The organism is Streptomyces sp. NPDC047085 (genome assembly GCF_040643735.1).
Lineage (GTDB): Bacteria > Actinomycetota > Actinomycetes > Streptomycetales > Streptomycetaceae > Streptomyces.
In genome coordinates this window covers 1-55,017 of sequence record NZ_JBEYUW010000013.1, presented here as the reverse complement: position 1 = coordinate 55,017, position 55,017 = coordinate 1, and the positions used below count along the sequence as shown (strand labels likewise).

The 55,017-nt window shown below is 69.6% G+C and carries 56 protein-coding genes and 6 pseudogenes (1 of these 62 only partly in view); 39 read left to right on the top strand and 23 right to left on the bottom strand.

Translation table 11 applies throughout. From position 1 onward, the window contains the following. A protein-coding gene (locus ABZ865_RS33675) for a 5'-nucleotidase (protein ID WP_361238988.1) crosses the window boundary here: on the top strand, positions 1–644 show its 3' portion. Its footprint begins 307 nt before the window's first position; 644 of the gene's 951 nt are visible here — the last part of the coding sequence; its start codon lies beyond the left edge, outside the window; the stop codon is at positions 642–644. An 83-nt stretch (positions 645–727) separates the two neighbouring features. Beyond that, positions 728–2,291: pseudogene (locus ABZ865_RS33670) on the top strand (oxidoreductase). A gap of 262 nt (positions 2,292–2,553) precedes the next feature. Here the strand turns inward: ABZ865_RS33670 and ABZ865_RS33665 are convergent. Further along, the gene (locus ABZ865_RS33665) at positions 2,554–3,192 is read right to left on the bottom strand and encodes a BlaI/MecI/CopY family transcriptional regulator (RefSeq protein WP_361238986.1); all 639 of its coding nucleotides are present in this window, start codon (positions 3,190–3,192) and stop codon (positions 2,554–2,556) included. Between the two features lie 246 nt (positions 3,193–3,438). On the opposite strand from ABZ865_RS33665, the pseudogene ABZ865_RS33660 reads away from it, so the two are divergent. The 3 genes and pseudogenes from ABZ865_RS33660 to ABZ865_RS33650 form a co-directional block, all read left to right on the top strand. After that, positions 3,439–3,564, top strand: a pseudogene (locus ABZ865_RS33660) (site-specific integrase); the annotation flags it as partial. Positions 3,565–3,568: 4 nt separating this feature from the next. Next, positions 3,569–4,141 (top strand): maleylpyruvate isomerase family mycothiol-dependent enzyme, encoded by a 573-nt coding sequence (locus ABZ865_RS33655; protein ID WP_361239331.1) that lies wholly within the window; start codon positions 3,569–3,571, stop codon positions 4,139–4,141. Positions 4,142–4,196: 55 nt separating this feature from the next. After that, a complete protein-coding gene (locus ABZ865_RS33650) occupies positions 4,197–4,550 on the top strand; it encodes a hypothetical protein (RefSeq protein ID WP_361238984.1) in 354 nt (117 codons plus the stop codon). 240 nt (positions 4,551–4,790) lie between these two features. Here the strand turns inward: ABZ865_RS33650 and ABZ865_RS33645 are convergent, their stop codons facing one another. Next, entirely contained in the window at positions 4,791–5,474 is a 684-nt protein-coding gene (locus tag ABZ865_RS33645; RefSeq protein ID WP_361238982.1) for a DUF6766 family protein, read from the bottom strand. Between the two features lie 86 nt (positions 5,475–5,560). After that, positions 5,561–5,941, bottom strand: a complete 381-nt coding sequence (locus tag ABZ865_RS33640; RefSeq protein ID WP_361238980.1) for a hypothetical protein — start codon at positions 5,939–5,941, stop codon at positions 5,561–5,563. A 751-nt stretch (positions 5,942–6,692) separates the two neighbouring features. On the opposite strand from ABZ865_RS33640, the gene ABZ865_RS33635 reads away from it, so the two are divergent. From ABZ865_RS33635 to ABZ865_RS33610, 6 genes and pseudogenes are all read left to right on the top strand, one after another. Next, entirely contained in the window at positions 6,693–7,019 is a 327-nt protein-coding gene (locus ABZ865_RS33635; protein ID WP_361238978.1) for a plasmid stabilization protein, read from the top strand. 186 nt (positions 7,020–7,205) lie between these two features. After that, a complete protein-coding gene (locus ABZ865_RS33630) occupies positions 7,206–7,766 on the top strand; it encodes a hemerythrin domain-containing protein (RefSeq protein ID WP_361238976.1) in 561 nt (186 codons plus the stop codon). Between the two features lie 308 nt (positions 7,767–8,074). Continuing rightward, the gene (locus ABZ865_RS33625) at positions 8,075–8,230 is read left to right on the top strand and encodes a DUF6131 family protein (protein WP_361238974.1); all 156 of its coding nucleotides are present in this window, start codon (positions 8,075–8,077) and stop codon (positions 8,228–8,230) included. Between the two features lie 430 nt (positions 8,231–8,660). Beyond that, positions 8,661–8,852 carry a DUF6381 family protein gene (locus ABZ865_RS33620; RefSeq protein WP_361238972.1) on the top strand — a complete coding sequence of 64 codons (192 nt, stop codon included), beginning with the start codon at positions 8,661–8,663 and terminating at the stop codon, positions 8,850–8,852. Positions 8,853–8,894: 42 nt separating this feature from the next. Further along, positions 8,895–9,117: pseudogene (locus ABZ865_RS33615) on the top strand (hypothetical protein). A gap of 365 nt (positions 9,118–9,482) precedes the next feature. Beyond that, positions 9,483–9,851, top strand: a complete 369-nt coding sequence (locus ABZ865_RS33610; protein ID WP_361238970.1) for a low affinity iron permease family protein — start codon at positions 9,483–9,485, stop codon at positions 9,849–9,851. Between the two features lie 22 nt (positions 9,852–9,873). Here the strand turns inward: ABZ865_RS33610 and ABZ865_RS33605 are convergent, their stop codons facing one another. Together ABZ865_RS33605 and ABZ865_RS33600 are read right to left on the bottom strand one after the other, a co-directional pair. Beyond that, positions 9,874–10,842: an LLM class F420-dependent oxidoreductase gene (locus ABZ865_RS33605; RefSeq protein WP_361238968.1), complete on the bottom strand. Its 969-nt coding sequence runs from the start codon at positions 10,840–10,842 to the stop codon at positions 9,874–9,876. A gap of 284 nt (positions 10,843–11,126) precedes the next feature. Continuing rightward, positions 11,127–11,663: an isochorismatase family cysteine hydrolase gene (locus ABZ865_RS33600; RefSeq protein ID WP_361238966.1), complete on the bottom strand. Its 537-nt coding sequence runs from the start codon at positions 11,661–11,663 to the stop codon at positions 11,127–11,129. A 249-nt stretch (positions 11,664–11,912) separates the two neighbouring features. Between ABZ865_RS33600 and ABZ865_RS33595 the strand changes: the two genes are divergently transcribed. The 3 genes from ABZ865_RS33595 (at position 11,913) to ABZ865_RS33585 (ending at position 14,709) form a co-directional block, all read left to right on the top strand. Then, positions 11,913–12,944, top strand: a complete 1,032-nt coding sequence (locus ABZ865_RS33595; protein WP_361238964.1) for an NAD-dependent epimerase/dehydratase family protein — start codon at positions 11,913–11,915, stop codon at positions 12,942–12,944. 132 nt (positions 12,945–13,076) lie between these two features. After that, positions 13,077–13,580, top strand: a complete 504-nt coding sequence (locus ABZ865_RS33590) for an ANTAR domain-containing protein (protein WP_361239329.1) — start codon at positions 13,077–13,079, stop codon at positions 13,578–13,580. A 37-nt stretch (positions 13,581–13,617) separates the two neighbouring features. After that, complete coding sequence (locus ABZ865_RS33585; protein WP_361238962.1) at positions 13,618–14,709, top strand: glutamate--cysteine ligase; 1,092 nt, start codon at positions 13,618–13,620, stop codon at positions 14,707–14,709. 75 nt (positions 14,710–14,784) lie between these two features. Here ABZ865_RS33585 and ABZ865_RS33580 read toward each other — a convergent pair whose 3' ends face one another. The 5 genes and pseudogenes from ABZ865_RS33580 to ABZ865_RS33560 all read right to left on the bottom strand — a co-directional run bounded on the left by ABZ865_RS33580 (position 14,785) and on the right by ABZ865_RS33560 (position 19,112). Beyond that, a complete protein-coding gene (locus ABZ865_RS33580; protein WP_361239327.1) occupies positions 14,785–15,792 on the bottom strand; it encodes an iron-containing redox enzyme family protein in 1,008 nt (335 codons plus the stop codon). A gap of 108 nt (positions 15,793–15,900) precedes the next feature. Further along, positions 15,901–16,071, bottom strand: a pseudogene (locus ABZ865_RS33575) (CDGSH iron-sulfur domain-containing protein); the annotation flags it as partial. Beyond that, a complete protein-coding gene (locus ABZ865_RS33570; RefSeq protein WP_361238960.1) occupies positions 16,055–16,732 on the bottom strand; it encodes a HemK2/MTQ2 family protein methyltransferase in 678 nt (225 codons plus the stop codon). The pseudogene ABZ865_RS33575 and the gene ABZ865_RS33570, both read right to left, overlap by 17 nt. 73 nt (positions 16,733–16,805) lie before the next feature. Beyond that, on the bottom strand, positions 16,806–17,501 hold the full coding sequence (locus ABZ865_RS33565; protein ID WP_361238957.1) for an HAD family hydrolase: 696 nt from the start codon (positions 17,499–17,501) through the stop codon (positions 16,806–16,808). Positions 17,502–17,588: 87 nt separating this feature from the next. Beyond that, complete coding sequence (locus ABZ865_RS33560; protein ID WP_361238954.1) at positions 17,589–19,112, bottom strand: FAD-dependent oxidoreductase; 1,524 nt, start codon at positions 19,110–19,112, stop codon at positions 17,589–17,591. Positions 19,113–19,301: 189 nt separating this feature from the next. Here ABZ865_RS33560 and ABZ865_RS33555 point away from each other — a divergent pair, with 189 nt between their 5' ends. From ABZ865_RS33555 to ABZ865_RS33540, 4 genes are all read left to right on the top strand, one after another. Next, a complete protein-coding gene (locus tag ABZ865_RS33555) occupies positions 19,302–19,778 on the top strand; it encodes an SRPBCC family protein (protein ID WP_361238951.1) in 477 nt (158 codons plus the stop codon). A 198-nt stretch (positions 19,779–19,976) separates the two neighbouring features. Further along, the gene (locus ABZ865_RS33550) at positions 19,977–20,165 is read left to right on the top strand and encodes a hypothetical protein (protein WP_361238948.1); all 189 of its coding nucleotides are present in this window, start codon (positions 19,977–19,979) and stop codon (positions 20,163–20,165) included. A gap of 56 nt (positions 20,166–20,221) precedes the next feature. Further along, positions 20,222–22,696 (top strand): nitrate reductase, encoded by a 2,475-nt coding sequence (locus tag ABZ865_RS33545; RefSeq protein WP_361238946.1) that lies wholly within the window; start codon positions 20,222–20,224, stop codon positions 22,694–22,696. Next, entirely contained in the window at positions 22,693–23,190 is a 498-nt protein-coding gene (locus ABZ865_RS33540) for a hypothetical protein (RefSeq protein WP_361238943.1), read from the top strand. Before ABZ865_RS33545 ends, ABZ865_RS33540 begins: the two co-directional genes overlap by 4 nt. Here ABZ865_RS33540 and ABZ865_RS33535 read toward each other — a convergent pair. Continuing rightward, positions 23,179–24,651 carry an ornithine decarboxylase gene (locus tag ABZ865_RS33535; protein WP_361238940.1) on the bottom strand — a complete coding sequence of 491 codons (1,473 nt, stop codon included), beginning with the start codon at positions 24,649–24,651 and terminating at the stop codon, positions 23,179–23,181. The genes ABZ865_RS33540 and ABZ865_RS33535 overlap by 12 nt on opposite strands. 341 nt (positions 24,652–24,992) lie before the next feature. After that, entirely contained in the window at positions 24,993–25,709 is a 717-nt protein-coding gene (locus tag ABZ865_RS33530; protein WP_361238937.1) for an ANTAR domain-containing protein, read from the bottom strand. 132 nt (positions 25,710–25,841) lie between these two features. Here ABZ865_RS33530 and ABZ865_RS33525 point away from each other — a divergent pair, with 132 nt between their 5' ends. Together ABZ865_RS33525 and ABZ865_RS33520 are read left to right on the top strand one after the other, a co-directional pair. After that, positions 25,842–26,192, top strand: a complete 351-nt coding sequence (locus tag ABZ865_RS33525; RefSeq protein ID WP_361238934.1) for a helix-turn-helix domain-containing protein — start codon at positions 25,842–25,844, stop codon at positions 26,190–26,192. Positions 26,193–26,368: 176 nt separating this feature from the next. Then, positions 26,369–27,559 (top strand): zinc-dependent alcohol dehydrogenase, encoded by a 1,191-nt coding sequence (locus ABZ865_RS33520; protein ID WP_361238931.1) that lies wholly within the window; start codon positions 26,369–26,371, stop codon positions 27,557–27,559. A gap of 238 nt (positions 27,560–27,797) precedes the next feature. On the opposite strand, the gene ABZ865_RS33515 is transcribed toward ABZ865_RS33520, so the two are convergent. Further along, positions 27,798–29,012, bottom strand: a complete 1,215-nt coding sequence (locus tag ABZ865_RS33515; RefSeq protein ID WP_361238928.1) for a PP2C family protein-serine/threonine phosphatase — start codon at positions 29,010–29,012, stop codon at positions 27,798–27,800. Positions 29,013–29,322: 310 nt separating this feature from the next. Here ABZ865_RS33515 and ABZ865_RS33510 point away from each other — a divergent pair, with 310 nt between their 5' ends. Continuing rightward, on the top strand, positions 29,323–29,964 hold the full coding sequence (locus tag ABZ865_RS33510; RefSeq protein ID WP_361238925.1) for a carbonic anhydrase: 642 nt from the start codon (positions 29,323–29,325) through the stop codon (positions 29,962–29,964). A 69-nt stretch (positions 29,965–30,033) separates the two neighbouring features. On the opposite strand, the gene ABZ865_RS33505 is transcribed toward ABZ865_RS33510, so the two are convergent. Next, the gene (locus ABZ865_RS33505; RefSeq protein ID WP_361238922.1) at positions 30,034–31,011 is read right to left on the bottom strand and encodes an L-threonylcarbamoyladenylate synthase; all 978 of its coding nucleotides are present in this window, start codon (positions 31,009–31,011) and stop codon (positions 30,034–30,036) included. 308 nt (positions 31,012–31,319) lie between these two features. Here ABZ865_RS33505 and ctaD point away from each other — a divergent pair, with 308 nt between their 5' ends. Together ctaD and ABZ865_RS33495 are read left to right on the top strand one after the other, a co-directional pair. After that, positions 31,320–32,987: a cytochrome c oxidase subunit I gene (ctaD, locus tag ABZ865_RS33500; protein WP_361238919.1), complete on the top strand. Its 1,668-nt coding sequence runs from the start codon at positions 31,320–31,322 to the stop codon at positions 32,985–32,987. Further along, positions 32,984–33,388 (top strand): cytochrome c oxidase subunit 4, encoded by a 405-nt coding sequence (locus ABZ865_RS33495; protein WP_361238916.1) that lies wholly within the window; start codon positions 32,984–32,986, stop codon positions 33,386–33,388. Before ctaD ends, ABZ865_RS33495 begins: the two co-directional genes overlap by 4 nt. Here the strand turns inward: ABZ865_RS33495 and ABZ865_RS33490 are convergent. Further along, entirely contained in the window at positions 33,306–34,760 is a 1,455-nt protein-coding gene (locus ABZ865_RS33490) for a ubiquinol-cytochrome c reductase cytochrome b subunit (RefSeq protein WP_361239325.1), read from the bottom strand. The two genes, ABZ865_RS33495 and ABZ865_RS33490, sit on opposite strands and share 83 nt — an antisense overlap. A gap of 415 nt (positions 34,761–35,175) precedes the next feature. Between ABZ865_RS33490 and ABZ865_RS33485 the strand changes: the two genes are divergently transcribed. Beyond that, entirely contained in the window at positions 35,176–37,641 is a 2,466-nt protein-coding gene (locus ABZ865_RS33485) for a SpoIIE family protein phosphatase (RefSeq protein WP_361238913.1), read from the top strand. Positions 37,642–37,748: 107 nt separating this feature from the next. Here ABZ865_RS33485 and ABZ865_RS33480 read toward each other — a convergent pair whose 3' ends face one another. Further along, positions 37,749–38,030, bottom strand: a complete 282-nt coding sequence (locus ABZ865_RS33480; RefSeq protein ID WP_361238910.1) for a CsbD family protein — start codon at positions 38,028–38,030, stop codon at positions 37,749–37,751. A 256-nt stretch (positions 38,031–38,286) separates the two neighbouring features. Here ABZ865_RS33480 and ABZ865_RS33475 point away from each other — a divergent pair, with 256 nt between their 5' ends. The 11 genes from ABZ865_RS33475 to ABZ865_RS33425 all read left to right on the top strand — a co-directional run bounded on the left by ABZ865_RS33475 (position 38,287) and on the right by ABZ865_RS33425 (position 44,468). Next, positions 38,287–38,619 (top strand): gas vesicle protein, encoded by a 333-nt coding sequence (locus ABZ865_RS33475; RefSeq protein ID WP_361239323.1) that lies wholly within the window; start codon positions 38,287–38,289, stop codon positions 38,617–38,619. 41 nt (positions 38,620–38,660) lie between these two features. Beyond that, positions 38,661–39,107 (top strand): gas vesicle structural protein GvpA, encoded by a 447-nt coding sequence (locus ABZ865_RS33470; RefSeq protein WP_361239321.1) that lies wholly within the window; start codon positions 38,661–38,663, stop codon positions 39,105–39,107. Positions 39,108–39,115: 8 nt separating this feature from the next. Next, positions 39,116–39,829: a GvpL/GvpF family gas vesicle protein gene (locus ABZ865_RS33465; RefSeq protein ID WP_361238907.1), complete on the top strand. Its 714-nt coding sequence runs from the start codon at positions 39,116–39,118 to the stop codon at positions 39,827–39,829. Positions 39,830–39,880: 51 nt separating this feature from the next. Further along, complete coding sequence (locus ABZ865_RS33460) at positions 39,881–40,147, top strand: gas vesicle protein GvpG (RefSeq protein WP_361238904.1); 267 nt, start codon at positions 39,881–39,883, stop codon at positions 40,145–40,147. Positions 40,148–40,174: 27 nt separating this feature from the next. Further along, positions 40,175–40,705 (top strand): ABC transporter substrate-binding protein, encoded by a 531-nt coding sequence (locus ABZ865_RS33455; RefSeq protein WP_361238901.1) that lies wholly within the window; start codon positions 40,175–40,177, stop codon positions 40,703–40,705. Positions 40,706–40,718: 13 nt separating this feature from the next. Then, positions 40,719–41,846: an SRPBCC family protein gene (locus ABZ865_RS33450; RefSeq protein ID WP_361238898.1), complete on the top strand. Its 1,128-nt coding sequence runs from the start codon at positions 40,719–40,721 to the stop codon at positions 41,844–41,846. A gap of 68 nt (positions 41,847–41,914) precedes the next feature. Further along, positions 41,915–42,373 (top strand): gas vesicle protein, encoded by a 459-nt coding sequence (locus tag ABZ865_RS33445; RefSeq protein ID WP_361239319.1) that lies wholly within the window; start codon positions 41,915–41,917, stop codon positions 42,371–42,373. A gap of 5 nt (positions 42,374–42,378) precedes the next feature. Beyond that, complete coding sequence (locus ABZ865_RS33440) at positions 42,379–43,200, top strand: GvpL/GvpF family gas vesicle protein (protein WP_361238895.1); 822 nt, start codon at positions 42,379–42,381, stop codon at positions 43,198–43,200. Beyond that, a complete protein-coding gene (locus tag ABZ865_RS33435; RefSeq protein WP_361238893.1) occupies positions 43,197–43,445 on the top strand; it encodes a gas vesicle protein in 249 nt (82 codons plus the stop codon). Before ABZ865_RS33440 ends, ABZ865_RS33435 begins: the two co-directional genes overlap by 4 nt. Next, positions 43,432–43,836 (top strand): gas vesicle protein K, encoded by a 405-nt coding sequence (locus ABZ865_RS33430; protein WP_361238890.1) that lies wholly within the window; start codon positions 43,432–43,434, stop codon positions 43,834–43,836. Before ABZ865_RS33435 ends, ABZ865_RS33430 begins: the two co-directional genes overlap by 14 nt. 281 nt (positions 43,837–44,117) lie before the next feature. Continuing rightward, a complete protein-coding gene (locus ABZ865_RS33425; protein ID WP_361239317.1) occupies positions 44,118–44,468 on the top strand; it encodes a hypothetical protein in 351 nt (116 codons plus the stop codon). A gap of 454 nt (positions 44,469–44,922) precedes the next feature. On the opposite strand, the gene ABZ865_RS33420 is transcribed toward ABZ865_RS33425, so the two are convergent. The 5 genes and pseudogenes from ABZ865_RS33420 to ABZ865_RS33400 form a co-directional block, all read right to left on the bottom strand. Further along, on the bottom strand, positions 44,923–46,218 hold the full coding sequence (locus ABZ865_RS33420) for a GAF domain-containing SpoIIE family protein phosphatase (RefSeq protein ID WP_361238887.1): 1,296 nt from the start codon (positions 46,216–46,218) through the stop codon (positions 44,923–44,925). Positions 46,219–46,855: 637 nt separating this feature from the next. Next, positions 46,856–46,933, bottom strand: a pseudogene (locus ABZ865_RS33415) (IS5/IS1182 family transposase); the annotation flags it as partial. Between the two features lie 399 nt (positions 46,934–47,332). Beyond that, complete coding sequence (locus tag ABZ865_RS33410; protein WP_361238884.1) at positions 47,333–47,851, bottom strand: GNAT family N-acetyltransferase; 519 nt, start codon at positions 47,849–47,851, stop codon at positions 47,333–47,335. Further along, complete coding sequence (locus ABZ865_RS33405; protein ID WP_361238881.1) at positions 47,848–49,104, bottom strand: IS256 family transposase; 1,257 nt, start codon at positions 49,102–49,104, stop codon at positions 47,848–47,850. Before ABZ865_RS33405 ends, ABZ865_RS33410 begins: the two co-directional genes overlap by 4 nt. A 408-nt stretch (positions 49,105–49,512) precedes the next feature. After that, the gene (locus tag ABZ865_RS33400; RefSeq protein ID WP_361238878.1) at positions 49,513–50,400 is read right to left on the bottom strand and encodes a helix-turn-helix domain-containing protein; all 888 of its coding nucleotides are present in this window, start codon (positions 50,398–50,400) and stop codon (positions 49,513–49,515) included. A 76-nt stretch (positions 50,401–50,476) separates the two neighbouring features. Between ABZ865_RS33400 and ABZ865_RS33395 the strand changes: the two genes are divergently transcribed. The 3 genes and pseudogenes from ABZ865_RS33395 to ABZ865_RS33385 all read left to right on the top strand — a co-directional run. Beyond that, positions 50,477–51,334 carry an alpha/beta hydrolase gene (locus ABZ865_RS33395; RefSeq protein ID WP_361238875.1) on the top strand — a complete coding sequence of 286 codons (858 nt, stop codon included), beginning with the start codon at positions 50,477–50,479 and terminating at the stop codon, positions 51,332–51,334. Between the two features lie 18 nt (positions 51,335–51,352). Continuing rightward, on the top strand, positions 51,353–52,618 hold the full coding sequence (locus ABZ865_RS33390) for an FAD-dependent monooxygenase (RefSeq protein ID WP_361238872.1): 1,266 nt from the start codon (positions 51,353–51,355) through the stop codon (positions 52,616–52,618). A gap of 258 nt (positions 52,619–52,876) precedes the next feature. After that, positions 52,877–53,294: pseudogene (locus ABZ865_RS33385) on the top strand (transposase); the annotation flags it as partial. On the opposite strand, the gene ABZ865_RS33380 reads toward ABZ865_RS33385, so the two are convergent. Together ABZ865_RS33380 and ABZ865_RS33375 are read right to left on the bottom strand one after the other, a co-directional pair. Then, positions 53,263–53,835, bottom strand: coding sequence for a transposase (locus tag ABZ865_RS33380; RefSeq protein ID WP_361239315.1), 573 nt, complete (start codon positions 53,833–53,835; stop codon positions 53,263–53,265). The pseudogene ABZ865_RS33385 and the gene ABZ865_RS33380 sit on opposite strands and share 32 nt — an antisense overlap. Next, positions 53,832–54,374: a winged helix-turn-helix domain-containing protein gene (locus tag ABZ865_RS33375; RefSeq protein ID WP_361238869.1), complete on the bottom strand. Its 543-nt coding sequence runs from the start codon at positions 54,372–54,374 to the stop codon at positions 53,832–53,834. Before ABZ865_RS33375 ends, ABZ865_RS33380 begins: the two co-directional genes overlap by 4 nt. 92 nt (positions 54,375–54,466) lie before the next feature. On the opposite strand from ABZ865_RS33375, the gene ABZ865_RS33370 reads away from it, so the two are divergent. Next, the gene (locus ABZ865_RS33370) at positions 54,467–54,853 is read left to right on the top strand and encodes a hypothetical protein (RefSeq protein ID WP_361238867.1); all 387 of its coding nucleotides are present in this window, start codon (positions 54,467–54,469) and stop codon (positions 54,851–54,853) included. Positions 54,854–55,017: the final 164 nt, after the last annotated feature.

The following is a 55,017-nucleotide window of genomic DNA, read 5'->3' as shown; positions in this document are numbered from 1 at the left end:
GGGCCATCTTCATGCAGGGCCGCTCGCCCTACCGCTTCATGCCCGCCCTGAACATGTCCCTGTTCCTGTCCGCGAACGAGACCGACGTCCGTGAGGCCGTCACGCTTGGGCTGCCCGCCGGCCGCGTCCTCGTCGGCCCTGCCACGGCCGACGAGGACGATGACCAGGACCTCCGGATCGCCTTCGATTTCGACGGAGTCCTCGCCAACGACGCCTCGGAACAGATCTACCAGGCCGACGGCATCAAGGGCTTCCACTCCCACGAGACGACGAACGCTGCCACCCCGCACGACCCGGGACCACTACGGGACTTCCTCGCCGCCATCAACCGGCTCCAGCAGCGCGAAGAAGAACAGCGGGCACAAGACGCCGACTACAAGACCCGCGTCCACGTCTCCCTCGTCACCGCCCGTAACGCACCCGCTCACGAACGCCCGGTACGCAGCCTGAAGGACTGGGGCGTGACCGTCAACGACGCCTTCTTCCTCGGTGGCATAGACAAGAGCACGATCATGGAGGTCCTCAAGCCCCACATCTTCTTCGACGACCAGGTCAGCCACCTCACCGGTACCGCCCGCAGCACTCCGAGCGTGCACGTTCCCTTCGGGAAGATAAACGAGCGGGGCCGCCCGGCACCTGAGTAAGAACTCCTGGCAGAAAGGGACTTCGTCCGATCCGGGTGCGATGGGGGCAGGCGAGCACGAAGGAAGATCACTACTCTGCATGAGTGCTTTCCTACGACGAGTTGACTTCACCTGAGCGTGAGCTGTGGGACGCGTTCCCCGAGGGGCGGCGGGTGGATCTGCGTACGGGTATTGCGGAGGAGGACAGGGTCGCCGACGGCGGGCGGTGGGGGCCCGAGCGGACGGTGCGGGCGGCGGTGGTCGCCGCGTTGTTGCTGGGCGCGAACACCGGGCAGCCGGGTGCGGTGGCGCGTCTGAGGCTCACTGGGGCACGGATCTCCGGATGCCTGGACCTGGCCGGCGCGCAGATCGCCCATGCCCTCTGGCTGGAGGCATGCTGGTTCGAGGAGGCGGTGAATCTCCTCGGCGCGTCGACGCAGACCCTCGTGTTCACGGACAGCCGGATACCCGGCATCGAGGCCGATTCGGCCCGCATCGAGGGCAACTTCTCCCTGCGGCACTCCGTGGTGGAAGGCGGTGCCCCCACACCCTTCAACCGCTTGAGCACCGCCCTGTCACTCACCGACGCCCGGGTGAACGGCGGACTGCTCCTCAACGGGGCCAAGTTGATCGCACCGGCCGGGTGGGCCCTGTCGGCCGGTGGCCTGGCCATGGAAGGGGGCGTCTTCTGCCGAAACGGGTTCGTCGCATACGGAGAAGTTCGGCTGATGGGGGCAAAGTTGCCGGGCACCCTGGCCATGCAGGGCGCCCGACTGGAAGGACCCGGCCCACGCGGCGTGGCCCTCAACCTCGACAACGCCGTAGCCTCGTCGCTCAAGTTCTCCGAGGGATTCACCGCGAACGGCACCGTACGGCTGCGCGGCACCCAGGTCACGGACAACGTGACCTTCGACGGAGCCGTCCTGAACCCGCCCACCGACGACGGAGACGCCCCGGCCCTGATCGCCATGCACCTGCAAGCCGTCGACCTCGATCTCACCCTTGCCCGACCCCCGTCCGGCACCCTCGACCTGCGGGGCGCTCAGGTGTCGTACCTCCACGAGAACGAGCACAGCTGGCCGGAGAGGGTCGAGTTGGACGGGCTTCGTCTATGGCTCCATCAAGACGGCGGACGCGAACGACGAGCGCCACGAGGCCGTGGGAGACCGGGAGTCCGTGGCCCGACGCGTGGCATGGATACGCAGCAGTCCGGGCTACAACCCACAACCGTACGAGCAGTTGGCCGCCTGGTACCGCAAGGCCGGGCACGACGACGACGCCCGCCGCGTCCTCCTCGCCAAGCAACGCCACCGGCGCCGCGCACTGTCCCCGGCAGCCCGCGCGTGGGGCCATCTCCTCGACGTGACCGTCGGCTACGGCTACCGGCCCTGGCTGGCCGGCGTCTGGCTCCTCGCACTGATCCTGCTGGGCACGCTGTCCTTCTATACGGACTCCCCCAAGCCGGTCAAACAAGGCGAAGGTGCCCCGTTCCAGCCCCTCGTCTACACACTCGACCTCTTGATCCCCATCGGGGGTCTGGGTCAGCGCACGACCTGGTACTGGTCGAACGACAGCCTCCAGTGGCTGGCCTACCTGCTGATCGCCCTCGGCTGGGTGCTGACAACCGCCGTCATCGCGGGTGTCACTCGCACCCTGCAGAAGAACTAGCGGCAGGCCGGAGCCGTGCTCGGTGCCCGGCGAGCGATCACCGCCTCCCGGGCGGCCGTCGACGGCTCCCACATCCGGGCGTCAAAGGGGGAGCCAAGACCGGACGAAGCCCCGTCGACCGGGTCAGGCGGTGTGCCTGGCCAAGGAACAGCAGGCCCGCCGCACGGCCGCCGCCCGCCTCAAGCCCTCCGACGCAAGGGGGCATTCCGCTGCCGAGGATGGCAGGCGGGCCCGCTTGTGCGAGCCTCCACAGGCCCGCGGCCTATCCGGCGGTTTCAGGCTGGGCTTCGCCCGTGGGTGCCGTCGGCTTCGGCGCATCGGCAGCGGTGTAGTAGACAGAGCTGCCTTGCTTGGTCCGCTGGGCCAGGCTTTTGGCCACGAGGTTTTCGAGGGTGGTGCGCACGACAGTGGTCGCGATGTTGCGGTCGGGGTGCGCGTGGCCGAGTGCCTCGGCGACCTCCGCCGCGGAGCGGGGTTCGCTCTGCTCGGTGAGATGGCGGTGGACGAGGTTGACCAGGGTGGGGCGAGTGGCTTTCGCTGCCGCCTTCCTGGCAGCGGGCTTCGAGCCGGGCTGCTTCTTGGTCCTGGGCTGTTGGGCAGTGCCTGTCTTCGCCGGCCGGCGAGTGCCAGGCGCTTTCGTGGTCCTCTTCCTGGGGGAGGGCACGGAGGCGCTGTCGGGGCTGGCAGAGTCAGGGACTGTTGCCGGGACACCGAGGGCCTGTTGGATGCTGACCAGCACGGTGTGGTCCTGCTGCAGTGTGGTCAACTGCTGCTGCAGTTCGGTCAGTTCCGCTGTGATCCGTTCCTGCTCTTTGATGTTGCGTTCGAGGTCGCTGGCCACCTGGCTGATGTATTGCGAAGTCAATTCGGTGGTCGTAGTCGTAGCCGTGCCTTCGGACATCTTGCTCTCCTCGGTTCGTGGCCGGGCTGAAGCCCCTCACGGGCCGTACCGGCGGACCAGGAACGATGTTCCGGCCGCCGCATGCCCGGGTGCAGCGATAATACGGGCCAGAAGCCCTGTTTTCGCTGTGCGGGCAACGCCTTCCGGTTTCAGGGCTCTGGAATGGGGTCTGCGGCGAGTGGCGCTACCGGATGGTCAGCCGGTGGATGGCGCACGGCAGATCGCAACCTGGTGTGCTACCTGCCCGTGTTCTGGGACGCCGGCACCGCCCGGCTGTTGCCCCGGCTGATCAAGGGCCGTACGCGCGGGCCGGTGTTCGTCACTCACCGCAGGCCGGGACTCGGACTCTTACTGGTCCGCTGTCCGCGCGACCCGTCTGCGGATCGCCGACCTGCTGGAAGAACTCACCCCGGCCGAATGGGACCAGGAGTCGCTGTGCCGGGGCCGGCGTGTGCGGGACGTCGCGGGACACCTCGCCCCGGTCCCCACCATCACCACCTGGGACATGGTCGCGGTCGCGCCGCGTGCGCGGTTCAGCCCCGACCGGATCAATACCGTGCTGGCCCGACGGCACGGCTCCCGCGATCCCGCAGACCTGGTCGCCGCGATCCGCAGCCACGCCGGCACCCGGCGGACGGCGAAGGTGTTGGACACCCGTAACGCGCTGTTCGACGTGATCGTCCACGGTCAGGACATCGCCCTCCCGCTCGCTCGAGAGTTTCCCGTCCCAGCCGAACACAGCCGCGAAGCACCGCGCACGGTCTGGGCGATGGGCTGGCCGTTCCACGCCGAGCGCCGCCTGGCCCGGCTTCACTCTCCGGGCGACCGACACCGACTGGGCGACGGGAGAAGGGCCGGAGATCGCCGGGCCGGCCCTGGCCCTGTTGCTGCTCTCGACCGGACGCACCGCCTGTCTGGACATCCTGCGGCGACGGCGTCGACCGGCTGAAGTCCTCGCACGCCAACCGCTGAGACATCCGCTCGCACGAGAAACGGAGCATCTGATGCGTCGCATCATCGGCATGGCCCTCTGCGCAGTTCTCGCCGTAGTCGACCTGGTCGGCATCGTCGGCCTGTGGCAGCACCCTGGGCCACCACCCGGCGTTGTCATCACCGGCACGGTGCTGGGCGCCATCACCCTGGCCGCCTTCCGGCCCGCCAGCAGGGGCAACATCCGCGCCCTGCGCCTCGTCGTCGGCTCGCGAGTGATCTCGGCTCTGCTCGGCCTCCCGGTGTTCTTCACCGCGGACGCGCCCGACTGGGCCCGGATCGTCGTGGCGGTCCTGATCGCCGGCACCGCCGTCGCCGTCGCGATGCTGGCGCCCGCCGCCCGTCCGGCTGCGGCCGAGCGTGCGTGACGCCACCACCACGCGGCGTGCTGATCGACATCGCCCGGGTCGCCGGCGTCCTGGTGCCCGAGCAGACGTAGTTTTCTTGATCGTCGACACCCAGGAGTAGCACGGACCTGCGCGATTCGAGAGTCGAAAACCCGAGTCGATCAGGTCCTGCCTGCATGCGCGCACCCGCCCGGGTCACCCAATCGTGCCGCCTCAATCGAACCGACGCTCGCCATGGACACCCTGCCAGAGACCTGTAGCTCAGCCCTCGGCTCCGGTGGAGGTGTGGGCGGCGCCAACAGGCTTGGATTCCGGGGATCCCCGTTGGCGCAGGTAGACCGAGAGGATGGCCATCGAGGCGACGGCCAGAAGCTCGGATTGCCAGTTCTGCAGAGTGCGATTCCAGAAGTCGGCGGAGCCCAGGTATTGCGCCCAGGAGATGGGCGCCTGGAGTTGACGCAGGTGTTCCTCGTTGTAGGCGGCTGCGCCGGTGATGGACTGGGCCAGCCACGACCACAGGAAGATGGTGCCCATGACGATGCCCAGGGAGCGCGAGTACAGCTTCTGCCGCCATCCCTTGTCGGCGGCCCAGCGGGGTGAGGAGGGGCCGGCGTGGTCGCCGACCCGCTGTTCCCGGTCACTTTCCACACCGGCCTTGTGCAGCTTCTTGGACTCGGGCGAGCCGCGTTGGAGCAGCCAGACGGTGCCGAAGATGTAGAGGAAGAACTGCAGGTATTCCGATTGCCAGTTCTCGGTGACGTCCACGGCGAAGTCGGAGGTCGTGAGGTACTGGAGGAATCCGATGGGTTGCAGGCCGTCGGTGACGAGCTGGTTGTTGAAGTCGGCGTGGCCGGAGACGGCCTGGCCGGCGAGGGTGAGCAGGAAGCCGGTGCCGAAGGCCAGGGTCAGGCTGTTGTGCTTCAGGAACCGCGTCAGGCGGTTCATCGGTGCATCAGCCCAATGGCGGTGAAGTAGCCGAGACCGGCGCCGACGGTGAGCAGGAGCAGCGTGAACAGGGTGCGCATCCTCGGTCATCCCCCTTTGATCTGGCACTGGTACGGCTGTTGGGGGCGCGGCACACAGTCCGCCGCGGTGATCTTCCAGCCGGCCGGGAAGAATGACAGGAACAGGGTGTCGGCAGCGAGAACCACCCGTGCCTGTCGGCCATAGACCTGGACCCCACGCACCGCTCCCGCGCGGGGCAGCCGCTCGTCGAGCAGGGCCTTGACGCAGGCCGTCTTGGCGGACTCCTCGAGCTCCCGTCGGGTCTCGGGAGCGAGCGCCGCACAGGCGCGTGCCCCCTCACCCTGCCGGACGCTCTCCTCGAAGCGCAGGGCAGCACCCGACGCGGCCGCTTCGCGTTCGCCGAGTGTGCTGCAGCCGACGAGGAAGACAGCACAGACGATCGTCATCAGGCCTGTGCTCACAGCGCGACAACCGACAGCATCCATTCGTACCATCAGGCCAACCATGCTGATGCGGTGGCAATGTCACAGACGGACGCGCCGTGTGTCGGGCGAACGTCGAGCGTTCGGACTATGCCGTCGCGTGCCGGCGACGACGGCCGGATCGCGGGCAGGTCCCGCGAGGCCACTTGCTCGGCTACGTTGCCCCGGCCTTCACGCTCTGCGCGTCCACCAGGCTGCAATCGGGTCCGCTGTCGTGGGGCTCTGCGGCCGGGCTGCGGAGCCCGGCTCGGTCCGTCCGGCCCGTCAGGTGGCGAAGACCCGGCCGGCGCGTCGAGGAAGGGCACCGCATGGTGGTTCGGACCCATGGGTGAGCGGTTGCCGAAACTGTCGCAGACATACCAAACGGGCGTGAAGAAGAGCGTGTCCCCGCCGAGTGCGTCAGCCGGCTTTCCCGGGGAACTCGGTGCTCCGAAGAGACACCGAGGAGGAGCGGGGTGCCTCTCGGATGTCCAACTCACGGCACCCCGAACAGCGACGCAGCCACAAGGGCGGCGCCACATTCAGGACAGCGCCGAGTCCAAGGCGCGGCAGGCCCAGGCCAAGGGCGGGCCCGCCGGCACCGACAAGGGCAACAAGGGCGGCGGAGAAAGCGGCGGCACACCGCCGCACGAGCAGGACAAATATCGGTGAGGCCGGGCTGAGTGCCTTCGCTGGGCCGAGACGTGGGACCTGCTCAGGTGAGGAGAGACACGCCATGCCTGCGGGATCGAGCTCCAAGCGGGAGCGGCAGTACGAACACGTCAAGAAGAGCGCCGAGGAGCGTGGCGAGTCGCCCAAGCGGGCCAAGGAGATCGCGGCACGGACGGTCAACAAGGAACGGGCCAGGTCGGGCGAGTCGAAGACCGCCGGCAAGGCATCCACCCGTGACCCGAAGTCGGCGTCCCAGCGCGGCGGACAGCGCTCGCACAGCGGCTCGGAAGGGCCCACCAAGGACCAGCTGTACGAAGAGGCCAAGAAGCGCAACATCCACGGCCGCTCTTCGATGACCAAGCGGCAGCTGGAGAACGCACTTGGTCGCTGAGAGGACGGCGCCCCTGGGTGCCGGCGAAGTCCGACTCCGCCGTGGACGCCACTGACGTTCAGGCAGGCGTGCGTCCTACAACGTGGACCCCGCGCAGAGCTGCACGGCCCCGCGCGGCAAGGGAATATCCGGCTGCCGGGCGGGACCGGCCTGGCGCCGAGACGACTGGCGAGAGGTGGACAACTGATGGGACATGGCGGAAATGTGCTCGAGGAATTGATGACCGACCACCGGGAGGTGGAGGAGATCTTCGGCCGGATCGAAGCACTGGCCGGTGGAGGGCGGGAACTGCGTGATCTCGTGGACGAGGTCACCATCGAGCTGGTGCGCCACTCGGTCGCGGAGGAGGAGTATCTGTATCCGGCGGTGCGCGAGCACGTCGAGGGCGGTGACCGGCTCGCGGACAAGGAGATCGCGGATCATGGCAGGGTCGAGCAGCTCCTCAAGCAGCTGGAGAGCACGGATGCCGACGACCCGGAGACGAGCCCGCTGCTGCGGCAGCTCATGGACGAGGTGACCGCCCACATCCAGGACGAGGAGAACAACCTCTTCCCGATGTTGGACCGGGCCTGCTCCTCCGAGACGCTCGACGGGCTCGGGGACAAGGTGCGCCGGGCCAAGGCCATGGCCCCCACCCGCCCGCACCCTTCTGCCCCCGACACCCCGCCCGCGAACAAGCTCCTCGCCCCGGGCATCGGCCTGGTCGACCGGGCCCGCGACTTCGTCACCGGCCGCGGCAAATCCTGACCCCCGCAGTTCAGACGCGTGCGAAACCTCGGCTGCCTACCCCGGTCATCCCGTAAATGATCTAGGAGTGGGTCTGGGTGGGCGTTGTCCCTGAGGACGGCTGCCCTGTCCGGCGAGGGTGAGGTTGTGCAGTCGTGCAATGCCGAGCATGGCGTGGTGGACACCATCGCCACCGAGCAGCACCACCAACCACAGCTCCCTGAGTGCGGGGCCCGGACATGGGGTGCCACGCGACACGCGACCCCGGCCGCTGTGTCACGGCCGGGCCGCAGGGTACTCGACAGGAGTTCATCACACAGGAGGTCACCATGATCATCCTTGGAGTCATTCTGCTCGTCGTCGGATTCCTCACCGGGATCGGCTTCCTCTGGACGATCGGCATCGTCCTGCTGGTTATCGGCCTCATCCTGTGGGTGCTCGGTCTGCTCGGTCACGCGGTGGGCGGCCGTCCGCACTACTGGTAGACCGTCGGCGCGCACCGGTCAGTCAGGCTCGGGCGGTAGGAGTGAACCCGGATGGGGCGGGCGCCATGTGGGTACGGTGCTTGCCGAGCCCGTCCCACCGACCGCACCGGGACCGACCGGTGGCGTCGTAGGCGCCCCGGCCGGTGTGCGGCGTGGATGCGGCGCCGGTGTCGGCACGTGGATGTTGGACAGCGTCCTCACCTCCGTCCGCGACGCCGGCCGTGCCCGAGTATCCGAAGGGGGTGTCCGTTGCGCCCAGTCCGCGTACTCCAGGCACGGCGTTCGGCGGCGCGGCCGTAGTGGTGGGGACGCACCTCGCACGACGAGGTGGTTCATGACGTGCCGCCGGGAATCGGCTCCGAGATGCAGGAGGTGATGCTCCCTGATTCGCTGGAACTGCCGGCTCCACCCGATCGCGCAAGGAGTGATCATGACCGTCGCAGGCGAACCCCAGCGTCCTTCCCAGAATCTGAGGGAGAAGGCGCAACAGATCTCCGAGAAAGCTGATCGCACGACCGACCCCGACGAACGCCGCAAGCTCCGGCAGCAGGCCCAGCGGCTCCAGGAGCAGGTCGAGCAGCAGAGCGGTACGACCAGCGAGGGCGTGCAGCCCCCGGAGTGACACCCGTACGACGTCGACGTCGACGACGGCGGAGCCACGAAGATGCACCGCCGTGAGACGCACGGCGAGCCCGTGCCGAGCGATCCGCCGGACCAGCAGGCGTCCGACGGCTGATGAGGATCGATGGGATCCCCGGTCGGACGATCGCGCATGCCGCCGTGGCGACGTGCCCGACGTGGACGAAGCCGGTGCGGGGCCGCGCGGTGCGCCCCGTTCGGCCGGTGTGCAGCCGGATCAGCCCGTGCCGGACGAGCTTTCCGGGTGACGGTGACAGGCCGGGGCAGGACTCGGAGCAGGCCTGGACGAGTACTCGTCACGGCCGCGCAGCCCACGATTGGCTATGGCGGTGCTGTCGGTCGACGCCTCGACGCCGCGCACAACCGGGCTCCGCGACGATGCCGGCATCCTGATGGTCGAATGGCGGCCACCTCACCAATGAGCGGGGGCGCCATCGCGATCGGCGCCTCAGCTGAGCAGATTTCCCACGTCGGCCTCCACCGCCGGGTTCCTGGGGCCAGTCCATGGCCACCACCCCGGCCGCCACAGGTTTCACGGGACGCGCGAAGGGCACTCACAGCCTGTGTCCTCTTCCTGGCGGAGGAGAATCCACAGCTCAGGTGGTATCCGCACATGACCATCCAGCACCCCGCCGATCGGGGCGGTGACGAACGGGGCCGGTTCGAGCGGTTGGCGGAGGCCGCCTCCAAGTTCACCAGCTCGCCCGTCTTCTTCGGCTTCTGCATCGCCCTCGTCGCGTTCGCCGCGACCGCGCATGCGGCACGCCTGTCGGCTGAGTGGCTACTGCTCGCGAGCGAAGCCATGACGGCAGTGACGTTGCTGCTTCTGGCACTGCTCAAGAACGCGGAGATGAGGGCGGAGCGTGCGATCCAACGCAAGCTGGATGCCATCGCCGCGGCCCTGATCGAAGCCGAGGAAGGTGAGCGGGGCAAGGCCCAGGAAGATCTCAAGGCCGCCATCCGCATGGAGGACGAGATCTGAGTCCCGGCCTCGCATCGGACGCTCAGAGGCCGTTGCGCAGGGCCGGCAGGAGGGTCTTCTGCGACCAGTCGAGGTAAGCGTGCTGTGTGTCCCCGCCTATCTGGACCAGTGCCACCTCGGTGAACCCGGCCTCGGCGAACGAGCGTACTGCGGCCACGAATCGGTCGGGGTCGTCGCCGCACGGGATGGAGTCGGAGACGTCCTCCGGACGCACGAACCGGGTCGCGGATTCGAAGGAGTCGGGATGTGCGAGCTCCGCGTTGACCTTCCAGCCACAGCCGAACCAACGGAACTGCTCGTGCGCGCGCCGCACTGCCGCGTCCCGGTCCGTGTCGTAGCAGACGGGCACCTGGCCGATGCGGGGCTTGCCCTCGCCGCCGTTCTGGTCGAACGCGGCGACGAGGTCCGCCCGGGGCTCGGTCGCGATGAGAAAGTCGGCCAGGCGCCCGGCGATCGCGCAGGACTGCGCGCCCGACACGGCGATCCCGAGCGGCACACGTTCGTCCGGCAGGTCCCACAGGCGTGCGGAGTCCACGTCGAAGTGTGTGCCGTGATGGGTGACGTGACCGCCGTCGAAGAGTGCGCGGATGATGCACACCGCCTCTTCGAACACTTCGTGCCGCACATCGATCGGGGGCCAGCTCCCGGCCGCCACATGTTCGTTGAGGTTCTCCCCGGAGCCGAGTCCCAGTCGGAACCTGCCCTCCGAGAGCAGTTGCAGCGTGGCCGCCTTCTGGGCCACCACGGCGGGGTGATATCGGAAGGACGGGCAGGTCACGTAGGTCATCAGGGGGATGCGCGACGTCGCCTGGGCAGCTGCGCCGAGCACGCTCCACGCGTACGGGGAGTGTCCCTGCGAGCGCAGCCAGGGGAAGTAGTGGTCGGAGGTCACCGAGAAGTCGAATCCCACGTCCTCCGCCCTGACCACGTGCTCGACCAGATCACGCGGCCCCGCCTGCTCGGTCATCATCGTGTAGCCGATCCGCACCATGTTCACCGCCTTCGCGGGACGAGATATGGCATCAAGGTGCGAGTGGCCCGAAATGGTCTGCCGAAACTGAGCTTCAGGCACTCAAAAGGTGGTCGAAGAACGAGCGGTACGAGCGGCATTGATGAGTGTCGGTCCGGTCTGGGGCTCGGGCCGCATCTCCACGACAAGTCGATCCGCTCGGGATGTGTCGATCGGGGCTTGATTCGTCGCCCGCATTTCTTCGTCCACCAGAACGCACGCCTCCTCTCCGTACCCGAGAAAGGGCGCGATCTGTGCCGGTTGCCTCAGGTCTGCGAGAAGTCGACCTGGTCCGCCGTGACGATCCGGGCACCCATGTTTCGCTCCATCATTTCCAGCGCGGCGCTTGCCAGATGGGGGTGGATGGAGGCGACGGCGTCCTTCGGCACCGTGACGTCGAAGTGCCGGATGTGCGCGTCGAGGGCCGAGTAGAGGATGCACTGTTCGGTGACCTGGCCGCACAGCACCATGTTCCGGGTGTCCAGTTGCCACAGCAGGTAGGACATGGGGGTGTCGTAGAAGATGGAATGGCGTGCCTTCACGACGAAGAGCGCGTCGGAGTCGGGCTTGATCGGCTCGACCAAGTCGGCGTGGGGCCCGGCCAGCGCGGACTCGACGAGTTCACCGTGGTGGGAGCGCCACAGTCCGAGGTTGTCGTTCGCGTAGATCACCGGCGCCTCCGCGTCGCGGGCGCGCCGGATGAGGTCCGCGATGACGGGCACGACAGGACTGGCGGAGACGACGAGCGACTCGGCGTCCTCGTGGTCGTACGTGTTGATCATGTCGATCACGATGAGTGCCATGGCCCTCTCCCGTCCGGGGCCGTGCACCGTGTCGCTCACCATGCGCTCCTCCCGGTCGGATGCGTGTCCGCCAGGGATTGCCGAGTACCCGGCGGGGCCTGGGTGTGCGCGTGCGGTGAGGCGCGCGGTGCGGGGTACCCGGCATGCGATCGCGTGCCCAGTGCCGTACCCGAGCCCCCCGGTCGGGGCTGGGGGTACCCGCGGTGCTGGGAGGGGCCTTCCAGGGAAGGGCGGGCTGCCATGAATGGCATGGCGCGGCATGAGTCAGAGGGCACAGACGGGCTCCGGGTCGTGGTCGTGGGGGCGACCGGCAACGTCGGGACGAGTGTGGTGGAGGCCCTGCGCCGCCATCCCGCCGTGGCGTCGGTCCTCGGGCTGGCCCGCAGGGTTCCGCACTGGAAACCCGAAGGGACGCGCTGGGCGGCGGCGGACATCGACCCGGGCGGCAGCGAGCTCGTCCACCATTTCACCGGTGCGGACGCGGTCGTCCACCTGGCCTGGAAGTTCCAGCCCACCCATGACCCCGTGACCACGTGGCGGACCAACGTGCTCGGCAGCATCAGGGTGTGCGAGGCGGTCGCGGAGGCCGGGGTCCCCGCACTCGTGCACGCGTCGTCCGTCGGCACGTACTCGCCTGGCCCCAAGGACAGCCCGGTCGACGAGTCCTGGCCGACCCATGGCTGGCCCCAGGCGGCGTACTGCCGGGAGAAGGCCTACATGGAGCGGTATCTGGACGCGTACGAGCTCGACCATGGCACCATGCGGGTCGTCCGCATGCGCCCGGGCTTCCTTTTCAAGCGGGAGTCCGCCTCGCAGCAGCGGCGGATCTTCGCGGGGTCGCTGATCCCCGCCCAGCTGATGCGGCCGCCGTTCGTGCCCGCGGTCCCGGATCTGCCGGGGCTGGTGTTCCAGGCCCTGCACACCGACGACGCCGCAGCCGCCTACGTGGAGGCTGTCGTACGCCAGGTTCGCGGGGCCTTCAACCTCGCCGCCGATCCGCCGCTGGATGCGGCCGAGCTCGCCCGGGTGCTCGCGGCGAGGCCTCTGCGCGTCCCGCTGCCGCCCCTGCGTGCCGCCCTCTCGGCGGCCTGGCGGCTGCGCCTGGTGCCCGCCTCCCCGGACCTGTTCGACGCCGTCCTGCGGCTGCCGCTGATGGACTGCTCGCGCGCGCGGGCGGAACTGGGCTGGCGGCCGCGGTACTCGGCCGCCGAAGCGGTCGAGGAGTTCCTCCGCGGGCTGCGGGAACACGCGGGCATGGAGACCGCTCCGCTCGCGGCATGACCCGGCCGCGCGGACGGCCCGCTGGACGCCCATGACCGGGGCGTCCGGGGGTACTCGTGGTGCTGCACTCCTGGTGGCCGGCGCCGGGCCGGCGGTGGCAGCCAGGAGCAGGGAGCCAGGTTCTTGGACGTGATGATGATGGGTTACTCGAACGACTGCCCGACGGGCCGCACGGAACCGGGCGCGCTGTCAGGCCGCGAAGACCTCCGGAGCGGGATCAGCGACCTACGGTCGGAGATCCGTCATCTGCAAGAGGCCGTCATCTCACACGCCGTGATCGATCAGGCGATCGGTGTGGTCCTCGCGATGGGCGGGCTCCGTCCCGACCAGGGCATCCAAGTCCTGACGGCGGTCTCCCGGCGCACCGGTATGCCGCTGCCCGAGATCGCCGGGTACATCGTCGACTGGATGGCCACCGAGCGACTGCCCGGTGGCCTCCGTCAGGCCCTGGACACCGCGCTCGCCGCCGTGGTCCCCGCCTGCGCCGCCGCCACCGCGCGGGGGACCACGTTCCGGGCACGACCGAGGTTGGCGGTGGTCCGCGGCCTCCGCATACGACGCCAAGCAGCACTACGTGGCGACGACGCGGATACGGTCGGTCTCTTCGTCACGTCGCGCCGGCCGGGCCGAGTGTGACCCCCTCCGGGCGGCACGGGCAGAAGGGCGGCATCCGGTGCGCACCGTAGGCGTGGAGGAGGAACTGCTTCTGGTCGACCGCGACAGCGGGGAGCCGAAGGCGCTGTCGGCTGCCGTCCTCGCCCATGCGGCCCAGGACGATCCCGGACAGGACGTCTTCGAGAAGGAACTGTTCGGGCAGATGCTGGAGTTCGCCACACACCCGCAGTCGGACATGGCTGCCCTCGGCGCCGAGATCGTGCGTTGCCGCAAGGAGGCCGCGTGGCACGCCGGCGAGATCGGGTGCTCGGTCGTGGCGCTCGCCACCTCCCCGTTGCCGGTCAGCCCGTCGATCAATGTCAACGAGCGCTACCAGTGGATGGCGGAGCACTACGGGGCCCCCGCCCGGGAGCAGCTGGTGTGCGGATGCCATGTACATGTTTCGGTGGAGTCCGACGAGGAGGGCGTGGCGGTGGTCGACCGGCTGCGTCCGTGGCTCGCCGTGCTGTGCGCGCTCAGTGCCAACTCGCCGTTCTGGCAGGGCCAGGACACCGGTTACGCCACCTATCGCACCCGGGTGTGGGCACGCTGGCCGTCGGCGGGACCGACCGAGCTGTTCGGCTCCGCCGAGCAGTACCACCGCCGGGTGGCGGACATGGTGGCCACCGGAGTCATCCTGGACGAGGCCATGGCGTACTTCGACGCGCGGCTGTCCGCGCGTTACCCGACGGTGGAGGTCCGGGTGCCCGATGTGTGTCTGCGCGCGGACACAACGGTCCTGGTCGCCACGCTGGTCCGGGCCCTGGTGGAGACGGCGGCCTGCGACTGGCGGGCGGGACGGCCACCGGTCGACCGCAGCGTCAGCCTGCTGAGGCTGGCCTCCTGGCAGGCCGCCCGGTCGGGGCTGGAGCAGGATCTGCTCGACCCCGTGACGATGCGGCCCCGGCCCGCCGCGGACGTGGTGCACTCCCTGCTCGAGTACACGGGGGACGCGCTGACCGGCAGCGGCGACGCGGACCTCGTCGAAGGGGCCGTGGCCGACCTGCTCAAGCGTGGCAGCGGCGCCCGCGAACAGCGGATGCTCATGGAGCGCACGGGCAATCTGCGGGACCTCGTCGCCGAGTGTGTACGGCACACCCAGGGCGAGTGACCCCGATCAGAAGCTCAGCACGACCTGAGGATGAGCACGACCTGAGGGATCAGCACGACCCGAGGATCAGCACGATCACCCCGTGCGCAGTGCCGTCCGTCCGTCCCGCCAGGCTTCCAGCAGCCGGGCGGCCAGGCGGTCCTCCAGGTGGCCGGTCGCGCGGACACCGAACACCACGTCGGCGTCCAGCCGGGGCTCGCTCGCCAGCAGTCCGGCGACGACCTCGTGCCGTACGACCTGTTCGTGGACCGCGTCCGCCTCGACGTGCTCGGTGTAGAACCGCACGGCCGCCGGGCCGGCGTCCATGCGGCGCAGCGCGTCGGCCAGGCGGCGGGAGGCCGGGGACGAGGTCACTTCGACGGCAGCGAAATGCCCGACGAGCGCGCCGCGCAGCGCCCGGTGCAGACCGAACAGGGACATCATGTTGACGGTGGCCAGCGCCTCGGCCGGCGCGGCGTCGACGTAATAGCCGTACGACGGGTCCAGGCCCAGGTCCCTCATGAGGTCGGCGAACAGCTCCGCGTGGATCTCGTCCGCGCGGCCCGCGCCGAACTCGTCGAACTCCACGGCGACCATGGCGGCCTTGGCCCGCCCGCGCAGCCTCGGGATGACCCAGGCATGCGGATCCGCCTCCTTGAGGTGGTACAGCGAACGCAGTGCCGCGTACTCCCGGAACTGGTCCAGGGTGCCGTGGTTGCGGAGGAAGTGCGAGAGGCTGCCGCTGCCGTCGCCGACCGGTTCGAGCTGGAGTTCGTCCAGCGCCCGCTCGGCGGAGTCCGAGGCGCCGACCGGCACGTCCGCGCGCAGCACGTCCAGGAAGCGTTCCTCCAGCACGGCACGCAGGGCGAGGAGTTCCGGGTCCCACTCACGCTCGTCCGGTACGCCCTCGAAGCCCTGGTAGTGGAGTTCGTACAGGGTGTACAGGGCGAGTTGCAGATCGTCGTCGTAGGCGTCTGCGGGCAGCAGTGGCAGATCCCGCCGCTCCATTCCACGCAGCGAGTCCGCGACGGCGGCCGAGAGCGGACCGCGCGGACCGGGCAGTGGAGCCGGCCGGCACTCGGTTCGCGAACGGACGTCCGTCATGGCCACTGGGCCTCCTGGTCCTCCTCCCCCCTCGTTCCCCTCGTCCCCCTCGTCCTCCTTCGCCTTCTCAGCTCCCTTGTCCTGCTTGACGCGGCGGCGGTGGCTCGTGTCGCACCAGGGCGGCATGCGGCTGCGGCGGCAGGTGCAGAGGGCCACCGTGAAGCGCCGCGATGCCGCCACCTCACCGTCGTCGCCCACGACTTCGACCGGTCCCTCCACCAGGAGCGGGCCGTCGCGCTGGACTCGGACACGGCGGGGGCGTTCAGGCGTGTTCGGCACGGATCACCACCAGTTCCTCGGTCGTACGGTCCGCCACGAGCCCGCGCTCGCGCAGCCAGGCGAGCCGGGAGCGCAGTACGCGGCCGAAGGGCAGTCGGGCCTCGTCGACGATCTCCGTGCGCAGACCGGCCGCCCGAAAACGGGCCAGCGTCTCCTCCACGCCGCTCAGGTGCGAGTGCACCATCAGCAGGGCCCCCGCCGGGCGCAGTATCGCCGGTGCCGCCGCGCAGATGCGGTCGATCAGGAGACGGCCGTCCGTGCCGGCGTCCCACGCCCTGGCACGGCCCCGGGGCGGAGCGGCGCCCGGCGCGGGCACGTACGGCGGATTGGTCACCACGAGGTCGAAACGACGGCCCGGGACGGCGTACACCAGGTCCCCGTGGCGCACGCGCACCAACTGCCCGTTCAGCAGGGCGTTGCACCAGGCGGCGGCGAGCGCCCGCCAGGAGATGTCCACCGCGGTGACCCGAGCGCCCATCCGGGCCGCCTCCACCGCGAGCACACCGCTGCCGGTGCCGAGGTCCAGGACCTCGGTACGGCTGGTGATGCACTCCCTGCGCATCGCGCGGCTGAGCAGCCCGGTGTCGGTCTGCGGGCGGTAGACCCCGGGCGGGACCCACCCGCGGAAGCGGGGAGCGGCGGTCAGGTACTCGATCGTCATCGTGGTGCCTCTTGCTCGTCGGCCGGGTACCCCCGGGCGGCACACGTAACGACGGCGGTGCCCGGCCATGCGGTCAGGCCAGCGGACTCCGCGGCAGCGAAGCGAGCAGATCGGCCGGGTCGGCGAAGACGGCCTCCGCGCCGGCCTCCTCCAGGTCGGCACGGGGGATGCCGCCGCAGAGCAGCGCCACGCACCGCACCCCCGCCCGGCTGCCCGCGCGCATGTCCCACACCGTGTCGCCGACGAACACCGCACGCTCCGCCGGCACGCCGGCCAGCTCCAGAGCCTGCTCGACGGGCTCGGGCGCCGGTTTGCCCTCGGTGACGTCGTCGGCGCTGGTCGTCGCCGTGATGGCGTCGTCCGCGTCGATCGCACTGCGCAGCGCCGACAGCTCGTCGCCGCCGGCCGAGGTGGCCAGGACCACCTTCCAGCCGTCTCCGGCCAGGTGCCGGAGCAGGCGTGCCGCGCCCGGCAGCGCGGACAGGCGCTCGAAGTACTGGCCGTAGAGCACCTTGTGCGCGGTGCTGAGGTCCTCCGCCTCGTCGGCGGACAGGGCCGGTCCGTCGCCCAGCAGATGGGCGACCAGATCGTCGGAACCGAGTCCGACCGCCCTGTGGATCGCATGTGTGGGCACCAGGTGTCCGGCCCGGCGGAAAGCCTCCCACCAGGTCACCACATGCAGATGATTGGTGTCGACAAGGGTTCCGTCCACGTCGAACACGGCTGCCCGGTCCCGGCCGGTGTCCGGCCGGCCCTTGCTTGTGGACATGACGAGACTCCTCTGCGCGACAGGGGGCGGAGCGGCCCTGATGGCCGGCGGCTGCCCGACCGAGTACCCGGTTCCCGGGCCGGAAGCTCAGATGTGGCGCATCTCCAGCGGTCGCACGGCGGGGCCCTGCAGGATACGGCCGTCGGGGGCGAAGCGAGAGCCGTGGCAGGGGCATTCCCATGCCTGCTCCGCGCGATTGAAGGAGACGAGACAGCCGAGGTGGGTGCAGCGGGCCGAGACGGCCTGGAGCCGGCCGCTGCCGTCACGGTGGACGGCGCACTGGTGTCCACCCACGCGCACCACGGCACCGTCTCCCGGAGCGAGGTCCTCGACCGAGCCCGCGACGGGGGCCAGCCGGTCACCCACGAAGTGCCGGGCCACCTGAGCCTGGTGCTTGAGGAACGACGTCCCTTCGCGGACCACGGAAGCCACGCGGCGCGGGTCGTACAGGCCCGCCCACTCGGCCGTGTGACCTTCGACGAGGTCGGTGATCAGCCCGCCCGCCATGATGCCGCCGCTCAAGCCCCAGCCGCCGAACCCGGTGGCCACGTACGTGTGGTGACTGCCGGGGTGGAACGGCCCGACGAGGGGCACGGAGTCGGTGGAGTCGTTGTCCTGGGTGGCCCACCGGTGGGTGAACGTCAGCCCTGTGAAGCGGCTGTCGGCCCAGGCCGTCAGCCGGTCGAACCGTTCCTCGACGTCGGCGGAGCCGGGAGTGAAGTGCTCCCCGGTGACGATCAGCAGACGTTTGCCGTCGCCGAAGGGGGCGCTGCGGACGGACCGCGTGCCCTGCTCGGGTGTGATGTACATGTGGCGCGGCGCCCGGTCCGCGTCGAGCGTCGCCGCCACGACCAGCTCGCGCCGCGGGGACAGGCGGGTGAAGAGCAGGGCCCGGTCGAAGACGGGATAGTGGGTGGCGATCACGACCTCGCCGGCCCGTACCGACACCCCCGTGTCGGTCGACAGGACGCAGGGCTCGCCTTCGGTGAGGCCGACGACGCGCGTTCCCTCGTACAGGGCGCCCCCGCGGCGGCGCAGGTCCTCCGCCAGCGCGAGCAGGTACTTGCAGGGATGGAACTGAGCCTGGCCGGTCACCCGGACGGCACCGGCGATGGAGTACGGCAGCTCCGTCCCGGTGACGAACTCGGCGGGCAGGCCCGCCTCGCGCGCCGCCTCGGCTTCCGCCCGCACCCGCGCGACGTCCTGTTCCTGCTCGGCATACGTGAAGGCCGCCGCCTCTTCCCACTCGCAGTCGATGCCGAGGTCGGCGACGATCTCCGCGGCCCGGCGTATCGCGGCCGACTGCGACCGGGCGTACAGCCGCGCGCCCTCGCGACCACGGGTGCGGCGGAGGTGGTCGTACACGAGAGTGTGGAGGGCGGTCAGCTTGGCCGTCGTGTGGCCGGTGACTCCGGCGGCGATCCGGTCGGCCTCCAGCACGGCCACCTCGTGGCCACGCCGGACCAGCTCCCAGGCGGTGCTGAGACCCGCGACACCGCCGCCGACCACCGCGACATCGACGGCGATGTCCCCGGACGGCGGGGGAGCCGGGTCACCGGGCGACACGGTCTCCAGCCAGTACGACCCTCGGGTTTCTCGTTCGGCGTTCATGGCCGCCGAGTTCCCGCCCCGACGACATGGCACGCGCCCCGTACGGGCGGGCTGCGGCCCCGTGCCTCGGCACGGCCGGGGCGCGCCGGCCCCGACGACGTCTCCGCGCCGCAGTGGCGGGTACTCGGTGTTCCGCACAGGCGCCGGGCGGGCCCGGTCCCGGCGACGAGCTGACAAGGAGGGACACCCATGAGTGCGGTCAAGGAAGCGGTAGACGTAGAGGTTCCGCTCCGCGTGGCGTACGGCCAGTGGACGCAGTTCGAGGACTTCCCCAACTTCATGGAAGGCGTCGAGGAGGTGAGGCAGCTCGACGACCGGCACAACCACTGGACCACCAACATCGGCGGAGTCCGGCGCGAGTTCGACACGGAGATCATCGACCAGCTGCCGGACGACCGGATCACCTGGCGGTCCGTCGCGGGGGAGACCCAGCAGCGCGGATCCGTACGGTTCGAGCGGCTCGACGACACGCACACACGCGTGGAACTCACGATGGAAGTCGAGCCCTCGGGCCTGGCCGAGAAGGGCGCGGACGCGCTCGGCATGATCGACCGACGGGTCAAGGGCGACCTGCGCCGCTTCAAGGACTACGTCGAGGGCGCCGGCGGCGACACCACCGGCTGGCGTGGCCGCATCCGGCCCGGAGACCCCGGCTCGACCATGTGACCGGGGCGAGCGTGTGACGGGACGCGTGGGCATGCGAACGGCATGCCCACGCGAGGCCCGTCGCCGAAGTACCCCGGAGCACCGCGCGCGGCCGCTTCGGGTGGGTCGGTCGGCTGCTCCGGGGAACTCGTCGTCCTGATCGAAATCGTCGTCCCGACCGAAATCCGACGAACTCCGACACGGGAGAGATGCCCGAAGATGTCCAATCCTCAGCAACCCGAGCAGCGGCGCAGCGGCAAGGGCGGTGCCACCCCGCAGGACAGCGCCGAGCTCAAGGCGCGGCAGACCGAGGAGAAGGGCGGGCACGCCCACGGCACGGACAAGGGGGAGAAGGGCGGCGGCGAAGGCGGCGGAGTGCCTCCGGGGCAGCAGGCCGAACACCCGTGAGCCGTGAGCCGTGAGTCGAGGACAAGGCGAGGAAGCGCGATGAACGGAGACCGGTGATGCAGCCCGAGGTGGACCGGATCGCATCCCCCTGGGGCGAGCGCACCCCCTACGGACGTGACGGCGCGTGGCCGGTGCGGGTCGACTCGTACCTCGCACCGGACGCCACGACCGGCACGGTGGAGCGATGGGTCCGGACCGCCTCGGTGCTGCACTCCAACGGGGACGCCATGGATGTCGCGGTCGCCGACGGCCGGATCGTCGGGGTGCGCGGGCGGCCCGGTGACCGGGTCAACCGCGGCCGGCTCGGGCCCAAGGACCTGTTCGGGTGGCAGGCCAACCACGCGGAGGACCGGCTGACCACGCCGCTGCTCCGGGAGAGCGGGCACCTGGTTCCCTGCGACTGGGACACGGCCATGGACCGGATCGCCGCCCGGACCCGGGAACTGCTGCGCGAGCACGGCCCCGGCTCCATCGGCTTCTACACCACCGGGCAGCTGTTCCTGGAGGAGTACTACACACTGGCGGTGATCGCTCGCGCCGGGATCGGCACCAACCACCTGGACGGCAACACACGGCTGTGCACCGCCACCGCCGGCGAGGCGCTGAAGGAGACCTTCGGCTGCGACGGCCAGCCCGCTTCCTACGCCGACATCGACCATGCCGACGTCATCGCTCTGTTCGGGCACAACATGGCCGAGACGCAGCCGGTGCTGTGGATGCGGGTCCTGGACCGTCTGGAGGGCCGCGACGCGCCGCGCCTGGTGTGCGTCGACCCGCGCCCCACCGCGGTGGCCCGCCGCGCGGCCGTCCACCTCGCGCCGCGCGCCGGCACGAACGTGGCCCTGCTCAACGCCCTGCTGCACGAGATCATCCGCACCGACCGGGTCGACCACGACTTCGTCGAGGAGCACACCGTGGGCTTCGACGAACTCGCCGAGCGCGTCGCCGAGTGCACGCCGGCCTGGGCGGCCCGGATCTGTGACGTGCCGGCCCGGAAGATCACCGAGGCCGTCGAGATCATCGGTGGTGCCGAGCGCCTGCTGTCCACCGTGCTCCAGGGCGTCTACCAGTCCCATCAGGCCACCGCGGCAGCATGCCAGGTCAACAACCTGCAGCTGATCCGCGGCATGCTGGGCCGGCCGGGCTGCGGGGTCCTGCAGATGAACGGCCAGCCCAGCGCCGAGAACACCCGCGAGTGCGGGGCCGACGGCGACCTGCCGGGCTTTCGCAACTGGCAGAACGACGCCCACGTCGCCGATCTCGCGCGCGTCTGGAACGTCGAACCGTCCCGCATCCCGCACTACGCGCCGCCCACCCCGGCGATGCAGATCTTCCGCTACGCCGAACAGGGCTCGATCGGAATGCTGTGGATCTCCGGCACCAACCCGGCGGTCTCTCTGCCCGAACTCCACCGCGTCCGCGACATCCTCGGCCAGGAACGGCTGTTCACCGTCGTCCAGGACCTGTTCGTCACCGAGACCGCCCAGCTGGCGGACGTCGTCCTGCCCGCCGCGACCTGGGCGGAGAAGACCGGCACGCTCACCAACGCCGACCGCACCGTGCACCTCTCCGAAAAGGCCGTCGACCCGCCCGGCGAGGCCCGGCCGGACCTGGACATCCTGCTGGACTACGCCCGCCGCATGGACTTCCGGGACAAGGACGGACGCCCGCTCGTCGGCTGGCACGACGCCGAATCGGCGTTCGAGGCATGGAAGGAGTGCAGCCGCGGCCGGCCGTGCGACTACACCGGACTGAGCCACGAGCGGCTGCGGGGCGAGAGCGGCGTCCAATGGCCCTGCACCGCGCAGGCACCCGACGGTACCGAGCGGCTCTACGCGGACGGCTTCTCCTGGGCCGCGCCCGACGTCTGCGAGAGCTACGGCAAGGACCTGGTGACCGGTGCGTCCATGTCCGACACCGAGTACCGGGCCCTCAACCCCGACGGCAGGGCGATGCTCAAGGCCGCCGAGTACGTCCCGCCGCACGAGACGACCGACGCGTCGTACCCCCTCCAGCTGACCACAGGCCGTACCCTCTACCACTTCCACACCCGCACGAAGACCGGCCGCAGCCCGCAACTGAACGCCGCGGCCCCGGAGGTGTGGGTGGAGGTGTCGGTCGGGGAGGCGCAGCGGCACGGGCTGGCCGAGGGTGATCTGGTGGAGGTCAGCAGCCCGCGCGGCTCGGTGCGCGGTCGTCTGCGGATCACCGGCATCCGCGACGGCATGGTGTTCCTGCCCTTCCACTACGGCTACTGGGACACGCCCGACGGCCACCGCCCCGGCGCGGCCGGCGGCCGGGCCGCGAACGAGACCACGATCACCGACTGGGACCCGGCCTCCAAACAACCTCTGTTCAAGCTGGCCGCCGCTCGCCTGACCCTGGTCGAGCGCGCCGACGGCGCCGTATGCCCGGCACCGACCACCACCGCGTCGGCCCCGGTGGACCCACGGCACGTTCCGCCCACGGTGGGCGGACCGTCGGCCCTCGCCGGGCAGAGCCTCGACACGCCGGAAGGGGACGCACCGTGACCGGCATCCCGATCGTCCTGAGGGCCCTGCACGACGGCGAACGCGGCCTGGAACGGGACCTCCTGGCCGCGGCGGACCGCCACAGCGTCGAGCACGAGTTCCACCATGTCGCCACCGACATCTCCCGCTGGTCGCGCGAACACGCCGTACGGATCGCCCGTGCCGCCGAACCGTACGGCCTGGACCTGCCCGGTCCCGCGGACCACCCGGAACCCGGCCTGCCGCTGGCCACGGAGCGCGACACCGTCAGCGAGGCCCTCGGCCGCTGGCGCGCACCCGGGCTGCTCCTGCTGCGCGATCTGCGCGACCTTCACCTCGCCGCCACCGAGAACTCCCTGAACTGGGAGATGCTCGCCCAGGTGGCACAGGCGACCAGCGACGACGGTCTGCTTCGACTCGCCGCCGACTGTCACCCCGAGACCCTGCGCCAGATGCGCTGGACTAACACCATGATCAAGGTACTGTCCCCGCAGCTGCTCGCGTCAGCTCTCTGAGACGACCCGGATCGTGCTCAGCTCCTTGTCCGCCGCGTCGGGCAGGTTCATGCCCGCCGCGACACCGGTGGTCAGATAGCGCAGGACGGGCTCGGTGAGGCGTTCCCCGGGAAGCACGGCAGGAATGCCCGGCGGATACGGCGTGATCATCTCGGCGGCGATCCGCCCTTCGGCGCGGTGCGTGGGCACGTCGGTGTGGTGCTCGAAGTAGGCGTCGCGGGGCACGCAGGCCTGCTCCATGCGCAGCTCCTCCGGCGACGGAACGTCCACGCTCGGGGCGTCCCGCAACTCCTCGGCATGGTCTGCCAGGTCGCGCAGTGCGGTGAGCAGACGGGTGGCACTCCGGTCGTCGTCCGCGTGGGTGAACTGGGCGCTGATTCGGCGGTGGTCGAAGAGGTGCATGTCGAGGTGGTGGTGTTCGCGCAGCCAGTCGGCGGCCCGGTAGCCGGTCGTCCGCAGGGCCTCGATGTCCATGATGACCGGCAGGGGGTCGAATCCGGCTGCGAGACCGGGCCCGCAGAAGTCGTCCATGTCGTTGACGTGGATGCCGTCGATCTCCTCGATCGCGGCGCGGGTACGGCCGACCAGTTTCAGCGCCTGGTCGAGGAGGTCATGGCCGTGCTGGACCATCTGCCGGCGCCAGGCGTCCATCCCCGCGTACAGCAGGACGTTCGGGCTGGTGGTGCCGAGCAGGTCCGCGCGGGAGGCGAGTTCGGCCGGGTCGACCAGGTCACCCTGGAGATGGAAGACCGAGCCCTGTTCCAGGCCGCTGCCCATCTTGTGGATGCTGGTCACGCAGACGTCGGCGCCCGCGTCCATCGCCCAGGACGGCAGTGCGTCGTGGAAGGGCAGATGCGCTCCCCACGCCTCGTCGACGATCAGGGGCTTCCCCCTGCGGTGGCATGCCTCGGCGATGCCGCGCAGGTCGGCCGCGGTGCCGTACGGGGTGGGACTGGTGACGAGGGCGCCGTCCGCCTCCGGGTGCTGGGCGAACGCCTTGTCGAAGGCGCCCGCCGAGGGGGCATGGGCGAGGTGACGCTCGCTGTCCCACGAGGGTTCGACCCATACCGGCCGGACGCCGGACAGGATGAGTCCGGCGACCACGGACTTGTGGGCGTCCCGGCCGACGAGCAGGCTGCGGTGGGGCGACGCCACCGACAGCATGGCCGCCTTGACGGACAGCGAGCTGCCGCAGGTGGAGAAGAACGTGTGCTCCGCGTGCACCGCGTCGGCCATCAGTTCCTGGGCTCGTTCCAGCACCCGACTCCGGGAGAGCCGATCGTCCAGCCCTCCGGTGAACAGGACGTCACCCAGGTACACGGCGTCGCCGAGGACGGCCCGGGCGCGTGGGTCCGCGCCGCGGCCCTGTTTGTGCCCCGGAGGGGAGAATCCCAGCTCGTCGGCCTTGTGGTAGCGGGCGAGGGCATCCAGGACGGGCGCTTCGTCGTGGTTGAGAGCCATGTCTGCGGAGTTCCCCCGCCGGCTGTCCCCATGCCTCATCGGCCCCGGAGCTGCGCGTCGTCGAAGCGCTCGCCGCTGCCGCCGGGGGCGACGCCGAGGGGCAGTGACGTCCACGCCCCCGGATACCCGGCTGCGCTGCGGGCGCGGATTCCCGCGCAAGACCCGCTCTGCTGCGCCGCCATGACGGCGACTCACGGCGCTTCGCGCCTCATCGAGTTCCTCGCCGAGGGCCCCACCGTCGGCCGGTGCGTACGCACGAGGAACGAGGCAACTCGGTGGACGAACCGTACGCAGAAAGAAGTTGAAGAGCAGTGGGCGAAACCGTCATCTCCAGGGCATGGTCAGGGGCGAGGACTGAGCAGTCCGGAGCGCGTGCGTGAACTGCCCTGCGGATGACGGCCGGTCCTGCGGGCACCGGCGATCGCTGCCGTGAGCCGGCGTTGAACGGGATCCGGAAGGGGTACTCCCTGCTCCGTGGTCATGACCACATCCCGTGCCAGGTGGTGCAGTTTGGTGTTGGTGTTCTGCGAAGCCGTGACCAGCACCTGCCACGCCTCGTCGGGGTTCAGGCCGAAGGACGCCATGAGTATTCCGCGGGCCAGATCGATGTCTGGCCGCGTTCGCAGCGCACGCCGAAGTTGGACGACCTCGGTCCGCAGGAGCCCGTCATCGTCGTCGAAGTGTCGCGAAGGCTGCCCGGCGGACGCCGTGTTGCCGGCGCGCGTGGCAGAGAAGAGGGTGTAGGTGTCCGTGACGGTCAGCAGGTGTTCCGCGGCGGGGCTGGCCGCGGTGACGGTGACCGTCTTCCCGGCCGCCACCGCCTGACCACGAAGGGCCAACAGTACGTTGAGCGCGGAGCAGTCCGTGAAGGACAGTCCGCTGAGGTCCAGATTGACGCCCTCGGCCGACGTCGCGAGGGCGGTGCGCAGCGCGCGCCGGAGGTCCTCGCTGTCGTCGAGGCGGAACTCCCCGCTCACGGTGACGGTCACCCGGCTGCCGGCCGGTTCCGTCCGTACCAGCAGGGCCGTGGACGGCTTGTCGTGAGACGGGTCGGGCATGGTCGCCTCCTCTCACATGCTCCTCTCACATGTTCCTCTCCAGGCTCATACGCTTTCCATGACACGTCAAGCGATACGCGAATTAAGTTTCGTGTTTTTGAAGTCGTGAATGAGGGGCCGTACGCTTTGGTCATGGTGGGAGTCGATCGAGTGCCCGAGCCGCATACCGGATGGACGTTCCTGACCAGTCACGCGCGCGTATTGGCCAGCGTCGCCGACAATCACAATGCGCGGATCCGCGATATCGCGGCGCGCTGTCGGCTGACCGAACGTGCCGTTCAGAAGATCATCTCGGATCTCGAGAGGGACGGCTACCTCTCCCACACCCGCAAGGGTCGTGTCAATCAGTACAGGGTCGATCCGAGCAAGGTCATGCGCCATCCGGCCGAGGCCGGCCTGACCGTGGCCGCCCTGCTGTCGATGCTGGTCAGGGACGAGGCCGAACGCCAGAGCAGCGGCGATCAGGCCGCTTCCGAAGCCTGAGCGGACACACATTTCCGGGAAGCGGCCGACCGTGGCGAATCCTCCGCCGGCTGCGAGCGGGTAGCCGCGCGCGCCATCCTCCGGGTTCGTCGCCGACCGGCGCGGGTACCCGGCAGCCACTGCTGACCGGCCGCGCCGGGGCCAACCCGCGCATTCGAGGAAGGGGGCGCGCCCTCATGAAGGCAGTCACCTGGCAGGGCAGGCGGGACGTGCGCGTGGAGGACGTGCCCGACCCACGGATCGAGGAGCCCACGGACGCCGTCGTCCGCATCACGTCCAGCGGACTGTGCGGCTCTGATCTGCATCTGTACGAGGTGCTCACCCCGTTCATGACACCGGGAGACATTCTCGGCCATGAACCGATCGGAATCGTCGAGGAAGTCGGCGCGGGGGTGCCCGACCTCGCGGTGGGGGACCGGGTTGTGGTGCCGTTCCAGATCGCCTGCGGATCCTGCTGGATGTGCCTGACGGGACTGCCGACCCAGTGTGAGACGACGCAGGTCACCGGCGAGGGGATGGGCGCAGCCCTGTTCGGCTACACCCGCCTGTACGGTGCGGTGCCCGGCGCCCAGGCCGAGTACCTGCGGGTGCCGCAGGCCCAGTACGGCCCGATCAAGGTGCCCGAGGGCCCGCCGGACGACCGCTTCGTCTATCTCTCCGACGTGCTCCCCACGGCCTGGCAGGCCTTCGAGTACGCCTCACTCCTACCCGGCGGCACGCTCGCCGTCCTCGGCCTCGGCCCGATCGGCGAGATGGCCTGCCGTATCGCCCTGGCCCGGGGTGCGGAGCGGGTGTTCGGTGTCGACCTGGTGCCGGAGCGGCTGGACAGGGCGAGCCGGCGAGGCGTGCAGACGTACGACCTCACGGCCTTCGACGACGAGAAGGCGCTCGTCGCCGCGATCCGCGACGAGACCTCCGGCCGGGGCCCGGACGCCGTGATCGATGCAGTCGGCACCGAGGCGCACGGCAGTGCCGCGGCCAGGCTCGCCCAGACGGCCTCCGCGCTGCTGCCCCGCAAGCTCAGCGTGCCCCTCGCGGAGCGTTTCAGCGTCGACCGGCTCGGCGCCCTCTACATGGCCATCGAACTGGTACGGCGGGGCGGCACGATCTCGCTCAGCGGCGTGTACGGCGGCACGGCCGACCCCATCCCCCTGCTCACCCTCTTCGACAAGCAGATCCAGCTGCGGATGGGGCAGGCGAACGTGCGCCGGTGGACGGACGAGATCATGCCGTACCTCACGGACGAGGACCCGCTCGGCGTCGAGGACTTCGCCACGCACCGGCTGCCGCTCACCGAGGCGCCGCATGCCTACGAGATGTTCCAGCGCAAGCAGGACGGCGCGATCAAGATCCTGATGCAGCCGTAGCGCCGGCAGCACGGTCGTGGCGACCGCCTCACCCGCACCGATCAGGACGGGTGACGGGCTGACGCGGGCTCACAAGGGCGTAGTGGACCTGCGGGTAGGGGAGAGGCAGCGCCGCGCCCCGATGGCCCCCACATCCAGCAGCTCGGCGGACATCTGCTCCTCGCCGACGACTCACCTGCCGCCCTCGCGCCGAAGGACCGCGGCATCCCCGTCCAGCGAGGCTCGGCGCAGTGCCGCGTCACTGGTACTGCGGGCGCCATTCGAAGAGCAGGATTGTCGCGTCGTCCCGCAGTTGGTTGCGCTGGTAGTCGAGGATGGCGTGGATGAGCAGCCGTAGCACTTCGGCCGGGCGCTGTCCGGCGGCGTTGGAACGGATGATGAAGTCCGTGAACCGGTCGAGGCCGAACTCCGCACCGCCCGCGTCGCGAGCCTCCACGACACCGTCGGTGTAGAGCAGGACGCAGTCACCCGGTTCCAGCGTCGTCTCGTGGACCTTCCGGGCTGTCGGCGCGAGTGAACCGGCCAGGCCGATCGGCGGCTGCGGCGGGCTGTCCAACGCCCCGGCGAGCACCTGCTCGCCGCGGATCAGCAGCGGTGGGGGATGACCGCAATTGACCCAACGCAGCACCCCGGTCTCCGCGTCGAGCCGACACAGCACGCCGGTGCAGAACTGGTCGGGCAGCCACTCGGCGAGCGCCTGGTCGACGGAGCCCACGACGTCGGCCAGGTCGTGCCCGCCGCGGCGGGCGTTGCGCGCCGCCGCCATGGCGACCGACGTGGTCAGGCCGGCGGTCAGGTCGTGCCCCATGGCGTCGAGGATCATGGTGTGCAGCACGTTCTTGACCACCGAGTGGTCGAAGGCGTCCCCTGCGATGTCGTACGCCGGTTCCAGGACCGCGGTCGAGACGCACCTGATGCTGCCGATGGTGCGCGGTGGGAGGAAGGCCCGCAGCATCTCGGCGGGCAGAGCCATGGTCGCGGTGCGGGTACGGGCGGCGAGCCAGTCGCTGTAGGCACGCTTGGAGGTGATCAGCATGGCGAACAGGTGGGCCAGCATCCGGCTGCGGCGCATCCGCACCCCGTCGAGCGAGGCGGTCCGCACCGCCAGCACGCCCAGCCGCTCCGCACCGTCGACCAAAGGCATCCAAACGATCAGGTCCTCGTCGGCCTCGGCCACCCGCGGCGACAATGTGCGGTACGCCCAGCCGGCCGACGAGCCCTCCACGGGCAGCGGCTCCAAGGCCTCGTCGAGGGGGATCAGCAGCGCTTGTTGCAGATCGGCGAGGTAGATCAGCGCGGTGCGCAGGCCCAGGGCCGAGGCGCACCGGTTCGCCAGGCCGGGCAGTTCAACGGGTAGGGCCGTCTGCGCCTCGATGATCAGATCTTCCAGCCGATGTTCGTCGATGGCGGTGTCGGGACCAGAGGACGCGTGCGGTGGGTCCGACACGGGCATCACCCCTTCCGGGCCCAGTCTCACACCGCTCCCGTGCTCTCTCATGTCAGGCACGATCGCGGCGAGGGCGAGACGGTGGCCAAGGCGGTCATGCTCTTGATCGCCCGTGCACGCCCATAGCGTGTCGCTGCTCGTCTTCGGGATGGACGCCTGACGAGCCGGGGGCGGCGGCGCCGTGCTCTGCGGTCCCGCGTCGAGGCCGCCCCGGCCCAGCGCCTGGGGATGCCCGCGCCGCCAGCGTGGCCTTGCCCGGCGCGCCGCGGCGGAGCTGAGCGGTGCGACCGCCGGCGCCGGGTCCTAGGCTGCAGCCATGACCGAGATCCAGGCCTCGATGCCCCACGACGCCTTCGAACTGCTGCTGGCCGGAAACCGACGCTTTGTCGCGGGCTCCCCCGAGCACCCGAACCAGGACGCCACCCGCCGTGCAGAGACCGCGCCTGCCCAGCAGCCCTTCGCCGTGTTGTTCGGGTGTTCCGACTCCCGGCTGGCCGCCGAGATCATTTTCGATCGGGGCCTGGGCGACCTGTTCGTGGTGCGCACCGCGGGCCACGTCCTGGGTGCGGAGGTGCTGGGCAGCATCGAGTACGGCGTGGACGTGCTGGGCTGTCCGCTGGTCGTGGTGCTCGGTCACGACTCGTGCGGTGCGGTCGCTGCAGCGTGCGCCGCGTTGGAGGACGGCATGGCACCGGCCGGATACGTCCGGGACGTCGTCGAGCGGGTGACCCCCAGCGTGCTGGCAGCGCGGGCTGCCGGATACGTGGAGCCGGAGGAGATCCTCGCCGAGCACATAAGGCACACCGTCGACCTGCTGCTGGACCGCTCCCGAGTGCTGGCCGACAAGGTAGCCGCCGGCCAGGCCGCCGTGGTGGGCCTGTGCTACCGCCTGGCCGACGGCAGTGCACAGCTCGTCGCAGCCCGCGGCCTCGACGCGGCGGTCCCCGCCGTGTCCTGACCGTCCCGGCCGTGGCTGCTCAGCGTGATGTGCCGCGGTCGTAGGGTCCGAGTACGGCGTCGGTACCGGTCACGCGGTGGGCCGGGGCCCTGCGGCGCGGCGGAGCCGGTTGGCGATTGCCAGTCCCAGCCCCTCCTCGTCGGGCAAGGAGGCGACGATGAGGTCGCAGCCCCGCTGGTCGAGCTCGCGCAGGAACCCGTACAGCCCGCGCGCGTAGGCGGCCGGAGAACCGGGGACCGGCACCACTGCGTGCGCTTTCACCGGGGCGTCGGTGAAGGACGGGGGAAGAAGAACGCCCACCTGGTGTCCCAACTCCTGCGCGAGCTCCGCTTCGGCGACGACCTTCTCGGGCTCGACGAGGACGACCCGTGCACGCGGCGCGTAGTGGGACGGATGCTGGCCGGGCACTCGAACGCGGCTGCTCGAGGGGACCGCGAGCGGGCATCCCAGCACCGCTTCGAGGTCCTCGCGCGTCACCCCGCCGGGCCGCAGGATGCTCGGGATCTCGCCCGTGGCGTCGACGATGGTCGACTCGACGCCGACCGCGCAGGGACCGCCGTCCAGCACGAAGCCGACCGCATCACCGAGCTCGGCACGGACGTGGTCCGCCGTCGTGGGGCTGACCTGGCCGAAGCGGTTGGCGGATGGGGCCGTGACACCGCCGCCGAAGGCCGCGAGCAGCGCGAGTGCGACGGGGTGGTCGGGCACGCGTACGGCCACCGTCTGAAGGCCGCCAGTGGCTTCGAGGGGCACCCGGCGACCGCGCCGCAGGACCAGCGTGAGGGGCCCCGGCCAGAAGCGTTCGGCCAACAGGCGCGCCGTCGCCGGCACGTCCTCGACCCAGTCGTCCAAGTGCTCCGCGCCGTCAAGGTGGACGATCAGCGGGTGGGAGGGCGGACGCCCCTTGACCTGAAAGATGCGCGAGACAGCGGCGGGATCCTCGGCGTCGGCACCCAAACCGTAGACCGTTTCGGTCGGGAAGGCGACCAGGCCTCCGGCGCGGAGCACACCTGCGGCCTTCTCGATGTCACTCGTCCTTGTCATCATGCTTCCCATCCTCTCGCTGCCCCGCCCCCACATCCCGTGGTCTCGTCGGCGCCTAACGACGGCACCCAGGCCGACGGCACGGCGTGAACCCGGACACTCGTTTCGGGCTTGAGCCGCGGAGTATGACGACTGCTTTCCGTGGATCGTTCATGCCGCTTTTCTTTTTTCTCGTCCTTTCGCATTCTTCCTTCCCTGTCCGCGTGCCCCGGTCAGCGCGGCGCATACGGTCTTCCCCCAATAGCGGACAGCGAGGCGTGGTGGCGACTTCCGGCCGGTGGCCGGCGGTAGCGTCGCCCTGAAGGAGGACGATGACCGAAGCCACTGAACACCGCAGCGAGGCCGGCGCACCGCAGGCATCGCCGCTGGGCCGGACGCTGCTGAACTGGGCCGTGACGACCGATCACAAGGTGATCGGCCGGCTGTACATGGTGACGGCGTTCTGCTTCTTCCTCCTGGGCGGCCTGCTGGCCCTCATGATGCGCGCGGAACTCGCCTGGCCCGGACTGCAGTTCGTGAGTGAGAGCGGCTACAACCAACTCTTCACCATCCACGGCACGATCATGATGTTGCTGTTCGCGACGCCGATGTTCGCAGGCTTCACGAATGCCGTGATGCCGCTGCAGATCGGTGCCCCGGACGTGGCCTTTCCGCGGCTGAACGCCTTGTCGTACTGGATGTACCTGTTCGGCGGCCTGATGGTCGTCTCCGGCTTCCTGGTGCCGGGCGGCGCGGCCTCCTTCGGCTGGTTCGCGTACGCGCCGCTGAACAGCGCGTACCACTCCCCGGGCGCGGGTGGTGATCTGTGGGTGATGGGGCTCGTGGTGACCGGTGTGTCCACCACCCTCGGCGCGGTCAACTTCATCGCCACCATCCTGTGCCTGCGTGCCCCTGGCATGACGATGTTCCGGATGCCGATGTTCACCTGGAATGTGCTGTTCACCTCGATCCTGATCCTGCCGGCCTTCCCGGTGCTCACGGCCGCGCTGCTCGTGCTGGAGGCGGACCGCAAGTTCGGCGCCCGTGTCTTCGACGCGGCGGACGGCGGGGCGATTCTGTGGCAGCACCTGTTCTGGTTCTTCGGGCACCCGGAGGTCTACATCGTCGCGTTGCCGTTCTTCGGCATCGTCTCGGAGATCATCCCGGTGTTCTCCCGCAAGCCGCTCTTCGGGTATCTGCCGATGATCGGCGCGACGATCACCATCACCATGCTGTCCGCCGTGGTGTGGGCGCACCACATGTTCGCCACCGGCGCCGTGCTGCTGCCGTTCTTCTCCCTGATGTCGTTCCTCATCGCGGTGCCGACGGGAATCAAGTTCTTCGCCTGGATCGGCACCATGCACAACGGGTCCCTGTCGTTCGAGACCCCGATGCTGTGGGCTTTGGGCTTCATGGTGTCGTTCCTGCTGGGCGGGCTGAGCGGGGTGCTCATCGCCTCGCCGCCGCTCGACTTCCACGCCACCGACTCGTACTTCATCGTCGCCCACCTGCACTACGTCCTGTTCGGGACCGTGGTCTTCGCGATGTTCGCGGGGTTCTATTTCTGGTGGCCCAAGTTCACCGGCAGACTCCTGGACGAGCGGCTCGGAAAGCTGCACTTCTGGCTGCTGTTCCCCGCGTTCCAGCTGACTTTCCTCGTCCAGCACTGGCTCGGCGTGGAGGGCATGCCCCGCCGGTACGCCGACTACCTGCCCGCCGACGGCTTCACCCTGCTGAACACCGTGTCGTCCATCGGCTCGTTCCTGCTCGGCGTCTCGACCCTGCCGTTCCTGTACAACGTCTGGCACACCGCCAGATACGGTGAGCGAGTCAACCTGGACGATCCCTGGGGGTACGGCCGCGCCCTGGAATGGGCGACCTCCTCACCGCCCCCGCGGCACAACTTCGTCGCGCTCCCGCGTGTCCGGTCGGAGTCGCCCGCCTTCGACCTGCACCATCCGGAGATCGGCCGGACGCTCGAGACGGGAAGGCGCCGATGAAGGCCGAGTCCGCGCTCTTCTGCGGTGTCGCCGTGTTCTTCGGCGGTTCGGCCGCCCTCTACGCCTGGTGGTCCCACGCGGACCCGGCCGGCACGGCCGCGCTCGTCGTCGCGTGCCTGATGGCCGCCGTGGTGTCCTTCTTCTGTTTCGTGCAGTACCGGCGCAAGGGGCCCCGCCCGCAGGACCGCCGTGATGCCGAAGTCGTCGATGCCGCGGGTCCGCTGGAGTTCTTCCCGCCGCAGAGCGTGTGGCCGATCCTGACGGCGCTGGGCTTCGCGGTGCTGTGCACCGGCGTGGTCTACGGGCTGTGGCTGTTCCTCATCGGTTTCGGTGTTCTGGCGCGTGGCGTCCTGGGTCTGGTGTTCCAGTACGCGCGCCGGGTTCCGGGGGAGCGGCGCTGAGCGGTGCCCTGGGGGCGCCCGGGCGGAAATTCTCGACGGGCACGTGGGAGCTCTCGTAGCCCCCCGACGTGTTCTGCCGTACCTCTCCGCTCTCCACTCCCTCGGCCAGCCGTTCCCGCTCCGCCGCCAGCAGGGCCGTGCACAGCCGCCGGGTGAGCAGGAACGCGAGCACGGGCCCCACCACCAGCGCGACGCGGAAGATCCAGGTCAGAGTGTTGACGGAGATCCGGAAACTGGCCGCGATCACGTCGTTGCCGCCCGCCAGCAGCAGGACACCGTAGAACGTGAGGCCCGCCACGCCGAGTCCGGTACGAACGGGCCGCTCGCGCGGCCGGTCGCACAGATGGCGCTCGCGCTCCCCCTCCCGCGTCAGCCGCTGCTCGACGAAGGGGTAGGCATAGAGCACGAGAAACAGCAGCCCGGGCAGGACGACGGCGGGCAACAGCACGTTCCACATGAACGTGTGGCCGGCGACGTCGGTCTCCCACGGCGGCACGAGCCGCAGCGCCCCTTCCAGGAAGCCGACGTACCAGTCGGGCTGGGAGCCGGTCGAGGCCTGGTCGGGCCGGTACGGTCCGTACACCCACACGGGGTTGATCTGCGCGAGGCCGCCCAGGAGGAACAGCCACCCGGCGACCATGAGGGAGAGACCACCGGAGGAGGCCGTGAACTGCGGGAACATGGGCTTGCCGACGGCGTTGCGGTTCGACCGGCCCGGGCCGCGCCACTGCGTGTGCTTGAGGTGGAACACCAGGATCAGATGGACGGTGACGAGCGCGATCAGCGCGCCCGGCAACAGCAGCACATGCGCGCTGTACAGCCGCGGCACGATGTCCTGGCCGGGGTATTCGGCCCCGAAGACGAAAAAGCTCACGTACGTCCCCACGACCGGCAGGGACAGCATGATGCCCTGTGCGATACGCATCCCCGTGCCGGACAGCAGGTCGTCGGGGAGCGAGTAGCCGGCGAAACCCTCGGCGAGGGCGAGTACCAGCAGGGTGACGCCGATGACCCAGTTCATCTCCCTCGGCCGGCGGAAGGCGCCGGTGAAGAAGATCCGCATCATGTGCACCCCGATCGCGCTGACGAACACCAGCGCCGCCCAGTGGTGCGTCTGCCGCATCAGGAGACCACCGCGCACGTCGAAGCTGATGTGCAGCGTGGAGTCGAAGGCCGCGGACATGGGCACGCCCCGCAACGGCACGTACCCACCGCCGTAGATCACCTCGTGCATGTCCGGCTGGAAGAACAGCGTCAGCCACACACCGGTCAGGACGAGAACGATCAGGCTGTAGAGAGCCAGCTCCCCGAGGAGGAAGGACCAGTGATCGGGGAACGCCTTGCGCAACAGCGCGCCGCCGCCGTCGTACATCGGAAGCCGCTCGTCCACCGCGTCGGCGACGCGCTCCGCGGCCGGCCTTCCTCGCGGCGCCGTCACAGTGTGTCCGTGCCGTGCCCGACGGCCGAGCCGCACCCCTCACGCTTCACAGAACGCCTCCCTCCGCCCCCGTACGGACCCGTTCTCGTCATCCCTTGCCCAGCAGCGGGTGTGCAGGCTGCCCCTGCGCCGCGAAACACTCGTGCGACGCGGTCGCGGCACCCGATCGGATGACATGGCCGCCGGGCGGGCGCGGCACAGGGCTCACCGAGAACGGTGCGGCGAGAGCAGCAGCCGGATGCGACGCGTCCGGCGTGCGCCCGGACGGCCCTGAGCGAGTGGGCCCCCTTCACAGCTCCGCCGTATCCTTCGCCAAGGCATTCGCGCGACTGCGTGGCATGCTCAGAGGGTGGAGAGCGATCCCGCGCTCCAGGGCGACGGTGCCACACCTGAGGTACTGGCCTTGGCCAAGGTCGTCACCAGGCTGCGCGCCGAGGCCGAGGAGCTGGCAGACCTGGCCGCGACGACGGCCGTCGTGGAACGCGCCAAAGGCGTCGTCATGGCCCAGGAAGGCGTGTCGTCGGACGCGGCGTACGAGCGTCTGCGCACACGCGCCGAGCGCCGCGGACGCACCCTGTTGGAGGAGTGCTGGATCACCCTGGGCCGCATCGGCCGGGGCTCCGCCCACCCATCGCTGGAGACCGCGATCGACCCTCCGACGGGCACAGCCCCGGAGACCGAGCACTCGCCGTTCACTGCCGACACACACCTGGCCGGTAAGACGGCGGTCGGCGCGAGCCGAACGAACGTGCTGGCCGAAATCGCCGAGGCCCTTGTCGGCGCCCGCACGCCCGACGACGTGGCGGAACTGCTCCGGAGGACGCTCGGCGGCCTCGAGCACGTGGATGCCGTCGTGATCTACAGCATGGCGGCCACCGGAAGCCTGGAACTCGTGGGGTACTCCGGGATCGACGACACCACGGCCGAGCAGTGGAGCCACGTCCCACCGCTCGCCGGGTTCGCGGGCCTGGCGGCGGTCGCCCATGGAGAGGCGCTGTGGCTGGAGTATCCGAGGCAGGACGCCTCGCGCTACCTGCTCATCGCCGACCCGGCCGGGCGGTGGCCGACCCGCGCCTGGCTCCCCGTACCGGGAAAGGGACCGGCAACGGCCGTCGTCGGGCTCTTCCGGACCTGCCGCGCCCCGTTCGACGCGAGATCGCGGACCCTGCTGCGCCGGGCCGTGAGACTGTGCGGCGAACCGCTCAACGCGGGCCGGGGTCGGCGTACACACGCTGTCGACCTGGTCAGCACGGTCGACGAGGTCCCCACGGCCGAGGTCCAGCGGATCTTCGACGCCCTGACCGGACCCGCGGTCCTGCTGACCCCGCTGCGGGCACCGACCGGCGCCGTGGAGGACTTCCGCATCGACGCGGCGGCACCCGAATCGGTCGACGCGGCCGGACGCCGGGGTGAGGAACTGGTGGGCCGAAGGGTCCTGGAAACGTATCCGACCATGGCGGGCACCCCCGTCTGGAGCGGGTACCTGGCAACCCTGCTGACGGGCTCCGTCTACGAAAGCGGACCATTCAGATACCGGGAGGTACTCGCCGGTGTCCCGCTCGAGTCCACCTATGCGGTGCGGGCATCACGGCTTGGGGGCCGCCTGGTGGTGTCCTGGACCTGCCAGGACACGCACGAACGGGAGGACCGCCGCCTCGCCGAGCTGCAGCGACTGGGCAACCTCGGCTGGGCCAACTGGAATCTGATGACAGGCCGCATCATCTGGTCGGATCAGGTCTATACCACCTTCGGCCGTGCCCCCGTCAAGGGACCCATCGCCCTGGAGGCACTGCCCGAGCACGTGGTGCCGGACGATCGGCCAGGCCTGGCCGAGGCCGTACGAAGGCTGCTCGATCACGGCATGCCCATCGACGAGCCTTTCCGCATCGCCGTCGCGAACGGGGTACGGCACCTGCGCATCGTCGCGGAGGCACAGACCGACGCAGACGGCGCCGCCGTCGAAGTGCACGGCTTCCTCCAGGACCTCACGGCGCTGCGCGATGCCGAGATCGCCCTGGGGGAGAGCGAACGCGCCGTCCTCGTGCAGCGCGGCATGCTCCAGGCCGAACGCGCGCTCGCCGACCGGCTCCGGGAAACCCTGCTGCCGATCCCCGAGCAGTCACTGGAACTGGCCGACGTGTGCGTGAACGTCGCCTACGTCGCCGCCGACAGAGGGGTGAACGTCGGTGGCGACTGGTACAGCGCCATCGAACTTCCCGACAGGAGCGCGCTGTTCGTCGTCGGCGACGTCGCCGGGCACAGCCTCGCCGCAGTCGGCACGATGGCCCAGCTGAGGTTCACCGCGAAGGGCATGGCCGTCACGGGATCACCACTGCCCGACGTCCTTCAGCGTCTGAACGCCCTCATGCTCCACACGTCCGAGAACGAGTACGGCTCCACCGCCACCGTCGTCATGGCCTACTACAGCCCCCGGAACCGCCGTCTGACCTGGGGCAGGGCGGGCCATCTGCCGCCCTTGCTGATCCGTGGCGGTGAGGCGACGTTCCTCCCGCAGCCCGAGGGCATCCTCCTCGGCGCCTCCCGTGAGCCGTCGTACGGGCAGTCGGTGCTCGACCTGCTGCCGGAAGACCACCTCCTGCTCTACACGGACGGCCTCGTGGAGGACCCGGGCGAGGAGATCGACGACGGCCTGGAACGGTTCGCCGAGACCACCCTGCGGCTCTTGCGCGAGGGCCATGGTGAAACCCTCGCCACGTCCCTCGCCGCGACGCGGCCGCACCCCCGCGACGACATCTGTGTTCTGGACATCCACGTGCCGCGGCGCGCGGATCCGCGTCCCTGTGCCGATCAGTGAAAGTCGGCGATCCAGCAGGAGGTGCGACGGTGCCGCCGCTGTTCGTGAGCGGCGACACCGGCCTCGGCCACCCAAGGCGTGTTCGCTCTCGATCCGCGGGACGCGCCTCACATGTTCTTGCGGGCCCGTCCCTTCATCTGCTCCCCTTTCCCCTTGATTTCCTCGGCCGTCCCGCGCACCGTCTGGCCCGCCTCACCGGCCTTCTGCCGGGTCTTTCCCGCGATGCGGTCTCCGACGCCTTTGCCGCGCAGTTCCTCGTCACCGGTGGCACGTCCGACCGCTTCCTCGACCTTGCCCTTCGTTTCCTGAGCCTTGCCCCGGATCTTCTTTCCCTGAGCAGACATCTGGATCAGCCCCTTGTCAGAGGATTCCGGCTTTTCCCAGGCCATCCGATTACCTCAGCCGGTACGCCTCAAACCCGGACTGATGCCGATTTCCGGCGCGGCGAGGACATCGGCTACACATTCCGCTCTGTCGACTACTCACCGTCGGGCATTCGGCGAACCTCACTGCCGGGACAAACTCCCCGAAATTTTCTTCCGGAATTTCCGTGCATGTCGCGGACATGGGTACTCGGCGCCTGATCGGCGAGCGGCAGGTTCCGTGGCCGAGGCTGATGATGGAAACAGAGGAAGAGGGTGAACGATCACGAGCGAGGATGAGCGGGAAGAGGCACGTCCCTCGTCACGAAAGGCGAAGGCGACCCCGCAGCGGGCGTCGGCGACCGAGGCCATGCGGGGAGCGGCCCAGCAGCTGGCCGAATTGCTGGGGCGGGCTCCAGAGTCCGTTTCCGCGCTGAAACCGACCGATGACGGTTGGGAAGCCGAGGTCGAGGTCGTGGAGTTGGAGCGCGTCCCCGACACGAGCAGCGTGATGGCCAGCTACAAGGTCGCTCTGGACCCCGCCGGCCAGCTGGTGGCGTACGAGCGAACACGCCGCTACACCCGCGCGCAGACCGACAGAAACAGGAGCCGCTGACGGTGGCTCACCGTTCGCGTGAGGAGAACAAGACCGTGACTGTGGTGCCGCAAGGCGAAGGTGGTGTGGCCGCGCCGGCGGGTGGCGGATCGGGCACCTTGTACGACGTGCTGGAACTCGTCTTGGACCGAGGCTTGGTCATCGACGTGTTCGCACGGGTGTCCCTTGTGGGCATCGAAATCCTGAAGGTCGACGCACGCGTCGTCGTCGCCAGCGTGGACTCGTATCTGCGCTTCGCCGAGGCCTGCAACCGGCTGGATCTGGAATCGGGCCGCAAGGCCCCCGCCCAGCTGACGGACGTCGTCCAGAGCATCGAGGAAGGAGGCGCTCAAGGGAAGGCCAAAGGGGCGCTGACCGGCGCCGTCGACGCATTCGCCGAATCGCTCCACAAGGGGCGTGGGGACGACAGCGACCGCAAGCGTGAGAAGGAGCACGAGCACGCCGAACGCGGCTCGAGCCGCCGTTCCCCAAAGGACCGGGAGGAGTGAGCGAGCCCATGTCCGTGTACGTGTACGCGATCACCAAGTCCGGGCATCCACTGGACCTGGACGGTATCAAGGGCGTGGGCGAAACACCCACCGAGTTGCACTCCGTGTGCAGCGACGAGCTGTGCGCTGTCGTCAGTGAGGCCCCGGAGGACCTTTCCGTCACACGCCGGGACCTGGACGCGCATCTCGGGGTGCAGGAGCACCTGTGGGCCGCGGGCACCATCCTGCCGTTGAGTTTCGGGTTCGTCGCTCCGGACGAGGACGCCGTACGGGCCGTGCTGGAGCAGCGGGCCCAGGAGCTGTCCCAGCGCCTCGATGAGCTCACCGGGCGGGCGGAGTTCAACGTCAAGGGCATCCAGAGCGAGGAGGCGGTCCTGCGCGCCATCCTCGAGGAGAACGAACAGGCCCGCGCGCTGAACGAGGCGACCCGCGAGGGCGGCGGAACACAGGAGGACCGGCTGGCGCTCGGCCAACTCGTGGCACAGGAGGTGCAGAGCCGGCAGCAGGCACTCGCCGCCGACGTCGTCGCCGCCCTGAGGCCGCTGGCAGCGGCCGAACGGCTGGCCGAGCCTTCCCAGCAGTACTTCGTGAACGTGTCCTTCCTGGTGGACGGCAAACAGTCCGAGGAGTTCACCCAGGCAGCGCGGGAGTTGGCAGAGCGCTACGGGGAGGACATCGAACTGCGGGTACGGGGACCGCTGCCGCCGTACAGCTTCACCTGAGCCCGCTGCGACGGACCGCTGCGGTGACAGCACGAGTCACAAGGAGGAGGAATGGCAGGACTGGTCACCGAGATCCTGGCACTTCCGTTGGCTCCCCTGCGGGGCGTCGGCTGGGTGCTGGACAAGGTCGCCCGTGCGGCTGAGGAGGAGTTCTACGACCCTGCTCCCGTACAGGAAGAACTCGTGAACCTGGAGCGCGCGCGGACAGAAGGCCGTATCGACGACGAGGAGTTCGCACGGCGCGAGGAGGAACTGCTGCACCACATGGAGGACATCAGGGCCTACCAGCTGAGGCGCGGCGGGCAAAGCGGGCTGTGAGCCGTGGGCATGGAAGAAGACGGAATCATGAACAACGCCAAGATCGGCGCGGCTGTCCTCGGCGGTTACGTGCTGGGCCGGACGAAGAAGGCAAAGCTCGCCCTGAGTCTGGGTGCGCTGCTGGCCGGATCACGGATCAAGCCGGGACAGGTCGTGAAGGTCGTCCAGGAGTCCCCCTTCCTCAGCAACGTCACCAAGCAAGTGCGCAGCGAGCTGACGGGCGTCGGCAAGGAAGCCGCCACCACTGTGCTCTCGGCGAAGGCCGACAGCCTGGCCGACGCCCTGCACCAGCGCACCGCGGGACTGCACGAAAAGGCTCACCCGGACGGTGAGCGGGACCAAGACGAAGAGAACGAAAAGGAAGAGAACGCACAAGAGGCGCGCCAGGACGAGGAATCTCCGGACGAGGGGGCCCGGACCTCGGAACGCGAGGGCAGGGGGCGCGGGAGCCAGGGGCGCGAGAAGAGTGCGCAGCACCGCGGGTCGGATCAGAAGGACGAGCCGCGCAGGAAGAGGACGACGGCCGGCCGGAGCCGCTCGAAGAGCGGCTCGGCATGATGGAGGAGGCCGGATGATGGCTGAGGGCAAGTCGGGAGGTGCCGGCACCCTGAGCAAGGTGCGCGAGCAGGCACGGCAGAACCCCGGCGCGAACCGGCTGAAGGAAGAGCTGGAAAGCTATGTCGAGGCCCGCGTTCAGCTGATGCTCGAAGGCGTGGGCCATCGCCTGGGCGAAGGGGCGCGCAAGCTGGGTGAGGCCCACCTCGGCCCCGGCCTGCTGACCAGTGCCGTCACCAAGGGCGGCAAGAAGCTCCTCGCAGGCGCGCTGCCGGGTGAGGCGTTGACGGCGACGGCGTCCCACGCCAAGGACACGCTGCTGGACAAGGCCAAGGACGTCACCGGGAAGCGGCACGAGAAGCACCCCGACGCCACCGGTAAGGGGCTGACCATCATCGAGGACATCGACGTGGGCGTGCCCGTACGCGAGGCCTACAACCAGTGGACGCAGTTCACGGAGTTCGAGCGGTTCGCCAAGGGTGTCAAGCACGTGGAGCAGGAGGACGAAATCACGACCCACTGGGAAGTGCAGATCGCCAAGGCGAGCCGCCGCTGGCGGGGCATCATCACGGAACAGGTGCCCGACGAGCGGATCGCCTGGACCACCGAGGGCGAAAAGGCCACGACCAAGGGCGTCGTCACCTTCCACCCGCTCACGGACAACCTCACCAAGGTGCTGCTGGTCGTGGAGTACCTCCCCAAAGGCGTGGTCGAGCGCGTCGGTGGCCTGGTGCGGGCGCAGGGCCGGCGGACCCGGCTCGATCTGAAGCTCTTCCGCACCTTCGTCATGATGCGCGGCGAGGCGACTGGCGCATGGCGCGGGGAGATCCAGGAGGGAGAGGTGGTCCGCGGGGCGGAGGAGGCCGAAGAGGGCCGCGCGGAAAAGGAAGAGGCAGAGGAAGAGGAAGCGAAGGCGGAAACCGGGGGCGAGGAGCCCGAGGTACGCGACGAGGAGTACGACGAGGAAGAGGAGCCCGCAGAGGACGAGGACGAGGACGAGTACGAGGAGGACGAGGAGCCCGAGGACGAGTACGAGGAGGACGAGGAGCCCGAAGAGGAGGACGAGGAGGAAGAGCGAGCGGCCGACGACCGCGACGACGAGGGGGAGGGAGAAGCCCCCACGACGCGTCGGCGCCGCACATAGATCCGCGAAACGAGGTCGAGTGTGCCGTGACCGAGTCACAGTCCCCCGTCCCCAGGTCGTCGCGGGCCTTGTACCCGTACGGTCAAGAGAGCGGCGGCTCAAACCTGGCCGACATCCTTGAACGCGTCCTGGACAAGGGCATCGTGATTGTCGGTGACATCAAGATCAACCTGCTCGACATCGAGCTGCTCACCATCAAGCTCCGGCTGCTGGTCGCGTCCGTCGACAAGGCGAGGGAGATCGGCATCGACTGGTGGGAGCGCGATCCCGCCCTGTCGTCCCGCGCCGATGGCCGGCACAGCCTCCAAGAGCAGAACCAGCGGCTGCGCGCCGAGGTGGAGGAGCTGCGCAGTCAGCTCGCCGAGTCCCCGCGGGAGCTGGCCGGAAGCCAGGCCGGCGGCCCGCGGGGCTCCCGCGACGCCGAGCGGGTCCGGAGGGAATCGAGGGAGTCGCACGCCGAACCACGCCGTAAGCCCCGCAAGGTTCGGGACGTCGAGGGGGCCCGGGGCGACGAGGAGCGGAGCTGAGGCCGGTGGACGAGCAGCTGTGCTACGCGTACGCGGTGTTGGGATCGCCATCCACCGCACTGGAGCGGACGGTGCTGGCCGACGTTCGCGGGGTGGCCCAGGCGCCCGTCACCCTGGTGCGTTCCGGCCCGGTGGCCGCCGGGGTCAGCGCGGTGCCTCGGGACGAGTTCTCGGAGGCGGCCCTCAAGGTGAACCTGGAGGACCTGCGGTGGCTGGAGGCGACGGCCCGGGCGCACCACCTGGTCATCGAAGTACTGACCGAGCACACCACGGTCCTGCCGCTGAGGCTGGCCACCGTGTATGTCGACGAGCACCGTGTGCGGGAGATGCTGAGGGAACACGAGTCGGATTTCACCGTGCTTCTCGACCGGCTCACCGACCACGTGGAGTGGGGCGTGAAGGTGTACGCCGAGGCGCCTCCGCAGCCTCCGTCCGCGCCCTCGGCCGCCGGCGATCCGGCGGACGAGACGAATCCCGGACGCGCGTACCTGCGCAGCCGACGGCATCAGCGGCAGGCTCGCGAGGACGTGTGGCGGCTTGCCGAGGAGGCCGTGCAGCGGACCGAGTACCAAGCCCGCGGCCTGGCGGTGCAGCACACCCGGCACCGGCCGCAGCAGGGAGGCCTGGCGCAGGTGCCGGGCGAGAACGTGGCCAACGACGCCTATCTGGTGCCCCGCAGTCTGGCGGAAGAGTTCCGCAGCCGGATGCTGCACGCCGCGGACGATCTGCCGGGAGTCCGTGTGGAGGTCACGGGTCCCTGGGCGCCGTATTCCTTCACCGCCCCCCTCGCGCTCGACGAACACCAGGAGGGAGCCGGCCGGCGGTGAGCCAATACGGAGGGTACGAGGATCGCCCGGTCGTCCAGCCGCAAGTCGCGCTGATCGACCTGCTGGACCGGCTGCTCAGCGGCGGTGTGGTCCTCACTGGCGATCTTGTACTGTCCATTGCCGACATCGACCTGGTGAGGATCTCGCTGCGCGCCGTGATCGTCTCCATCCGCGAGCAGCTGGACGACGAGTGGGCGACGATGTACCCGCCGAGGAGCGGGGGCGGTCACCGTGACACGACGTGACAAGGGGCCGCCCGCCGACCGGCTGCGGGAGGTGGCCGAGGCCGCGAGCAGGGCGTTCTCGCTACTGCCCGCCCGGCCTGACGAGATCTCCACGCCGACGTCCAGCCGCGGCCACACCGCCGCACGGCGACTGCGCGCCGATCCGGACACCGTGGAACGGGACCTGGTCAAACTGGTTCTGACCATCGTCGAGCTGCTGCGCCAGCTGATGGAGCGACAGGCCCTGCACCGGGTCGACGAGGGTGACCTCACCGAGGAGCAGGAAGAACGGCTCGGTCTGACCCTGATGTTGCTCCACGACCGGATGTCCGAACTCTGCGACCACTACGGTCTCACGCTGGCCGACCTCAACATCGACCTGGGACCACTGGGGACGCTGCTCCCCCCGTGAAGGCTGCGTTGGTCGCCGTTGTGCACTTTCGTACGGCCCTGAGACGGCCCGAGGCTCGGCCTGGTGGATGGGCTCTGACGTCACAGCTCAGGATGCCGGTGGAGCGGCGTCGTGCCACGCTGGGAGAGGTTGCGCCGCTCCGAGCGTTCGGTTGACGCATGGCCCTGCCACACAAGGAGTCCGACATGGCCCGTGACGCCGTGCCACCCAGAACCGCCAATGCGAACCCACGGCCGTGGCACGCAGCCGCGTCGGGGACGACCGTCCTCGCAGCAGCGCTGATGATCTTCGGTGGTGCGATGGCGATTTTCGAAGGAATCGCCGCCATCGCCAAGGATGATCTGTTCATTGCAACGCGCCACTACGTGTTCGAGTTCAGTCTGGCGGGCTGGGGCTGGGTGCACCTTGTCCTGGGCATTGTCATCGTCGTTGCCGGGTGTGCCGTTCTCAGCGGAGCGCTGTGGGCACGGTTCTTCGGCGTATTCGTGGCAGGGCTCGGTGCGATTGCCAACTTCCTGTGGGTGCCGTACTACCCCCTCTGGTCCCTGACTCTGGTCGCCGTCAACATCTTCATAGTCTGGGCTCTGTGCACGGGTATGCACAGAGAAGCTGACGCCGATCAATGGGCATGATCGCTGCGGGCGCATCCGCTGCCGGGCGAGTGCGGCACTGCACAAGCACGGCCTTGATCACTGGGTGCGGAAGACATCGCTGATCTGCCGGTCGAGCTGCTTCAACCGGCACCTGTCTGTGTCAAGCGGCTCGGGCAGCCTCCGTGCTTCGGCAGTCGCGGATAAGCTGGCGACAGATCACATCCGGGCGGGACCGGGCGAGTCGTCAACCGCGGGTGATCGCTCGTTCATGCCGCCCTCGTCGCAGGCAACGCCCAGGCGATCGATGAACGCCGGCTCGCTGCATGCCAGGACCCGCCGCAGCTGCTCCCGCCACTGCGTGTAGTGGGCACCTGCGTCGGGTCGTTGTGCTGTCATGCCGAGATCAATGAGTGTCGGCGGGCAAGAGGGTGTACGCCGGACGGGCAGAGTCCTGACGTCGGTTGCGGCACCTGGCCCCCGGGCGTCGGCCGGATCAGGTGCCGGCCGGTGGGGTGGGGCGCAGGGCGAGCAACGCGATGTCGTCGGTGCTGTCGGCGCCGAGCCCCCTCAGCAGTTCGTCGCAGAAGACGTCCAGGGGTTCGCGGGCGAGGGCGGCGGTGTGCTGACGCAGCCGGGTCAGCCCATGGTCGAGGGATTCGCCGCGGCGCTCGATCAGTCCGTCGGTGTACAGCAGCACGGTGGAATGGGCGGGCAGTTCGTCGATGGCGGTCGGGCGCCGGTGCTCGGCATCCATGCCGATCAGCAGCCCCGCGCCCGTCTCCAGATAGCGGGTGTCGCCCGCGGCGGTGGTCAGCAACGGCGGCAGGTGCCCGGCCGAGGAATGGTGCAGGACCCAGGGGTCGCCCTCCTTGGAAGGGCATTTGACCAGGGCGTAGATGCACGTCGCGGTCGTCTCCTGGATCAGCGTGTGGCTGACGATGTCCAGGCGGCGCAGGACCTCGCCGGGAGGCTCTTGGCGGTCCACAGCGATACCGCGCAGCATGTTGCGCAGGGCGCTCATGGCGACCGCCGCCTGCAGGTCGTGGCCGGTGACATCGCCGATGGCCAGGACGGTGTCGCCCTGCGGCAGGACGAAGGCGTCGTACCAGTCACCGCCGACCTGGGCGATGGCCTGCGCGGGGGTGTAGCGGGAGGTGATCTGGAGGTGGTCGACCTGCGGCAGGTCGGGCAGCAGGGCGCGTTGGAAGCGTTCGGCGATGTGCCGGGTCTGCTGGTACAGCCGCGCGTTGTCGACCTGCAGCGCCAGGCCGCGCACCAGGTCCTCGATCGACGGGAGATCGTCTTCGGTGAAGGGATGGTCGGCATCGGTGCGGGCCACGGTCAGGGCGCCGAGGACCTCGCGGCGGGACCGCAGCGGGGCGATGACAGCACTGCGCGCACCCAACTGCTCGAACAACTCCAGCTGCCGGGCATGCAGCGGGTTCTCCGCCCGGCTCGGCGGAAGGATGTCGGCGAGCAGCAGCGGCCCCGCCCCCCGCAGCACCCGCGGCAGCGGCCCGCCGTCATCCTCCGGTACCGGCGGCAGCGGCCCCTCATAGCCGCCCGGAGCCAGCGCCTCGGGGGTGCGGTGGACCACGACGGCCCGCTCCAGCCTGCCGTCCTCGTTCAGCAGGTCCACCGTGCACCAATCCCCGAACCGCCCGGTCAGCACCCGGCACGCCCGCCGCAGCCCCTCCAGCAAGTCCAGCGTGCTGGCCAGCGCCGCCTGGGCATCCGCCAGCAGCGTCAGACGGTCCAGCAGCGCCTTGTCGCCTCGATCATCGCCCATGCCCTCCACCTTCCTCCCCACTGGCCTGCGACGACAGCACCACCCGCCTTCCAGCGCGCCGGATCACGGCCAACACGATGCGGTCACCCGCCGTGAGCATCAAGCAGCGAGGCGCCCCGCTCACCCAGATGGTCCAGAGCGTGCCGCGATTCGTGCAGAACCCAGCCGCTCCCCGGCCCGCGCACCGCGGTGTACCGGCACACCAGGCCCCAGCCCGGCCGCCGCGGGTGAAGTCGGTCTTGAGCCGGGCGGGGGCCTGGAACGGCAGCCCGGCTCGGAGACCAGAGCTGAACACCGAGCACGTCCACCCATGTGAGCGTTTCCAGTGTGGGACTGATCGGCAAGGGTGTCACCCGGCGGTGGCCCGGACGGGGCCGGGCTGCGCCCGCTCTGCGAGGACGAAGCAACGCCGGATCAAGGCTCGGCTGCGGGCATCGTGCCGGCACGCCCGCAGAGGACTACTGATCTTCTGCCTGATCCCGGGGTCCTGCTGCTCCACCCACCGCTCTGCCTCCGCAAGGTTAGCGGCGGTGCCTGCAGGTTCTTGGCCGCCGCGTTCGAGGGCGGGGACCGCCGGGCAGCGAGCCGTCCCCACCCGACGCCTCGCTCAACGAGCCGACGGGCCGGGGTGGTCGACGACGGCGGTGGCGTAGGCGTGTGCGGTGCCGACGCAGATGCCGAAGCCGGAGGCGATCTGCGCGAGGGTGTCGTGCCTAGGGAACCAACGAGGCTCCTGGGCTGTTGAGTTGAGATGTCGAACACCTCCCTCAACGGCACGGGAGCCTCGTGCGTTGCGGACGTCGATGCCATCACACGATCAGTGGCCACCCTGAAACGGCTCACGGATCGGTCTACGACGACCCGGACGCGAGTGCTTCCAGATCCCACGGCTCACACTCCAGTGCCGGCGGGCGGGCACCGCACAAGCGCTGCACGACGCCTTGGGACTTCAGCGGGCACAAGTAACAGCCCTTTCCCTGAGAGCCGAGGATCTGACGACCGTTCGGTTCTCCAGCCAGCAGCTCACCTTCGATCGGCAGAGGGAAAGTGCCCGTCGACTTGAGCCGATCCCGATCGTATTGCCGCGAGATGGCCTGGCTCGGTGGGGCCGGGGCTATCGCCTGATGCTCCGGTGCCATCGGATCTCGCCTTCGTGCCATTCGTCGGTGGGTATGAGTCCGGCGGCAGCGGCGACGGCGGCGGATGCCCGATGTTCGGGGTGGATGTGGGCGATGACGGTCTGCACCGGCTGCCGGCTGAGCCAGTCGACGAGCCCTCGGGCTGCTTCGCCGGCGATGCCTCTTCCCTGCCACGGAGTCCCCACCACCCAAGCGATCTCGGCGGTGAGTCCCTGGCCGGAGGGGCCGACCGTCGCCTGGACGGTGCCCGTCAGGCATGCCTCGTCACGGAGCCGGATCACCCAGTTCAGCCAGGAGACGGCCGGGTCGGGAGAGCCGGCGGTCATGCGCTGGTAGCGCGAGCGCAGGGCTTGCGGGGTGTCCGGAGCGCCGCCGATGAAGGTGTGCAGGGCCGGATCGGACAGCACGGCGGCCATCTCCTCGGCGTGCTCGACGTGCAGTGGCAGCAGGTCCAGCCGCCTGGTGCTGATGGCCTGGGCCGCGAGGGTGCTCACGCTGCGACCGCCTCGGGGCGTTCGACGAGCCGGCCGCGTTCGAAGCGGGCTCCGGCGCGGACGAGGTCGACGAGGTGGGGCGCATTCACGGCCCGCCACCGCTGCTGGGCGGACTCGACCAGCTTGAAGACCATGGCCAGGGCGGCGGTGCGGGAGCCGGCGCCGCGGGTGACCTTGGTCCGCAGCCGTACGGTGGAGAAGGTCGACTCGATGGGATTCGTGGTGCGCAGGTGGATCCAGTGCTCGGCCGGGAAGTCGTAGAACGCCGGCAACTGGTCCCGGTCGTCGGTGATCTTCTTGACGGCCTTGGGGAACTTCGCGCCGTAGAGCTGGACGAATGTCTTGATCGCCTGTGCCGCGCGGTCGCGGTCTTCGGCGTTGTAGATGTCCTGGACGGCCTTCTTCGCGCCCGGCTGAGCGGACTTCGGCATGGCGTCCAGGACACTGGCGGTTTTTTGAACCCAACACCGTCGCTCGCGGGTGGTGGGGAACACCTCGGCCAGCGCCTTCCAGAAGCCCAGGGCGCCATCCCCGACCGCGAGCACCGGGGCGCGCATGCCCCGGCGGGCGCAGTCCCGCAGCAAATCAGCCCACGACTCGGCGGACTCGCGGTAGCCGTCCTTGAAGGCGACCAGCTCCTCGGAGCCGTCGGCCCGGACCCCGATGAGCACCAGGACGCACGCCTTGGCCTCCTCCAGGCGGACGTTGAGGTGGATGCCGTCGGCCCACACGTAGACGTAGTCGACCTCCGCGAGGTCGCGGTCCGTGAAGGCGGCGTGGTCGGCCTGCCACTGCGTCGTCAGCCGGGTGACCGTCGCCGCCGAGAGCCCGGCGGAAGAGCCGAGGAACTGTTCCAGGGCGGGCACGAAGTCGCCCGAGGACAAGCCGTGCAGGCAGAGCAGGGGCAGCACCTCGCTGATCTTCGGCGACTTGCGGCACCACGGCGGCAGGTTCGCGGACGAGAGCGGCTGGCGCTCGCCCGTGGCCTCGTCGACGCGGTTGTCGTTCACCCGCGGCGCCTTCACCTCGACCACGCCGGCCGCCGTGATGACCTGCCGGGGCTGGTGATAGCCGTTGCGGACCACCAGGCGGCGTCCCTTGTCGTCGCGCTCATCAACCAAGTCAGCTATGTAGGCGTTGACTTCGGCCTCCAGTGCGACAGCCGGCATCCGCCGCGCGCCCTCCCGGCCAATCTCATCCAACAACGAACTGCCACTTGGCGTGCTGCCGTCCTCGGTGACTACCGTAAGCACGGGCGTGCCTTCCCGGCCGACGCGGTAACGTCGGCCTTCCTTGATGACCTATCGATCGATCCATCGGGAAGGTACGCCTCATTCCGTCAGGAGTGATCCACAGGTATTGAGCATTGCTCGCGGGCGCGCTGAAGCGGCCCCGGAGAATGGTGTGAACTGGGCTCTGGACTGCGGTTGTTGCTGCGACGGGCCTCGGCATGATGGATGGCGCATGGGTGAATCGGCGCTGCCCATCGACTCTCGCGGCTGAACGAGGCTTCATGGCGGGCTCCGGCTCGCCGAACCCTTGCTCGTCCAGGCGGTCGGTACATCGCGGTCTGACCGGTACGGCCGACTCCCTTGCCCGCTGAGCGCTGCCAGACCCGTCGAGCGCAGGTGACCGTGGCGGCGTTCACAGTGACAGCCGTCTCATCTCCGGTCGGCGACCGGGCCGGAGGTCCCTGGAGAGCTGAGGAATGCGGTTGTTCCGCGGCTGGGCCATGCGATGTCGTCAACGGCGAGAAACGGCTCGCCGGCAACGGTCGCAGGGGTCGCCCCGGTGAACGCCATGACGTCCCGATGCAGGTGTGACTGGTCGGCATAGCCGGTGTCGGCCGCGACGCGGGCCACGCCTTCACCCGCGACCAGACGGTGGACGGCATGGTCGAAGCGGATCAGTTTCACGGCGCGCTTGGGCGGCAGACCGAGCTGCGACCGGAACCGGGACCACAGCCGCTTCCGGCTCCATCCGACCTCGGCCGCGAGTCCGTCGACCCGGATCAGGCCACGGCTGACGACGATCCGGTGCCAGGCCCAGGCCACCTCCGGGTCCACCAGTGGTCCCGCCTCATGCCGACGGGCGAGCAGCGCGTCCGTCAACGCGAAGCGATCCTGCCAGGACGAGAGATCGCCGAGTCGTTCGCGGATCCGGGACGCCTCCCGGCCCCACAGGTCATCCAAGGGCACGACGGTGCCGTCGATCTCGGCGGGGGAGGCGCCCAGAACCGCGCGTGCGATCACCGGGGACAGGCGTACCTGCACACACTCGACGTTCTCTCCCCGCGCCCGTACCGCGCCGCCGGACCCGAGCCCGGGCCCGGCGACGATGCTTCCCCGCTGCTGCGGCCCGGACGCACAGTCAAGGACGGGTGAGCCGGCGCCGAACTCCAGGACCAGGGTCACGGCCGGGTGCGGGACCATCCGGAGCGCGTCCAGGTCACGGACGCAGAACCCGGCCATGGTGAGACCGGCCATCCGGCTGGGCCGCTGCGGGCATGCGACGTCCCACATAGCCGTACCGTGTGTGAAAGTCCGCACAATCCCATGCTATGTGAGCCGGCGAGGGGAACATTTATCCAATCCGCCGGTGGGTACCGGCGGCGACGGTGGGCTCATGACTGTTTCTGACGGCGGACCGCACGCTGATGGCGGCGCCGAAGCCACCGAGAGTTCGATCCTGTCGCTGGACGACGGCGACATCCACGTGTGCCAGGACGGCCCTCGCGACGCTCCCGCACTCCTGCTCATCCACGGGTCCGCGTCCTCGGCCCGCTCGTGGCACCCGATGGTTCCACTGCTGTCCGTGTCTCACCGCGTCATCCGGATCGACCTGCTCGGTCACGGCCGGTCGGCCAAACCGGCCGACCGTACCTACGCGGTCCCGGACCAGGCACGTCGGGTCGGCGTGGCACTGGACCGGCTCGGCGTCGAGCATGCCGTGGTCGGCGGTCACTCCAGCGGCGGCGTGGTCGCCACCGCCCTCGCCGAACAGCGGCCCGACCTGGTGACCGCCCTCGCGCTCATCAACACCGGCCCCAGCCTGGACGCCTTCATCACACCGGGGTCCGCCGCAACCGGACCCTCGCAGTGGCCGCCGACCGACGACCAGCTCCGGCGGTTCGCGAGCACGGGTTTCAGCCGCGCGGGCTTTCAGATCCCAGAAGAGCTCCTGGACGATGTGCGCGGTATGACCTCCCACACGTTCACCGCGACGATGCGGGCCACCCGCTCCTACCTGGAGCAGCGGGCGCTGCCGGATCGGCTGGCCGTCCTGGGCAAGCCACTACTGGTGATCTTCGGCGAGGACGACCGCAGATGGCGATCGTCATCCGCCTCCGACTACCGCGCCGTTCCGGGCGCGAAGGTCGAGTTGCTGCCCGGACTCGGGCACTCGCCCCTGCTCGAGGATCCACCGCGCACGGCCACCCCCCTGCTGGCCTTCACCGCGATCCACGCCGTACGGGTGAACTGAATGACAAGGAGGCATGCCATGCGGATTCTCGTCTCCGGCGCCAGCATCGCCGGTCCGGTGCTGGCGTACTGGCTCACCAGACACGGCTTCGGCGTCACCGTCGTTGAGCGCGCGCCGACTCTGCGCAAGACCGGCGGCCACGCGGTCGACCTGTTGCGGCCCGCCATGAACATCTCGGAGAAGATGGGGGTGCTCCCGCGCATCGAGGAGCGGGCCACCGGCACCAACCTCATGACTGTCCACCGGGAGAAGGCACGGCGTCCCGTCCGGGTAGACCTCTCCAAGATCTTCAGCGCCACCTCCGACCGGCACGTCGAGATCATGCGCGACGACCTGAGCGAGATCTACTACGACGCCGCGCGCGACGACGTCGAGTACCTCTTCGGTGACTCGATCACCGCGATCTCGCCCGACGGCGAGGTGCGGTTCGAGAACACCGCGCCGCGCCGCTTCGACCTCGTCGTCGGCGCGGACGGGCTGCACTCCAACGTGCGCCGCCTCGTCTTCGGCGACGAGTCCCGGTTCAAGGCCTTCATCGGGGCTTACCTCGGGGTGCTGACCCTGCCGAACGTCTCCGGGCTCGACGGTGAGCTCCTCATCCACGTCGGCGTCGGCCGCACTGCCGGCATGTACGGCGCGCGGCACCTCGGCGACGCACGGGCGTTGTTCCTGTTCCGGAGCGAGCGCGAGCTCGACTACCACCACCGCGACGTGCCCCGGCAGAAGGAACTGCTGCGCGATGCGTTCGCCGACATGCACCCTGACGTGGACCGCTGGCTGGACGAGCTCGACCGCACGCCGGCGTTCTACTTCGACTCGATCACCCAGCTCCGCATGGACACCTGGTCACGGGGGAGGGTGACGCTCGTCGGCGACGCGGGCTACTGCCCCGGCCCGGCCGTCGGCGGCAGCACGACCCTGGCCGTCGTCGGCGCGTACGTCCTCGCCGGGGAGCTGGCGCGGGCGGGCGGTGACCACGAGCGCGCCTTCCCCGCCTACGAGCGCGCGATGGCAGAGCACGTGCCTGGCAGCCGCGCCGCCGCGCTCAGCGCGGCGAGGACCCTGATCCCCACCTCGCACCTCGGCGTGCGGGGACTGGCCCAGGGCGCCCGCCTGATCTCCGCCCTGCCCGCGGGGCCCAGCCGCGCCCTCCTCCGCCTCACCACCAAGAGCGCACGCCTCTACAACTCCATGGCCGTCGACGACTACCCGCCGTCGCCCACCGCTTCGCGAGGCCGGGTCGGCCGCGCGAGCGACCCCGGAGGCGGCCTCGGGGTGGAGTGAGGGGTGCTGGGGGTGCTCGTCGCCGTCTGCCTGACCGACAGATGCAAGATATTCGTACCAATAGGACACCGGCCCCGCGCACTGCCACGCCAACTTGCCTGGCCGTCACCCGGGTTGAGTAAAGGGCAGTGTTGCGCGGATTCGTGGCAAAGCCCTGATCAGGGACGAGGTGCGAAGGAAGGGATCCCGAGGTCGACCGAGCGGCCCGGTTGCTCGAACCTCTGGGCCACTCGGCCCACTCATCGGGTGTCGCCGATCGGCTCGGGCATGACGTGCTGGTGGCGGTTGCGGGACCGGAACAAGGCCGGTGTCTGGCAAGGCTGCACGAGGTCCTGCTCGCCGAACTGAACGCAGCTTCCCGGCTGGACTGGTCCCGCTGCGTGGTCGACTTGGGCTGGCCCGAGGCACCACGGGATCACCGACGGGCACGGCACCCCGCCCGCGGTCCTGGTGACGGGCGGCGACCGCAAAGATGTCCCCCAGCTGCTGCCGCTCGATGCGATCCCAGCGGTCCGGACCGGGCACCTACCGGTGGGTGGTCGAGCGGACCTTCGCCTGGTTCCACGGCTTCCGGCGTATCCGGATCCGCTGGGAACGCAGAGCCGACATCCACGAAGGGTTTCTCAAGCTCGCCTGCTGCCTCATCACCCGCCGGTGGATTCAGTCTCTGTGTTAGAGATCTTTAACGGCTGAGGTTGCGGCGGTTGGAAGTCGAGCCCGGTCTTGGCGATGAGACCGTCGATGAGGCGGGGCCGGTACTGCATGCGTTTCAGCCTCGTCTTCACCAACGCGGTGAGCTGGCCCAGGCCGTGTTTGGTGAGGTTGGCCAGCGACCTCTTCAGGTGCGACCACACGCCCTCGACGGGGTTGAGCTCGGGAGCGTACGGCGGCAGCTGGTAGACGGTCAGCCGTAATCGGGCGGCGATCAGCTCGCGCATGGTGCGGCTGACGTGCGTGTTCAGGTTGTCCCAGACCAGAACGATGGGGCCGCCTAGCTGCTGGTGGGCGGCATCGAGCAGGCGCGTGTAGTCGGTCTCGGCGAAGCCCTTGCGGCGGCCTTTGGCCGGGCCGCGGTCGAGGCGGATCAGCCGGGGCCGGTGACCGGCTTTGGTGCAGATCAGCGCCGCCATGGAGACACGTTTGGTGCCTGCGGCGGTGACCCGCACCACCGGGGTGTGACCCCGTCGGCCCCAGGTGCGGCCTTTGGGCGGCCTCAGGCCCTGGCCGGCTTCGTCCTCGAAGCAGAGCCAGTCGCCCAAGTCCGCCGCCCTCTTTTCATGACGGGCCACTGTTCGTCCTTCCAGGCGGCGATCTTCGCCTCGTCCCGCTCGGTGGCCTTGCGGGAGGGGACCTGCACGCTCCAGCCGATGCGGTGCAGCAGCAGGTCCAGCCCCGCCAGGGTGTACTCGACGCCGAACCGGCGGCGCACGACCTCGGCGATCCGCGCCAGCGTCCAGCAATGGTCAGGCCAGCCGGAGGCGGCCGGGCCGGCATCCAACACCGTCTCCAGCACGCGCAGTTGACCTGAGTCGAGCTTGCAGCGGGCACCGCCCGGTCCCTTGGAGGCCAGGGCCTCCCGACCTCCTGAGGCCAACGCCCGCCGCCAGCGGTTCGCCGACATCCGGGTCACCCTGAACCGCCGGGCCACCTCCCGGTCACTGGCCCCGGTCTCGATCAGATCGGCGGCCGCGAGCCGGACTTGCTCACGTCGAGCCCTTTCCTCAGCCGTCAAGCCGCCGCCATCGGGATACCTCATCCTCCCGGCATAGCGCAGCCCACGACAGCCGTCACGACTCTGCGTAACCCGCATCGTTAAAGATCTCTAGCTGATGTCAGTACGCTGCAGGTGTGACTGAACCGGTGGTCGGCAGGCCAGGGCCGCGGAGGCCGAGAGAGCTCAATGATGTCCACGAGTTCCTCGACGAGGTGAGGCTCCGCCCGGGGATGTGGGTGCGCCGCAGCTCACTTCAGCATCTGGACTCCATGCTCATCGGCTACGCAGTCGCCTCCGAGATCCATGACATCGATGATCGTTTCGACTTCTGGAACGACGGCCCCTTCTCCCAGTGGCTGCGGAAGCGACTGAGCATGGAGTATCCCAGCGCTCTGGGCTGGGCTGTCGAGATCGAACGAGCAGCCCAGGCAACCGGTACTCAACCGATGGAGATGTTCTTTTCCCTCTTGGACGAGTTCCGAGCTGAGCATGGCGGGTCGCGGAGCGTGGAGGAGAGATAGCGGTCCCTGACTGGCGCCTCACTTCCAGCCGAACCCTCAGCCATCCGGGTCATTGTGTTAGCCGCTGTTAGAGAGCATCTGATCAATGTTCACGCTGGTGTGAGTGGGATGTCCGTTTCGATTCGCCAGGTAGGTGTGGATTCTCCGGTCAGTTCGCGGGACAT

Excerpts from the sequence above, each read along its gene's own strand:
- ABZ865_RS33550 (WP_361238948.1), top strand. The coding sequence starts at position 19,977 with ATGTCCAATCCTCAGCAACCCGAGCAGCGGCGCAGCGGCAAGGGCGGT.
- ABZ865_RS33595 (WP_361238964.1), top strand. The coding sequence starts at position 11,913 with ATGGCGCGGCATGAGTCAGAGGGCACAGACGGGCTCCGGGTCGTGGTC.
- ABZ865_RS33465 (WP_361238907.1), top strand. The coding sequence starts at position 39,116 with ATGTCCGTGTACGTGTACGCGATCACCAAGTCCGGGCATCCACTGGAC.
- ABZ865_RS33645 (WP_361238982.1), bottom strand. The coding sequence starts at position 5,474 with ATGAACCGCCTGACGCGGTTCCTGAAGCACAACAGCCTGACCCTGGCC.
- ABZ865_RS33610 (WP_361238970.1), top strand. The coding sequence starts at position 9,483 with ATGACCATCCAGCACCCCGCCGATCGGGGCGGTGACGAACGGGGCCGG.
- ABZ865_RS33490 (WP_361239325.1), bottom strand. The coding sequence starts at position 34,760 with ATGTACGACGGCGGCGGCGCGCTGTTGCGCAAGGCGTTCCCCGATCAC.
- ABZ865_RS33560 (WP_361238954.1), bottom strand. The coding sequence starts at position 19,112 with ATGAACGCCGAACGAGAAACCCGAGGGTCGTACTGGCTGGAGACCGTG.
- ABZ865_RS33630 (WP_361238976.1), top strand. The coding sequence starts at position 7,206 with ATGGGACATGGCGGAAATGTGCTCGAGGAATTGATGACCGACCACCGG.
- ABZ865_RS33450 (WP_361238898.1), top strand. The coding sequence starts at position 40,719 with ATGATGGCTGAGGGCAAGTCGGGAGGTGCCGGCACCCTGAGCAAGGTG.
- ABZ865_RS33665 (WP_361238986.1), bottom strand. The coding sequence starts at position 3,192 with ATGTCCGAAGGCACGGCTACGACTACGACCACCGAATTGACTTCGCAA.
- ABZ865_RS33605 (WP_361238968.1), bottom strand. The coding sequence starts at position 10,842 with ATGGTGCGGATCGGCTACACGATGATGACCGAGCAGGCGGGGCCGCGT.
- ABZ865_RS33625 (WP_361238974.1), top strand. The coding sequence starts at position 8,075 with ATGATCATCCTTGGAGTCATTCTGCTCGTCGTCGGATTCCTCACCGGG.
- ABZ865_RS33565 (WP_361238957.1), bottom strand. The coding sequence starts at position 17,501 with ATGTCCACAAGCAAGGGCCGGCCGGACACCGGCCGGGACCGGGCAGCC.
- ABZ865_RS33520 (WP_361238931.1), top strand. The coding sequence starts at position 26,369 with ATGAAGGCAGTCACCTGGCAGGGCAGGCGGGACGTGCGCGTGGAGGAC.
- ABZ865_RS33570 (WP_361238960.1), bottom strand. The coding sequence starts at position 16,732 with ATGACGATCGAGTACCTGACCGCCGCTCCCCGCTTCCGCGGGTGGGTC.
- ABZ865_RS33580 (WP_361239327.1), bottom strand. The coding sequence starts at position 15,792 with ATGACGGACGTCCGTTCGCGAACCGAGTGCCGGCCGGCTCCACTGCCC.
- ABZ865_RS33480 (WP_361238910.1), bottom strand. The coding sequence starts at position 38,030 with ATGGCCTGGGAAAAGCCGGAATCCTCTGACAAGGGGCTGATCCAGATG.
- ABZ865_RS33640 (WP_361238980.1), bottom strand. The coding sequence starts at position 5,941 with ATGACGATCGTCTGTGCTGTCTTCCTCGTCGGCTGCAGCACACTCGGC.
- ABZ865_RS33375 (WP_361238869.1), bottom strand. The coding sequence starts at position 54,374 with ATGAGGTATCCCGATGGCGGCGGCTTGACGGCTGAGGAAAGGGCTCGA.
- ctaD (WP_361238919.1), top strand. The coding sequence starts at position 31,320 with ATGACCGAAGCCACTGAACACCGCAGCGAGGCCGGCGCACCGCAGGCA.
- ABZ865_RS33390 (WP_361238872.1), top strand. The coding sequence starts at position 51,353 with ATGCGGATTCTCGTCTCCGGCGCCAGCATCGCCGGTCCGGTGCTGGCG.
- ABZ865_RS33455 (WP_361238901.1), top strand. The coding sequence starts at position 40,175 with ATGAACAACGCCAAGATCGGCGCGGCTGTCCTCGGCGGTTACGTGCTG.
- ABZ865_RS33620 (WP_361238972.1), top strand. The coding sequence starts at position 8,661 with ATGACCGTCGCAGGCGAACCCCAGCGTCCTTCCCAGAATCTGAGGGAG.
- ABZ865_RS33495 (WP_361238916.1), top strand. The coding sequence starts at position 32,984 with ATGAAGGCCGAGTCCGCGCTCTTCTGCGGTGTCGCCGTGTTCTTCGGC.
- ABZ865_RS33515 (WP_361238928.1), bottom strand. The coding sequence starts at position 29,012 with ATGCCCGTGTCGGACCCACCGCACGCGTCCTCTGGTCCCGACACCGCC.
- ABZ865_RS33555 (WP_361238951.1), top strand. The coding sequence starts at position 19,302 with ATGAGTGCGGTCAAGGAAGCGGTAGACGTAGAGGTTCCGCTCCGCGTG.
- ABZ865_RS33635 (WP_361238978.1), top strand. The coding sequence starts at position 6,693 with ATGCCTGCGGGATCGAGCTCCAAGCGGGAGCGGCAGTACGAACACGTC.
- ABZ865_RS33460 (WP_361238904.1), top strand. The coding sequence starts at position 39,881 with ATGGCAGGACTGGTCACCGAGATCCTGGCACTTCCGTTGGCTCCCCTG.
- ABZ865_RS33650 (WP_361238984.1), top strand. The coding sequence starts at position 4,197 with ATGCGTCGCATCATCGGCATGGCCCTCTGCGCAGTTCTCGCCGTAGTC.
- ABZ865_RS33395 (WP_361238875.1), top strand. The coding sequence starts at position 50,477 with ATGACTGTTTCTGACGGCGGACCGCACGCTGATGGCGGCGCCGAAGCC.
- ABZ865_RS33545 (WP_361238946.1), top strand. The coding sequence starts at position 20,222 with ATGCAGCCCGAGGTGGACCGGATCGCATCCCCCTGGGGCGAGCGCACC.
- ABZ865_RS33420 (WP_361238887.1), bottom strand. The coding sequence starts at position 46,218 with ATGGGCGATGATCGAGGCGACAAGGCGCTGCTGGACCGTCTGACGCTG.
- ABZ865_RS33505 (WP_361238922.1), bottom strand. The coding sequence starts at position 31,011 with ATGATGACAAGGACGAGTGACATCGAGAAGGCCGCAGGTGTGCTCCGC.
- ABZ865_RS33525 (WP_361238934.1), top strand. The coding sequence starts at position 25,842 with ATGGTGGGAGTCGATCGAGTGCCCGAGCCGCATACCGGATGGACGTTC.
- ABZ865_RS33590 (WP_361239329.1), top strand. The coding sequence starts at position 13,077 with ATGATGATGGGTTACTCGAACGACTGCCCGACGGGCCGCACGGAACCG.
- ABZ865_RS33425 (WP_361239317.1), top strand. The coding sequence starts at position 44,118 with ATGATCTTCGGTGGTGCGATGGCGATTTTCGAAGGAATCGCCGCCATC.
- ABZ865_RS33535 (WP_361238940.1), bottom strand. The coding sequence starts at position 24,651 with ATGGCTCTCAACCACGACGAAGCGCCCGTCCTGGATGCCCTCGCCCGC.
- ABZ865_RS33510 (WP_361238925.1), top strand. The coding sequence starts at position 29,323 with ATGACCGAGATCCAGGCCTCGATGCCCCACGACGCCTTCGAACTGCTG.
- ABZ865_RS33600 (WP_361238966.1), bottom strand. The coding sequence starts at position 11,663 with ATGGCACTCATCGTGATCGACATGATCAACACGTACGACCACGAGGAC.
- ABZ865_RS33530 (WP_361238937.1), bottom strand. The coding sequence starts at position 25,709 with ATGCCCGACCCGTCTCACGACAAGCCGTCCACGGCCCTGCTGGTACGG.